A 57671-nucleotide genomic window follows, 5' to 3' on the forward strand; every position below is an offset into this window, starting at 1 on the left:
CGCACGCCTGCGCGGCCAGGTCGTGGCCGAGCTCGGTGGCCTGCGCGCGCAGGGCGGCGATCTGGTCCCGGAGCTGGCTGGTCGACATACCCCATCATAACCGAACACACGTACGATCCGCAAGTCAGTGTCCATATGCGATCCAGCAAGTCACCGACCACAGGGAAGCTGCCGGGTGCAGCAGCGGTGCCCGCACCTCCCGCACCGGTGAGACCGGTCGCCGCCCGCCACGGCCCCGCGCCGGCCACCGCCCCCTGCCACCCGGCATCCCGTACACCCAGCACCATCGATGGCCGGCCTCCGCGTGTTGCTCCACGCCGGCCCGCGCCCCGCTGTGTAGCGTGGCCTCCGAACAGGTGTTCTAACCCACCCGCCCGGCATCGGGCGGCACCGTCGGAAAGGGTTCCCGCTCGTGCGCGTGCTCGGTGTCGACCCCGGCCTCACCCGGTGCGGCCTCGGCGTCGTCGACGGTCGACCGGGCCGGGCGGTGATGGTGGCCGTCGGGGTGGTGCGCACTCCGAGCGGCGGCGACCCGGGGGAGCGCCTCGTCTTCCTCGAGCGCGAGCTCGACGCGTGGCTGGCCCGCTTCGAGCCCGAGGTCGTCGCCGTCGAGCGGGTCTTCGCCGACACCAACATCACGACCGTCATGACCACCGCCCACGCCACCGCCATCGCCCTGCTCACGGCGACCAAGCGCGGCATCCCCGTCGTCTTCCACACCCCCACCGAGGTCAAGGCAGCCGTCACGGGATCCGGCCGGGCCGACAAGTCGCAGGTCACGGCCATGGTGACCCGCATCCTCGGCCTCGACGTCGCGCCCCGCCCCGCGGATGCGGCGGACGCCCTCGCGCTGGCGATCTGCCACGCGTGGCGCGGGGCCGCCGAGGCCCGCCTCGCCGCCCTGGCCGCGCGGGTGCCCCGGTGATCGCCTCCGTCCGCGGCCCGGTGGCCCACGTCGGCCTCGACCGCGTCGTCGTCGAGGTCGGTGGCGTCGGCCTGCTCGTCCACACGACCCCCGCCACGGCATCGACGTGCCGCCGGGGGAGCGAGGTGTCGCTGGCCACGACCCTCGTCGTCCGCGAGGACTCCCTCACCCTGTTCGGCTTCGCGTCGCCCGACGAGCGGGACATGTTCGAGACGGTGCAGACGGTCTCCGGGGTCGGGCCGCGGCTCGCCCTCGCGATGCTCTCGGTCATGGGGCCCGACGAGCTGGCCGCGGCGCTGGCCACCGGCGACAGCAAGGCCCTCACGACGATCCCGGGCATCGGGGCGAAGTCGGCACAGCGACTCGTCCTCGAGCTGCGCGACAAGGTCGGGGCGGTGACGGGCAGTGGCGACGCACCGGCATCCGGCGGCGTCCGCGTCGTGCCGGGGCAGGAGCCCTGGCGCGGTCAGGTCGCCGAGGCGCTCGTCGGCCTCGGCTGGTCGGCGAAGCAGGCCGGGGATGCCGTCGAGCGGGTCGCGGCGAGCGCCCCGCCGGATGCCGACATCGCGGCCTACCTGCGGCTCGCCCTGCGGGAGCTGCGGCCGTGAGCGGCGGGCGCACCGAGCCCGGGTTCGCGAGCGAGCTCGTCGAGGCCGACGGTTCCTCCGAGGCGACGGCCCGGGTCGTCGACCCCGCCGGCACCGACGACGACCGTGCCGCCGAGGCGGCGCTGCGACCGAGGCGGCTCTCGGAGTTCCCGGGGCAGCCGCGGGTGCGCGACCAGCTCGGCCTCGTCCTCGAGGCGGCCCGCCGGCGCGGTGGGACCCCGGACCACGTGCTGCTCTCCGGTCCCCCGGGGCTCGGCAAGACGACGCTCGCGATGATCGTGGCGGCCGAGCTCGAGCGACCACTGCGGCTCACGAGCGGGCCCGCGATCCAGCACGCCGGCGACCTCGCGGCGGTGCTCTCCTCGCTCGACGAGGGCGAGGTGCTCTTCCTCGACGAGATCCACCGGATGAGCCGCTCCGCCGAGGAGATGCTCTACCTGGCCATGGAGGACTTCCGGGTCGACGTGATCGTCGGCAAGGGACCCGGCGCCACCGCCATCCCGCTCGAGCTGCCGCCGTTCACCGTCGTCGGCGCCACGACCCGGGCCGGGCTGCTGCCGGCCCCTCTTCGCGACCGGTTCGGCTTCACCGGGCACCTCGACTACTACGACACCGCCGACCTCGTGACGATCCTCCACCGGTCGGCGCGCCTGCTTGGCGTCGAGGCCGACGACGCGGGCATCCTCGAGATCGCCGGGCGGTCCCGGGGCACCCCCCGGATCGCCAACCGGCTCCTGCGGCGGGTGCGTGACTGGGCGCAGGTGCACGGCGAGGGGCACGTCGACCTCGCGGCGGCGCACGCGGCCCTCACGCTCTTCGACGTCGACGACGCCGGCCTGGACCGCCTCGACCGGGCGGTGCTCGAGGCCCTGTGCCGGCGCTTCGGCGGCGGACCGGTCGGCCTGTCCACCCTCGCGGTCGCCGTGGGGGAGGAGGCCGACACCGTCGAGACGGTCGCCGAGCCCTACCTCGTCCGCGAGGGCTACATCGTGCGCACGCCGCGGGGCCGGGCCGCGGCACCGCGCGCCTGGACCCACCTCGGCATCGAGCCCCCGCGCTCGGCGCCCCTCCAGGAGCTCCTGCCGCTCGAGGAGCCCGGCACCGCCGCCGACGGCTCCGGACCTGGCGGGGCGAGCGACGCGAACGGGCGCTTCGGCTCCTGAGCGGGCGGACAGCCGCCCGGGCACGCCACGGGACCCGGCATCGTTGGTGGGTGAGGAAGGCGTCGCCTAGACTCAATCCTCGGCCCGGCGCGTCCGGGCCGAACCACTGCCTGCCGCGAGCGGGCGACCTGACCCCGAAGGACCATCTCACTCATGTTCACCGGCTCCGGCCTCGGCTACGTGCTCATCCTGCTCCTCCCGTTCCTGCTCCTGGTGTTCATGATGTTCACCCAGCGGCGGCGCGCCCAGCAGGTGCAGGCGCTCCAGAACAGCCTGACGGTGGGTGAGGAGGTCGTCACGACCTCGGGCCTGTACGGGACGATCGTCGCGCTCGACGAGCGGGTCGTGACGCTCGACACCGGGGCCGGGGTCACCGTCCGCTTCGACCGCCGTGCCATCGGCATGCGCGTCTCCGAGGTCGCCTGACCATGGCCGCGCAGCAGCAGCGCTCGTACGCACGCCGGGCCCTCCTCGGCCTCACCGTCCTCACCCTGACCCTCGTCGGGCTCCTCGCCGGGGCGATGTACTGGTCCGACGCCCAGTCCGCCCCGAAGCTCGGCCTCGACCTCGAGGGCGGCACGCAGATCATCCTCGAGCCGAAGACGACCGCGGGCCAGACCGTCACGGCCGAGCAGCTCAACCAGGCGCGCGACATCATCGTCCAGCGCGTCGACGCCGGTGGCGTGTCGGGCGCCGAGGTCACGACCCAGGGCGACCGCAACATCGTCGTCAGCATCCCCGAGATCCCCACGCAGGAGGTCCGGGACGCGATCAGCAAGTCCTCGCAGCTGCAGTTCCGCCCCGTGCTCGCCCTCGCCTCCGGCACGCCCGTGCCCGAGCCGACCGCCTCGGGCACCGCCTCCCCGAGCCCGTCGCCGACGCCCACGCCGGAGACCGCGAGCAGCGCCGAACCCACGAGCAACAGCTCGGTGCCCGAGGCGCTCACCGCCCCAACGCCCGCCCCGAGCGCCTCCGCCACGGCCGGCGCGTCGCCGTCGCCGTCGCCGAACCCCTCCGGCGAGGGCTCGACGCCGACCGACGCGACCGACCTCGCCTGGATCACACCCGAGCTGACCCAGCAGTTCGAGGAGCTCGACTGCTCCGACCCCGCAGCCCTCGAGGACCTCGTCGACGACCCGACGAAGCCCCTCGTCACGTGTGACGACACCGGCTCCGCGAAGTTCGTCCTCGGCCCGGTCGTCGTCTCCGGCGACAAGATCAGCGACGCCACCTCCGGCTACCGCACGAACCAGCAGGGCGCGGTCACCAACGAGGTCGAGATCGCGCTGACCCTCAACGGCGAGGGCGCCGAGCAGTACGCCGACATCAGCCGGACGATGGTGGCCCTCCCCGAGCCCCAGAACCAGCTCGCCGCGACCCTCGACTCGCGCGTCATCGTCGCCCCCCGCTTCAACGAGGCGATCCTCGACGGGCGCGCCAGCATCACCGGTGGCTTCACCCTCGAGGAGGCGCGCAGCCTCTCCGACCAGCTGAAGTTCGGTGCGCTGCCCCTGTCCTTCATCGAGCAGACGAGCATCGACATCAGCCCGACGCTCGGCAGCGAGCAGCTGCGCTACGGTTTCATCGCCGGGGCCATCGGCCTGTTCCTCGTCTTCGTCTACTCACTGCTCCAGTACCGCGTGCTCGGCCTGGTGACCGTCGCGTCGATCGTCGTGGCCGGGCTGCTCACCTACCTCGCCATCACCATCCTCGGCTGGTCGCACAACTACCGCCTCGACATGGCCGGTGTCACCGGCCTCATCGTCGCCATCGGCTTCACCGCGGACTCCTTCATCGTCTACTTCGAGCGGATCCGCGACGAGCTGCGGGACGGGCGCTCCCTGGGCGCCGCGGTCGAGACCGGGTGGAACCGCGCCAAGCGCACGATTCTCGTCGCGGACGGCGTCAACTTCCTCGCCGCCGCCGTGCTCTACGCGCTCGCGAGCTCGAGCGTGCGCGGCTTCGCGTTCACGCTGGGCCTCACGACGCTCATCGACCTGCTCATCGTCTTCTGGTTCACCCACCCCGTCGTCTCGCTGCTCGCGCGACGACCTTTCTTCCGCGATGGCCACCCGTGGTCCGGCCTCGACCCCAAGCGCCTCGCGCTGCACTCGGCCAAGCCCCGGTATGCCGGTCGCGGCCGCGTCACGACCCCGGCACCCGTGGCTGCCGGCACCGAAGGAGGTGTGGCATGAGCTCGACGTTCGCCACCCTGGGCAACGACCTCTACACCGGCCAGCGCTCGGTCCCCGTCGTCGCCCAGCGACGCAAGTTCTACCTCGCCTCAGGGCTCGTCATGCTCATCGCGGCGCTCGGCATCGTCGTCCAGGGGCTCAACCTCGGCCTGGAGTTCCGCGGCGGCTCCGAGTTCCGGGTGGCTGCCCAGAGCGTGCCCGACGACTACGAGCAGGTCGCCCGCCAGGCCGTCGGTGCGACCGAGGACCAGCGCGGCGTCAACGTCACCCTCGTCGGCAACGACACGGTGCGCGTCCAGACCGAACGGCTCTCCGACGCGGACAGCCAGGCCGTGCGCGCCGACCTCGCCGAGGCTTTCGGCGTCGCCTCGTCGGAGGTGAGCGGCACCTTCATCGGGCCGTCGTGGGGTGCCTCGGTGAGCCAGCAGGCGCTGCGCGCGCTCGTCATCTTCCTCGTGCTCGTCGCAGTCGTCATGTCGGTCTACTTCCGCAACTGGAAGATGGCCGCGGCGGCGCTCATCGCGCTCGCCCACGACATGCTCATCACCGTCGGCATCTACGCCCTGAGCGGCTTCGAGGTGTCACCGGCGACGATGATCGGGTTCCTCACGGTGCTCGGGTACAGCCTCTACGACACCGTCGTCGTCTTCGACAAGGTCCGCGAGAACACCACCGAGGCCTTCGCCAACGGGCGCCTCACCTTCGCGCAGGCCGCCAACCTCGCCGTCAACCAGACGATGGTCCGCTCGATCAACACGACCGTCATCGGCCTGTTGCCGATCGCGGCGGTGCTCGCCGTCGGGGCGGTCTTCCTCGGCCCGGGCGTGCTGCTCGACCTCTCGCTCGTGCTCTTCGTCGGCATCCTCGTCGGCGCCTACTCCTCGATCTTCATCGCCACGCCGCTCCTCGTGACGCTGCGCCGCAACGAGCCCGCCGTCCTCGAGCTCGAGAAGCGGGCGACGCGCCACCAGGCGCGCCAGGCCAAGGACCTCGCCGCCCAGGAGGCCGCCGAGGAGGCCGCCGAGCTCGGCGGTGAGTCGCCGGTGCCGGTCGTCGTCGGGGCCGGCGGCGCCCCTGCGGCCGCCGCGGGCGAGGGGGCCACGCTCACCGGCCGCGCCGTGCACAAGTACGCGCAGTCCGGTCCGCGCAACCAGCCCCGGCGCACCCCCAAGTCCAAGCGCTAGGACCGGCCCGGGCGGGAACCGCCCGCCTCCGCCCGCTGCAGCCCGCCCGCTGCCGCCCGCCCGCAACCCGGGCGCCCGGGACGGCGGGAGAGTGCGGACGACTACACTCCGGTCATGGCGGAGGACCTCACGACCGCGCCGGCGGGCACCCCGCCCCCCGGCCTGTCCTCGCGCGCCAGGGCCCGGGCTGCGCTCGCCCTCGTGGGCCGCAACCGCAGCCCCGAGAACCCCGTCCTCGAGCCCCTCCTGCAGGTCGTCCGCAGTACCCACCCCAAGGCCGACCTCAGCCTCATCGAGCGCGCCTACGCGGTCGCCGAGCGCGCCCACGAGGGCCAGAAGCGTCGCTCGGGCGACGACTACATCACGCACCCGCTCGCGGTGACGACGATCCTCGCCGAACTGGGCATGACCCCGACGACGCTGGCCGCCGCGCTGCTGCACGACACCGTCGAGGACACCGCCTACAGCCTGCAGGCCCTGCGCAGCGACTTCGGCGACGAGATCGCGATGCTCGTCGACGGCGTCACGAAGCTCGACAAGGTCACCTACGGGCAGGCCGCCCAGGCCGAGACGGTGCGCAAGATGGTCGTGGCGATGGCCCGCGACATCCGGGTGCTCGTCATCAAGCTCGCCGACCGGCTGCACAACGCCCGCACCTGGCGCTACGTCTCGCAGGAGAGCGCCCAGCGCAAGGCCAGGGAGACCCTCGAGATCTATGCGCCGCTCGCGCACCGGCTCGGCATGAACACGATCAAGTGGGAGCTCGAGGACCTGTCGTTCCAGGCGCTCTACCCCAAGGTCTACGACGAGATCGTGCGCCTCGTCGCCGAGCGCGCCCCGGCCCGCGAGGAGTACCTCGCCACGGTCCGCGACGAGGTCAGTGCCGACCTGCGTTCCGCGAAGATCAAGGCGACGGTCACGGGGCGGCCCAAGCACTACTACTCCGTCTACCAGAAGATGATCGTGGGGGGTCGCGACTTCGAGCAGATCTACGACCTCGTCGCGGTCCGGGTGCTCGTCGAGACGGTCCGGGACTGCTACGCCACGCTGGGGGCGCTGCACGCACGGTGGAACCCCGTGCCGGGGCGGTTCAAGGACTACATCGCGATGCCGAAGTTCAACATGTACCAGTCGCTGCACACGACGGTCATCGGGCCGGGTGGGAAACCCGTCGAGATCCAGATCCGCACCCACACGATGCACCGCCGGGCGGAGTACGGCGTCGCCGCGCACTGGAAGTACAAGGAGGACCCCAACGCCAAGGGCACCGGCGCCCAGGGCGGGGCGCAGGCCCGGGACGGCCAGTCCGGCCCGATCAACGACATGGCGTGGCTGCGCCAGCTGCTCGACTGGCAGAAGGAGACCTCCGACCCGGGGGAGTTCCTCGAGTCACTGCGCTTCGAGATCAACGCGAGCGAGGTCTACGTCTTCACGCCGAAGGGCCAGCTCGTCGGCCTCCCGGCCGGCTCGACCCCGGTCGACTTCGCCTACGCCGTGCACACCGAGGTTGGCCACCACTGCATCGGTGCCCGGGTCAACGGCCGCCTCGTGCCGCTCGAGAGCCGGCTCGACAACGGCGACGTCGTCGAGGTCCTCACGTCCAAGGCCGACTCCGCCGGGCCCTCGCGCGACTGGCTCGGCTTCGTGCGGTCCGCCCGGGCGCGCAACAAGATCCGGCACTGGTTCACCAAGGAACGTCGCGAGGAGATGATCGACGAGGGCAAGGACTCCCTCGCCAAGGCCATGCGCAAGCAGGGCCTGCCGCTCCAGCGGCTCACGTCCGTCGAGTCGCTCACCGGCGTCGCCGAGGAGCTGCGCCTGGCCGGCATCGACGGCCTCTACGCCGCCATCGGCGAGGGCCACGTCTCCGCGCAGCACGTCGTCTCGCGCCTCGTGGCGTCGGTCGGCGGCGAGGAGGGAGCCAGCGAGGACATCGCCGAGGCCGCGAGGCCGACGACGTCGCGGCCGACCCAGCGTCGGTCCGGCGACCCCGGCGTCGTCGTCAAGGACATGTCCGACGTGTGGGTCAAGCTCGCCCGCTGCTGCACGCCCGTCCCCGGCGACGACATCCTCGGCTTCGTGACCCGCGGCAACGGTGTGTCGGTGCACCGTCGCGACTGCACGAACGCCGACGCCCTGCTCTCCCAGCCCGAGAAGATCATCGAGGTCGAGTGGGCCCCCACGTCGGGGAGCATGTTCCTCGTCCAGCTGCAGGTCGAGGCGCTCGACCGCTCCCGGCTGCTCTCCGACGTCACCCGGGTCATCTCCGACAACGGGGTCAACATCCTGTCCGCAGCGGTCACGACCTCCCGTGACCGGGTCGCGAAGCTGCACTTCACCTTCGAGATGGGCGACCCCGGCCACCTGGGGCACGTCGTGCGCGCCGTGCAGCGGGTCGACGGGGTCTTCGACGCGCACCGGGTGACCGGGGGCAAGCGCGCCAACGACTGAGCGACGGCACGGGACCGGCTCCGAGGTTCGCTGCGCCCCTGACGTGGGGCGTCGAACCGACCCACCTCGTTGGCCTGGCGGGCGGCGGTGAGAGGTCAGCCGCCGAACTCGTCGAGCCCGGCGCGGGCCTGCGCGAGCCACTCCTGCTGAGTGGCCAGACGCCCCCGAGCGGCGTCGGCAGCCCCGGTGTCCCCGCCGGCCTCGGCCCGGGCGACCTCGGCCTCGATGGCGGCGACGGACGCCTCGAGCTGCTCGACCATCGAGCGCGCCCGCGCGGCGACCTCGGGGTTGGTGCGCCGCCAGCGCTGCTCGTCGGCCTCGCGCACGCTCGCCTCGACCCGACGCATCCGCTTCTCGACGCGCTCGAGGTCGGCCCGCGGGACCTTCCCGGCGTGCTCCCACCGGTCCTGGATGCCGCGCAGCGCGGCCTTGGCCGCCTCGACGTCGGTGACCGGCAGAAGTGCCTCGGCCTCGACGAGCAGCTCCTCCTTGACGGCGAGGTTGGCCCGGAAGGACTCGTCCTCCGCCGCGGCCACCTCGTCCTTGGCGGTGAAGAAGGCGTCCTGGGCGCTGCGGAAGCGCTCCCAGAGGGCGTCGTCCTCGGCGCGCGAGGCGCGACCCGCGGCCCGCCAGCGGTCCATGAGCTGCTTGAAGGCGCGCGCGGTGGGTGCCCAGTCGGTGCTCGTCGCGAGCTGCTCGGCCTCCGCGACGAGGGCCTCCTTCGTCGCCCTCGCGTCGGCGCGGCTCACCTCGAGGTCGGCGAACCAGGCGCGGCGGGCCTTGTCGAAGGAGTTGCGGGCGTGGCTGAACCGCGTCCACAGCGCCGACTCGGTCGTCTTGTCGAGCTTGGGGCCGGTGCGCTGGTGCTGCTTCCACTCGTCGAGCAGGGCCCGCATCCGCTCACCGCTCGTCTTCCACTGCGTCGATGCCGGGGGCTGGCCGGCAATCCGCTCGGCCTCCTCGACGATCGCCTCGCGCTGCTGCACGGCCTGGGCCCGGGCGGCCGCACGGTGCTCGGCCTCGAGGGCACGCTTGGCCTCGAGCCCGGCCTCGACGCGCTCGATGGTCGCGAGCAGGGCGGGGACGTCGCCGACGACGCCGGTCGTCGCGACGTGCTCCTTGAGCGTGGTGAGCCCGTCGGCGACTTCCCGGGCGGAGACGTCCGGGATGGACAGCCGGGCCTCGAGCAGGTCGGCGGAGGCCGCGAGCTCGTCGTACTTGCGGGCGAAGTACTGCAGGGCCTCCTCAGGCGTCGCCCCGGGGTAGGACCCGACCTCGCGCTCCTCGCCGTCGACGGTGACGAACACGCGGCCCTGGTCGTCGACCCTGCCGAAGCGTGCCGACTCCGAGTGCGCCACGGGGGCCGGCACCGCCACCGGACGCGCGTGCATCCGTGCCGCGAGGGCGGCCGGCGAGGGGATCGTCGGGCGGGGCGTGGGCTGGTCGGGCTTGTCGTCGGGCTTGTCGTCGGGCTTGTCGTCGGACACGGTCAGGCCTTCTTCTCGGTCACAGCAACGCTGAGGATGCTGATCGGTGCGGCGGGGAAGCCGTCGTCGGGGCTGGACCCGCCGGGGGCGACCCCGGCGGCAGCGATCTTGTCGACAATATCCAACCCGGCGGTCACCTCGCCGAACACGGTGTACCCGTCGGGGTCCGGCAGCGAGGAGTCCCCGTGGACGATGAAGAACTGGCCGCCGTTGCCCTGCTCCGGGTCCGCGGTACGGGCCATCGCGAGCGTGCCGCGGGGGTACGCGCCGTCGGCGGGGGCGTTCTCCACGGCGAAGCCGTAGCCGGGGGTGCCCTGCCCCGTCCCGGTCGGGTCGCCGCACTGCAGCACCTTGAGCGAGTCCGCGGTCGTGAGCCGGTGGCACGGGGCGTTGACCCAGTAGTTCTGCCGCGCCAGCTCGACGAACGAGGCCACGGCCTGGGGGGCCTTCGTGCCGTCGAGGGTGACCTCGATGTCGCCGCAGTTCGTCGCGATCGTCCCGACGAAGGTCTTCCCCTCGGCGGTCGCCGCATCGGGCAGCTCGAGCTGCGCTGCGGTGCCGAGGGCCGCCGGCGGCTGGTCGCACCCCGCGATCGTCGTCGTCGGCTCCGTGGCCGGCTCCTCGGAGGCGAAGACGGTGCCGAGCAGGGCCAGTCCGCCGAGCACGACGACGACGGTGCCCACGATGGCGGCGACCCGCATCCTGCGGGCCCGGTCGGCCTCGCGCCGGGCGAGCGTCGCCTGCTGGCGCTCGTAGCGGCGACGCGCCCGGGCGCGCTCCTGCTCCTTGGTCACGCTGGGTCCCTCCGTGTGGCGGCAACGGCGGCCCAGTCTAGGCAGGCACGCTGCGGCTACGCTCGCACCGTGCTCGCCGTCGCCTTCCCCGCCGCCGCCTTCGGCACGAACTGCTACGTCCTCGCCGCCGGCCCGGGCGAGGAGTGCGTCGTCGTCGACCCCGGCATCGGGGTGGAGCAGACCCTGCGCGACGTGCTCGCCGAGCACCGGCTGCGCCCCGCCGCCGTGCTGCTCACGCACGGACACCTCGACCACGTCTACTCCGTCACCCCGGTGTGCGGCGGGACGACCGCGGCGTACATCCACGGGGAGGACCGCTACCGGCTCCACGACCCCGTCGCCGGCCTGGCCCCGGGCACCCTGGCCATGATGGAGCAGCAGTTCGGTCGTCGGGCGACGTGGCGCGAGCCCGAACGGGTCGTCGAGGTCACCGACCGCCAGCTGCTCGCCCTCGCGGGCCTGGACGTCGAAGTGCTCCACGCGCCGGGGCACACCGAGGGGTCGGTGATGTTCGGCCTCGACGAGGTGCCCGACGGCCTCCCCGCCGAGGAGGCCCTGGAGCGCACGATGGTCTCGGGCGACGTGCTCTTCGCGGGCTCCATCGGGCGCACCGACCTCCTCGGGGGCGACGACGCCGCGATGCGTCGCAGCCTGCGCGACGTCGTGCTCCCCCTGCCCGACTCCACGCTCGTGCTCACGGGGCACGGGCCGGCCACGACGATCCGCCGTGAGCGGGCGACCAACCCGTACCTGCGAGGATTGACCGCGTGAGCGCACCCACCAAGGTGACCCCCATCTCGGGGTTCCCCGAGTTCCTGCCTGCCGAGCGTCTCGTCGAGCTGCACTTCCTCGACGTCGTCCGCGAGGTCTTCGAGCTGCACGGGTTCGCCCCGCTCGAGACGCGCGCCGTCGAGCCGGTCGAGCGGCTGCTGGGCAAGGGCGGTGACGCCGACAAGGAGGTCTACGGCATCCGCCGCCTCGCGGCCGACGACGACCGGGATGCCGCGCTGGGCCTGCACTTCGACCTCACGGTGCCGTTCGCGCGCTACGTGCTCGAGAACGCCGGCCGGCTCGACTTCCCCTTCCGCCGCTACCAGGTGCAGAAGGTGTGGCGCGGCGAGCGACCCCAGGAGGGCCGCTTCCGCGAGTTCACCCAGGCCGACATCGACGTCGTCGACGTCGGCGAGCTCGCCCCGCACTTCGAAGCCGAGATGCCACTCGTCATCGCGGAGGCGTTCCGCCGCCTGCCGGTCGGGGAGTTCCGGATCCAGGTCAACAACCGCAAGATCCCCGAGGGCTTCTACCGCGGCATCGGCATCAGCGACGTCGCGACGACGCTGCGGATCGTCGACAAGCTCGACAAGGTCGGGCCCGGGCCGGTGGCAGAGATGCTCATCGAGTCGGGGGCGAGCGAGGACCAGGCCCGGCAGGTGCTGGCCCTCGCGTCGGTCAGCAGCACCGACCTGTCCTTCGTGGATGCCGTGCACGCCCTCGGCGTGCGGCACCCGACCCTCGACGAAGGGCTCGACGCCCTCGCCGCCGTCGTGGCCGCCGGCATGGAACAGGCGCCGGGGGTGCTCGTGGCCGACCTGCGGGTCGCGCGCGGTCTCGACTACTACACCGGCACGGTCTACGAGACCCAGCTCGTGGGCGCCGAGGCGTGGGGGTCGGTGTGCTCGGGTGGCCGCTACGACTCGCTCGCCTCCGACGGCCGCACGACCTACCCGGGGGTCGGCATCTCGATCGGGCTGACCCGCCTCGTCCACCTCCTCGTGACCAAGCGGGGCCTCACCGCGAGCAGGTCCACGCCGGCCGCGGTGCTCGTCGCCGTCGTCGACGAGGCGAGCCGGGAGACGTCGCGCCGGGTGGCCACGGCCCTGCGGGCGCGCGGCATCCCGTGCGAGGTGGCGCCGAGTGCAGCGAGGTTCGGCAAGCAGATCCGCTACGCCGACCGGCGCGGCATCCCCTTCGTGTGGTTCCCGGGTGCGGGGGAGGGCGGCGACCAGGTCAAGGACATCCGCTCCGGTGAGCAGGTCGACGCCGACGCGGCGACCTGGCAGTGCCCACCCGAGGACCTGCGGCCGGCCGTCGTCACGCCGTAGCTCCAGCCCGGCATCCGGCAGGCGTACCCGCCAACAGGCAGTGGGGCCCACGACGCTGTCCGGTCACGCTCACGGCGCGGCTCATCCGTGCCGACTGCCTGTTGGTGGGTTCGGTGGCACCGGGACCGAGCGAGCCGACCTGGTGGTCAGCTCGCGGCGGTGGGTGGCGGACGCAGCCCGCTCTCCCTGAGCTCGAGCAGCGCGAGGGCGTGGATGACGTCGCTCTCGCCCCGGCGCCAGGCGCCGGCGGGGTCGTCGGACACCCGGGCGAGCCGCGGCATCGGCTGGTTCGCCATGGCGCGCAGGGCGAAGAGGTCGAGGTCCGGTGCGGCGTCGATGAAGCGCTGGGCCGCCCCGGCGCGGCGCGCGAAGCGCACCCGCAGCACGAGCCAGAACAGCCCGACGATGAGGATCGGGATCAGGGCCGTGGTGAGGGCGAGCAGCAGCGACACCTGCTCGACCGCGCTCACGAGGTCGGCGCCTGCCTGCTCGATCTCCGAGCCGACACCGGCGGCGGCCCGGAAGGGGGTCGCGACCCGGTCCTGGAGGAGGGGCAGGTCGTCGAAGCCGTCGCCCGCGCTCGTCATCGTGCCGCGGAAGCTGGCCCCCGCGCCCGAGAGGTCGCGACCCGGCTCGGCGAGCAGCATCGTCGTGTCGTACACCCGCTGCGCCACCCGCACCCAGAGCACGACCCAGAGCACGACGCCGACGTCGGCGACGACCTGGGCCAGGCGCCTCGCGGGGATGTCGCTGTAGAGCTTCATGGGGCTTCCTCCCGGTCGTGGGGTCGGGGTGCGACCCGGGTCTAGACTCGCATCGCGCTCCAGCGGGGGCGCGCCCGCCACGGCAACGGTGCCGTGGCGATCGTCGAGCGAGACAGGGCCAGATAGCCGTGAAGGTCGGGATCCCCAGCGAGGTCAAGAACAACGAGTTCCGGGTCGGCATCACCCCCGTGGGGGTCCACGAGCTCGTGCGCCGTGGGCACGACGTGCTCGTGCAGAAGGGCGCCGGCCTCGGCTCCTCGATCAGCGACGAGGAGTACGTCTCCCAGGGCGCCACGATCATCGACTCCGCCGACGACGTCTGGGGCGAGGCGGACATGGTCATGAAGGTCAAGGAGCCCGTCGCCGAGGAGTACCACCGGCTGCGCGAGGGCCTCACCCTGTTCACCTACCTCCACCTCGCGGCCGACGAGCCGCTGACCAAGGAGCTCGTCGCGAGGAAGGTCACCTCGATCGCCTACGAGACCGTGCAGCTGCCCTCCGGCCTGCTGCCGCTGCTCTACCCGATGTCCGAGGTCGCGGGGTGCCTGGCCCCCCAGGTGGGGGCGCACTCGATGATGAAGGCCCAGGGCGGCCGTGGGGTGCTCATGGGCGGCATCGGCGGCGTCGCCAACTCCAAGGTCGTCGTCATCGGCGCCGGCGTCGCCGGCCAGAACGCGGCGAACATCGCCCTCGGGATGGGTGCCGACGTCACCCTGCTCGACACCGACCTCGACAAGCTGCGGATGAGCTTCTGGCGCTACGACAACCGGGTCGCCCAGATCGCGTCGTCCTCGATGTCGATCAAGGAGCAGGTGCTCGGCGCGGACCTCGTCATCGGCACCGTGCTCATCCCCGGCGCCAAGGCCCCCAAGCTCGTCACCGACGACATGGTCGCCCAGATGAAGCCGGGGTCGGTTCTCGTCGACGTCGCCATCGACCAGGGCGGCTGCTTCGAGCACTCCCGCCCGACGACGCACGCCGACCCGACCTTCCAGGTCCACGACTCGATCTACTACTGCGTGGCGAACATGCCCGGCGCGGTGCCGCACACCTCGACGTGGGCGCTGACCAACGCCACCCTGTCCTACGCGACCAAGCTCGCCGAGCAGGGCTGGAAGGAGGCCTCCCGGGCCGACCCGGCCCTCGCCCTGGGCCTGAACACCCACGGCGGCCACGTGACCTACGCCGCGGTCGCCGAGGCCTTCGGCATGGACAGCATCACCCTCGACGAGGCCCTGTCCTGACCGACGCCGCGAGCCCGCCGACGGCCCGCCCCACCCCGGTGGCGCGGGCCGTCGACGCGTGGCTGACCCACCTCGACGTCGAGCGCGGGGTGTCCCGCAACACGCTCACGGCCTACCGGCGCGACCTGGCCCGGTGGACCGCCCACCTCGCCTCCGTCGGGGTCGACCGTCCCGAGGACGTCCGCGAGGCCCACGTCAGCGACTTCCTCGCCGGGCTGCGCGAGGGCGACGAGCACCACCAGCCGCTCGCCGCGACGTCCGCCGCCCGCACCCTCGTCGCCGTACGCGGCCTGCACCGCTTCCTCGCGCTCGAGGGCGTCCTCGACGCCGACCCCGCGCGCACGGTGAGCCCGCCGAGGCCCCCGTCGCGGCTGCCCAAGGCGATCCCGGTCGAGGACGTCGAGCGCCTCCTGGAGGCGGCTTCGGTCGGCGACACCCCGGCATCCCTGCGCGACCGCGCCCTCCTCGAGGTGCTCTACGGCACCGGGGCCCGCATCTCCGAAGCGGTCGGCCTCGACGTCGACGACGTCGAGGGGGAGGACCGCGTGGTCCGGCTGCGGGGCAAGGGCGGCAAGGACCGGGTCGTCCCGCTCGGGTCGTACGCCGCCGCGGCGCTGTCGGCCTGGCTCGTGCGCGGCCGGCCCACCCTCGCCGCGCGGGGTGTCGGCACCCCCGCGCTCTTCCTCAACGCCCGTGGGGGGCGGTTGTCGCGGCAGAGTGCCTGGTCGGTGCTGCGGGCCTGCGCCGAGCGGGCTCACCTCGAGGGCCACCTCTCGCCCCACACCCTGCGCCACTCGTTCGCGACCCACCTCCTCGAGGGTGGCGCCGATGTGCGCGTCGTCCAGGAGCTGCTCGGCCACGCATCGGTGACGACGACGCAGGTCTACACCCTCGTCACCGTGCAGCGGCTGCGCGAGGTCTACGCCCAGAGCCACCCCCGGGCCCGCTGAGCCCGCGCGGCAACCCGCCTTCGCGGCCCGGGCCTCGCCCGCTGATAGGGTCGGCACGATCAGCGAGAGGCTGACCGAGAGACCGCTACCGGGGAGTGGAGAGTTGGATTCCGACGCGGCGTTGCAGATCCGCCTTGCCGGACAGGTGGGGCCGACCGGGCGGCCCCTCCCGGACTTCCCGGAGCCGCAGCCGCTGACCTCCCACGGCCCGGCGCGCATCATCGCGATGTGCAACCAGAAGGGCGGGGTCGGCAAGACGACGACGACGATCAACCTCGGGGCCGCGCTCGCGGAGGTCGGTCGGCGCGTGCTGCTCGTCGACTTCGACCCCCAGGGCGCGCTGTCGGTGGGCCTCGGCATCCCGGCGCACGAGCTCGACGTCACGATCTACAACCTGCTCACCGAGCGCGGTCACGACGTGCGCGAGGTCATCCGGCGCACCAAGGTCGAGGGCCTCGACATCATCCCGGCGAACATCGACCTGTCCGCCGCCGAGGTCCAGCTCGTCGGGGAGGTGGCCCGCGAGCAGATCCTCGCCCGCGTGCTGCGCCCGGTCGTCGACGACTACGACGTCGTGCTCATCGACTGCCAGCCCTCCCTCGGCCTGCTCACCGTCAACGCCCTGACGGCGGCGCACGGCGTCATCATCCCGCTCGAGTGCGAGTTCTTCGCGATGCGCGGGGTGGCGCTGCTCGTCGAGACGATCGAGAAGATCACCGACCGGCTCAACCCGCGACTGCAGGTCGACGGCATCCTCGCGACGATGTACGACGGCCGCACCCTGCACTCGCGCGAGGTCGTCGCGAGCGTCGTCGAGCACTTCGGCGACGACGTCTTCCACACCGTCATCTCGCGCACCGTCAAGTTCCCCGACGCCTCCCTCGCCGCCGAGCCGCTCACGACCTACGACGCGAGCCACAAGGGCGCCGACGCCTACCGGCAGCTCGCCCGCGAGCTCATCGCCCGCGGTGGGGCGGCCTGACCCGATGGCGACGGCCCCCGACGAGGCCGGGGGCGTCACCGACGTCACCCCCGGCGGTGTGCTGACCCGGCGAGCGCCGGCGACCGCCTTCGAGGTCACCCTCGACAACTTCAGCGGGCCCTTCGACCTGCTCCTCGGGCTCATCAGCAAGCACCGCCTCGACATCACCGAGATCGCCCTCGCGAGGGTCACCGACGACTTCATCGCGCACATCCGCGCCGAGCGGGCGACACCCGGCGGCTGGGACCTCTCCCAGGCCAGTGAGTTCCTCCTCGTCGCCGCGACCCTGCTCGACCTCAAGGCCGCCCGCCTCCTGCCGCAGTCCGGGCCGGAGGACGAGGAGGACCTCGCGCTCATCGAGGCCCGCGACATCCTGTTCGCCCGGTTGCTGCAGTACCGGGCCTTCAAGGACATCGCCCACACCTTCGGCGAGCGGATGGCGACGGCCGGGCGCATGCAGCCGCGCACGGCATCCCTCGAACCCCACCTCGCCGCGCTGCTGCCCGAGCTCGTCATGACCGTGACGCCCGAGCAGCTCGCCATGGTCGCGGCGCGGGCGCTGACGCCGAAGCCGGTGCCGACGGTCGGCCTCGGCCACCTCCACGCGCCGGCGGTGAGCGTGCGTGAGCAGGCGGGTCTCATCGGCGCCCGGCTGCGCCGCGAGCGGGTCGCCTCGTTCCGCAGCCTCGTCGCCGACGCCGACTCCACCCTCGTCGTCGTGGCCCGCTTCCTCGCGCTGCTCGAGCTGTTCCGCGAGTCGGCGATCGGCTTCGAGCAGGCCGAGGCCCTCGGCGAGCTCACCGTCCGGTGGACCGGCCCGGAGGAGGGCGAGATCGAGGTCGACGACGAGTTCGACGAGCCGCTCGCCGAGCACGACGAGCCCACGACCGCAGCCCAGGAGAGCACCGATGAGTGAGTCGCACGAGCACCCCGGGGCGGTCGACGTCCCCGAGGCACCCCCGACCCCCGCTGGCTCCGAGGCGGCCGAGGCGGCGGACGCGGCCGACGCTGCCGAGGCGGCCGACGCCTCGCAGGAGCAGCTCGCCCTCGACGTCGCCGAGTTCCCGGGGGGCATCCACGGTGCCCTCGAGGCCGTCCTCATGGTCGTCGACGAGCCCGTCACGGCGGTGGCCCTCGCGACGGCCCTCGAGCAGCCCGTCGCCGACGTCGAGGCGGCCCTCGCCGAGCTCGAGGAGGGGTACGTCGAGCAGCGCCGCGGCTTCACCCTGCGCCCGGTCGGCGGGGGCTGGCGGATCTACAGCCGCCACGAGTACGCCCCGGTCGTGGAGCGCTTCGTCCTCGACGGCCAGCAGGCCCGCCTGACCCAGGCCTCGCTCGAGACGCTCGCGGTCATCGCCTACCGCCAGCCGGTCTCGCGCTCGCGCGTGGCGGCCGTGCGCGGCGTCAACGTCGACGGCGTCATCCGCACGCTGCTCAGCCGGGGGCTCATCGAGGAACGCGGCCACGACGAGGAGTCCACCGCCATCCTGTACGGCACGACGTCGTACTTCCTCGAGCGGCTCGGCCTGCAGAGCCTGGACGACCTACCGGCCCTGGCGCCCTACCTGCCCGAGGTCGACGTGCTCGACGAGATCGCCGAAGGAGGCCACGCATGACGCCGCCGAGGAGACGTGGACCCGCGCCGCAGGGCAAGGGCGGTGGCCGGGGTCCCGGCACGCCGAGCGGCCGCACTGGTGCCGGAAAGGCTTCCGCAAAGGCTTCCGGGAAGGCTTCGGGAAAGGCCCCCGGAAAGAGCCCCGGAAAGACCCCCGGAAAGACCCCCGGGAGGGCGCCCGGTCAGGCCACCGGACGGGGCGCGAAGCCGCGCGGTGTCGGCACGACCCGGCCGAGCCAGCCGACGGCGGCCCCGCAGTGGCCGGACCGACCGGCGGTCGACGTCCACGACCCGGACGGCGTGCGGCTGCAGAAGCTGCTCGCAGCCGCCGGCGTCGGGTCGCGCCGGGTCTGCGAGGACCTCATCACCGCGGGCCGGGTCGAGGTCGACGGCCACGTCGTCACCGAGCTCGGGGTGCGCATCCGACCGACCCAGGCCGTCCACGTCGACGGGGTGCGCATCCAGCTCGACGAGTCGCGGGTCTACCTCGCGTTCAACAAGCCGCTCGGGGTCGTCACGACGATGAGCGACGAGCTCGGCCGGGTCGACATCGGTGACTTCCTCGCCAACCGCACGGAACGCCTCTTCCACGTCGGACGCCTCGACGCCGACACCGAGGGGTTGCTCCTGCTCACGAACGACGGCGACCTCGCGCACCGGCTCCAGCACCCGCGCTACGGCGTGCTCAAGACCTACCTCGCGCAGATCCCGGGCCCCGTCCCGCGCGACCTGGGCCGCCGGCTGCGCGAGGGCATCGAGCTCGACGACGGGCCGGTGCGGGTCGACTCGTTCCGCGTCGTCGACTCCGCGCCCGGCAAGGCGCTCGTCGAGGTGGTCCTCCACGAGGGCCGCAAGCACATCGTGCGGCGGATGCTCGCCGAGGCCGGCCACCCCGTGCTCAGCCTCGTGCGCACCCAGGTGGGCCCGATCCACCTCGCCGACACCAGGCCGGGCAGGTGGCGCAACCTCACGAGCGCGGAGGTCGGGGCCCTCTACGCCGCGGCGGGGCTGTGACCCGCGTCCACGTCATCGGCACCGGGCTGCTCGGCACGAGCCTCGGGCTCGCGCTGCGCCGGCTCGGCGACGACGTCACCCTCGAGGACATCAGCCCCACGCACGCGGCCCTCGCCCGCGACCTCGGCGCCGGGCGGCTGCCCGACGGCCCGGTCGACCCCGAGCTCGTCGTCGTCGCCACGCCCCCCGACGTCACGGCCCACTGCGTCGCCGGCGCCCTGCGACGATGGCCGTCCGCGGCGGTCACCGACCTCGCGTCGGTCAAGGGTGCGGTGCTCGACGCCCTGCGGGACGCCGGGACCGACCTCACCCGGTACTGCGGCTCGCACCCCATGGCCGGCCGGGAGCGGTCCGGCGCCGTCTCGGGGCGGCACGACCTCTTCGACGGACGGGCGTGGGTCCTCACCCCGACGACCGAGACCGACCCGGCCGTCGTCGCGCTCGTCACCGCAGTCGCCCGCTCCGCCGGGTCGGCGGTCAGCACCCTGGCCCCGGAGCACCACGACGCCGCGGTCGCAGCGGTCTCGCACGTCCCGCAGCTGGCCGCGAGCCTCGTCGCCGCGCGCCTCGAGCGCCTCGACGACGCGGCCGTCGCCCTCGCCGGCCAGGGCCTGCGTGACGTCACCCGCATCGCCGCGAGCGACCCGGGCCTGTGGACCCAGATCCTCGCCGGGAACGCGCCGGCCGTGCGCGACGTGCTCACCGCACTCGTCGACGACCTGGGGCGGGTCGTCGACGCCCTCGACGAGCTGAGCACGTCGAGCGACGCGCCCGGCGCGCGGGGCACCCTCGCCCGGGCCATCGCCGCGGGCAACGCGGGCCACGCGCGCATCCCGGGCAAGCACGGCGCAGCGCCGACGGCGTACACGACGGTGCGCGTCCTCATCCCGGACGAGCCCGGCCAGCTCGGTCGCCTCTTCGCCGACATCGCGGTGATCGGCACGAACATCGAGGAGTTCCACCTCGACCACGGCCTCGGCCAGCCGTTCGGCCTCGCCGAGGTCGACGTCGTGCCGGCCGCGGCGGCGGGGCTCGCCCACGCCCTCGCCGACCGGGGCTGGCGGCTGCACGGCTGAGCCGGCCACTAGGCTGACGCCCCATGACCGCCCCCCTCACGATCGCGATCGACGGTCCCTCCGGCTCCGGCAAGAGCACCGTCTCGAAGGCGGTGGCCCGCCGGCTCGGCATCGGCTACCTCGACACCGGCGCGATGTACCGCGCACTCACGTGGTGGTGCCTCGAGCGTGGGCTCGACCTCACGGATGCCGGGGCCGTCGCGGATGCCGCGCGCCGGCTGCCGCTCGAGATCGGCACCGACCCGGGGGCGCCGACCGTCACCGTCGGCGGCACCGACGTCACCGAGGCGATCCGCACGACGCGGGTCAGCACCGCCGTGTCGGCCGTGGCGACCAACCTCGACGTGCGCGCGGTCCTGCAGCAGCTGCAGCGCGACCTCATGGACCGGATCGCCGCGCAGACCGGGGGAGTGGTGGCCGAGGGGCGTGACATCACGACCGTCGTCGCCCCCGGAGCCCGGGTGCGGGTGCTCCTCACGGCATCCGAGGCGGCCCGGCTGCGCCGCCGCTCGGCGGAGCTGCACGGCAGCGACGACGCCGCCGCGGTCGAGGCCACGCGCGACCAGGTGGTCCGTCGCGACCGCGACGACTCGACCGTCTCGACGTTCACCGAGGCGGCCGACGGCGTCGTGCTCGTCGACACCTCCGACCTCGACCTCGACGAGAGCGTCGAGGCCGTGCTCGACGTCGTCGCGGCCGAGACCTCCGACTGACGACGACCGGCGTGGTCGACGACAACGCGGCCCCCGGGCCGGCTCGGGCCCGGCTCGGGCACCTCGTGGGCCGGTCCCTCTTCCTCCTGCTGTACGCGGCCCGGTCCGCCGGCCGCTCGAACGTCCCGGCGCGTGGCCCGGTGCTGCTCGCGGCCAACCACACCGGCTACCTCGACGGCGCCCTCGTGCTGTCGATGGCGCCGCGGCCCAGCCACTTCCTCGTCCTCGCGAAGACGTTCGACGGCGTCGTCGGGCACCTGCTGCGCTGGAGCGGGCAGATCCCCATCGACCAGGGGCGCGGCGACCGCACCGCGCTCGGCCGGGCCCTCGACGTGCTCGGCCGCGGCGGTGTCGTCGGCATCTTCCCCGAAGGGGGCCGGGGGCGGGGCGACCTCGCCGCCGCCGGCAAGGGCGTCGCCTGGCTCGCGCTCCAGTCCGGCGCGCCCGTCGTGCCGACCGCCTGCCTGGGCACCCGCCGCACCGGACAGCTCGCCGCGTCCTGGCCGCGGTTGCGGTCCCGGATGGTCGTCGACTTCGGCGCGCCGGTCACCCTCGACCTGCCCGACGGGCTCCCGGGCCGTGACCGGCTGGCCCTGGCGACCGAGCAGATCAGGGTCGCCCTCGTGGAGCACGTCCACGCGGCGGCCGACCGGCACGGCATCCCGCTGCCGACGGACCTGCCCCCCGACCTCCTGGACTGAGCCACCCCCGCGGTGGGGGAGAATGGCCGGATGAGCACCGAGGAGCCCACGACCCAGACCCAGGACCCCGCAATCGTCGAACGAGCGCTGCGGGTGGGGCTGGAGGACTTCGAGCTCAGCGCCGACGACCGGGCCCTCCTCGACCGCGGCGACGACGCCCTCGACACCGAGGTGGCCGCCGGCCCGCTGCCGGTCGTCGCCGTCATCGGCCGCCCGAACGTCGGGAAGTCCACGCTCGTCAACCGGATCATCGGCCGCCGCGAGGCCGTCGTCGAGGACGTCCCCGGCGTCACCCGCGACCGGGTCGCCTACGAGGCCGACTGGGTCGGGCGCCGGTTCACGCTCGTCGACACCGGCGGGTGGGCGGTCGACGCCAAGGGCATCCACCTGCGCGTCGCCGAGCAGGCCGAGATCGCGGTCGAGCTGGCCGATGCCGTGCTCTTCGTCGTCGACGCGACGGTCGGGGCCACCGACGACGACGAGGCCGTCGTCAGGCTGCTCCGCCGGGCCGGCAAGCCCGTCGTGCTCATCGCGAACAAGGTCGACGACCAGCGCACCGAGGCCGACGCCGCGGCCCTGTGGAGCCTCGGACTGGGCCAGCCGTGGCCGGTCTCGGCGCTGCACGGCCGGGGCAGCGGTGACGCCCTCGACGCCCTCCTCGAGGTGCTCCCCGAGGTCTCGGCCATGGGCGGCGCCTATGAGCGCGGCGGCCCGCGCCGGGTCGCCCTCGTCGGCCGTCCGAACGTCGGGAAGTCCTCGCTGCTCAACAAGCTCGTCGGCCACGAGCGCGTCGTCGTCGACGACGTCGCGGGCACGACGCGCGACCCCGTCGACGAGCTCGTCGAGATCGGGGGGCGAGCCTGGCGCTTCGTCGACACCGCCGGTATCCGGCGCCGGGTCCACCAGACCCGGGGTTCGGACTTCTACGCCTCGCTGCGCACCCAGACGGCCCTGGAGAAGGCGGAGGTCGCCGTCGTGCTCGTCGACGCCTCCGAGGTCATCTCCGAGCAGGACGTCCGGGTCATCCAGCAGGTCATCGACGCCGGGCGGGCCCTCGTCATCGCGTACAACAAGTGGGACCTCACCGACGAGGAGCGCCGCCACTTCCTCGAGCGCGAGATCGAGCGCGACCTCGTGCAGATCCCGTGGGCGCCCCGGGTCAACGTCTCGGCCCGCACCGGACGGCACACCGACAAGCTCGTCCCCGCGCTCGACACCGCCCTCGCTTCATGGGAGGCCCGGATCCCGACCGGGCGGCTCAACGCGTTCCTCGGCGAGGTCGTCGCGGCCCACCCGCACCCGGTGCGTGGCGGGAAGCAGCCCCGCATCCTGTTCGCCACCCAGGCGGGCACCCGGCCGCCGCGGTTCGTCCTCTTCGCGTCGGGCTTCATCGAGGCGGGCTACCGCCGGTTCGTCGAGCGCCGGCTGCGTGAGGAGTTCGGCTTCGTCGGCACCCCGATCGAGATCTCCGTGCGGGTGCGCGAGAAGCGTGGCCGCCGCTGACGTCGACCTGCCCCGGGTGCCCTGGGGTGCGCCGGGGCGATTGGGACGGCACCCGGCGCATGGGATAGGGTTTCGACGCTCCCGCAGGGGGCAGCCACGGGCTGTGGCGCAGCTTGGTAGCGCACTTGACTGGGGGTCAAGGGGTCGCAGGTTCAAATCCTGTCAGCCCGACTGATGTTTATGCAGGTCAGAGACCTAGGGGGGTCACGAAGCCCGGTTTCGTGCAACAAACGTGCAACAAGGGGATCGTTGGCCGTCGCCGAGGGGGAGGCGGGGACCGCGTCATCGTGGCGGTCCAGCCGAGGGGCAGGGCCACCCGCCTGAACTGGGGAAACGCGCAAGACGGGCCCCCGTCAGCCGCCACCGGACAGCTGTCTGTGTGGCCCCGCTGGTCTCATCACCTGAGACGTGCAGCGGCAGCCGGGACGAGTTCGTGCCGGCGGGGCCTGAGGCGGTCAGTGCCGCCGCCGCAGCCGCGAGTCAACGATTGTGGACCGGGGCTGAAGGGCGGCGGCCACGCGCTCGACCCCCAGCCGCGTCTCGAGCCCCGGAGTGCCGGGCGGTGTTGTGCAGCGCCTCGGTCGCGACGCGAAGGGCGGCGACCTCCACGGCGGCGGGGATGCCGGCGACGATGCCGCGCCCCTCGACGCACACGTCGAGGCCCGCCGTGGCGAAGCCGTGGGCCACGGCGTGCATCGCCTCGCTGAGCCTCAGGTCGTCCAGGGCAGCGGGCCTCAGCCCGTCGACGATGCGCCGTGCCGACACCCCGGCGGTGCACCCCATCAGCTGGTCGCCTGGGGGCACTGAGACGCACCAGATCCGCCGACTAGATCGATCAGCGGCCACGATGGAAGAAATGCTGGATCAACACGCATCACACGCTGACGGTGCGCCCGACGGGTGGCGAGGCCACCTGGATTGTCCAGGCTCCTGGCAGTGGAATGAGCGTCACACCAACAACAGCGCGCAAATTCACACCAAGCGAGACGTTCAGCTCGGTCATGGCCGTGGCTCCGCTGAACTCCACGCATCCGCCGCCATGACAACCGGTCGCCTCCCCGCGGGTGTGGCGCACACGGACGCGCCTACCGCGCGTGCATATCGGTCGATTCGTCAGGACTGCCGACGACCCGGGCTCACCCCGACCCTAGCCCTGCCTGGCGTGCCATGAGGATTGCGGTGGCCCGGTCGCTGGCTCCTATCTTGGCCAGGACGTTTGACACCACGTTGCGCACTGTCTTGTCCGAAAGGTAGAGCCGGGAGGCGATTGCGGCGTTCGACAGGCCCGCCGCGACGAGATCGAGGACCTGCAGCTCGCGGTCGGTGAGGTGCGGGAAGGACTCCGCTCCGCGTCTGGCCGTCTGGGCGGATTCGCGCACCCTGCTGAGGACCTGTTCGGCGACGGTGCCGCCGAACACCGCTCCGCCGGCCGCGACATCGTGCAGGGCACGGGCGACCTCCTGCTTGGTGGCGCCCTTGACGAGGTAACCCCGTGCCCCTGCGCGCAGCGCGGCGAGCACACTGTCGGCACCCTCGTGCATCGAGAGCACGAGCACCTGCGTCGCGGGGCACCTGGCGACGACCTCGCGGGTGGCCTCGACGCCGCCAAGCCCGGGCATCGAGAGGTCCATCAGCACGACGTCCGGGCTGAGCGCCTCGGCCAGGCGTACGGCCTCGTGACCGTCCCCAGCTTCACCGACCACCTCGACACCGGCGAGTGATCCGAGGACCATGGTCAGGCCTTCTCGGTACACCGGGTGGTCGTCGGCGACCACCACGCGCAGAACCTCGCGGTCCGTTGTACTCATGCTCCAACCTCCGCGCCGGTCCGGCCGGGCGGGAGCTCGGCCCCCAGGGTGTCGGGAACGGGCAGCCGGGCGAGCACGAGCGTGCCGCCGGCCGGCCCGGGGGAGACCGTGCAGGTCCCACCGATCTCCTCGGCCCGTTCGCGCATCGAGACCAGGCCGACGCCGGGGGTCGGCGCGGGCGGCAGGCCTCGCCCGTCGTCGGCCACGGTGACCTCGAGGGCGTCGGCCACGCGCTCGACCCCTAGCCGCACCTTTCGGGCCCCGGAGTGCCGGGCGGCGTTGTGCAGCGCCTCGGTCGCGACGCGAAGGGCTGCGACCTCCACGGCGGCGGGGAGGCCGGCGACGTTGCCGCGGACCTCGACGCGCACGTCGAGGCCCGCCGTGGCGAACCCGTCGGCCACGGCGTGCATCGCCTCGCTGAGCCCCAGGTCGTCCAGGGCAGCGGGCCTCAGCCCGTCCACGATGCGCCGTACGGTTGCCACGGCTCCGGTCAGCAGCGACTCCGCCCGGGCCGAGAGGGCGGCGACCTCCTCGTCTGTCGTGCGGCTGCGCACCTCCCCGACCTGGAGCGCCACAGCAGCGAGCACGGGGCCGAGGTCGTCGTGCAGGTCGCGACGTAGCCGGCGCCTCTCCTCCTCGCGTGCGGTGACGATCCGTTCGCGGGAGGTCTGGAGCGCCTCCCTCAGCTGCACGGCGTGGGCGGCGACCGCGACGTGGCGGGCGAGGTCGTCGAGGAGCCTGAGGTCACCGGGGGAGAGCGGGCGGCCGACGCGCCTGGGACCGACCTCGAGGTGCCCGACGACGGTTCCGGAGTACACGAGCGGCACCCGGATGCCGTCGGACGCGGGGGTCCCACTGGCGGATGACGGGCCGTCCTCGACCTCGACCACGACCCAGGGCAGCTGGAGGGCGTGCCGCACGGCATCCGCAGAACCGCGCAGCGCCTCGGGTCCGACCGGCTCGGACGCCGCCTCGAGGCGTTGTCCCAGTCGCACCAGCGCCCGGTAGGGGTCGGCGCGGTCGCCTCGGGCCACGCGGTCGACGAACCGTTGCACTCGTCGATGTACCGGCTCGGCGCCGAGCGCGACGAGCACCGTCGCGACGAGCGGTGCGCCGGTGCGCTCGCCGAGCAGGTCCCCGACCGCGAGGACCACCACGACATACACCGCGACGACCACGGAAGTCAGGACGGCGTACACCAGCGTGCGGTTGATGACGAGGTCGACGTCCCACAGTCGGTAGCGCAGGCTCGCGACGGCGATGCCGAGCGGCAGCGGCAGCACGGCGACCGCGAGCAGGACGTCGGAGCCACCTTCGGGACCGAAGACCTGCCCGAGCGCGAGAAGGGCAAGACTCAGCACGGCGCCCCACACGACCCACTTCCCCTGCTGCCTCTCCTCCCCGACGGAGCGACGAAGGCGTTGCACCAGCGAGATCAGACCCGCGACGGAGCACACCGCGAGCAGCGGCAGGGAAGCGGCGAGCAGCACCGGGCCGATCGCGGTACCCGTCGGTGAGGTGACGGACGGGTCGAGCCCGTCCAGGGGTGGGCGGTCGAGCTGGTCGTAGGGGGTGAGCGCCCACCCGGCGACCGCGAGCGCGCTGACCGCCAGCGCGGCCCACCACACGACCCGCCACACGCCGACCGGGTACGCGCCGTCGGGCAGCCGAAGTGGGAGCAGCGCGGCAAGGACGCAGTACCCCACGACCCACACCCACGTCCCGAGCCACAGCGCCAGCTCGCCCGCCGGGAGCGACCCGGGGTCCACGACGAGCGCGTGCCTGGCCCAGTCCAGGCAGAACGAGGCGAGCGTGAGCGCGAGGCCCACGACCAGCAGCATCCACCCGATGACGAGGCGGGGACGGCGGAACGCGACGAGCCCGCCGGTGACACCGAAGACGGCGCCGGCCAGACCCGGGGCGGCAGGAGGCACGTCGTCGGCGAGCCCGAGCACAATCGACCACGCGGTCAGGGTGAGGGTGAGCGCACCAGCCACGACGGCAAGCGTGGATGTGCGCGTGACGACGTCCGGCTCGACGGACGGGACGGGCGTCATGGGCGTTGCGCGTCCTTCGGGCACCACAGGCATGGGCGCCATCGTGCCCAACGCCCGGGGGCCCTGTCACGGGACAGGCCGTCCCGACCTGCCCGGGACATCGCGCCGGCAACGGGGCAGGTCGTCCCGCGAACGAGGTGACGCGGCGTCTGCTGACGACGGGACGCCTGATCCACGAGCGTGTCCATGACGCACCGGGAGGTCCGGTGCCCACCCCAAGGAGAACTCAGATGTCCCCCAGCACCACCCCCATCAGCACCTCCACTACCACCCGCGGACCGGTCAGCCGCTGGGCCGGCGACGTCGCCGGCCCGTCCCCTGAGGCCACCGGGTCGCAGCCACGCCCCGGCAACGGTGTGCGGGGCCTGGCCGCCGCCATGGTCGCCGGCCCCATCGCGATGACCGCATGGTTCCTCGTCGAACCGGCCGTTCTTCCCCGCGAAGAGCCGACGGTCTTCCTCGCGTCCGTGGCGGCCGCCCCCGGGCGCTACCTGCTCGCCACCGTGTTCCTCGCCCTGGCCGGCGCCCTGGCGATCCCGGCCGCGCTCGGCGTCGGCCGCCTGTTGCGTCCCCGGATGCCGCGCACGGCCGCCCTGCTCGTGGCCACCATGTCGCTCTCCGGCCTGGGGCTCTGGGCGCAGGCCGGCTTCCGATCGTTCGTGGTCTCCATGGTGCTCGACGGGACCGTGCCCGCATCCGCCGTCGAGAGCTACACCGCCTTCCAGGACAACGGTCTCTTCGCGGCCCTGGTCGTGCCCGCGCTCGCGCTCGGGGCGATTTCGACCATGGTGTGGATCGGTGCCCTGCTGCGCACACGGCTGGCCCCGCTGTGGGTACCCGCAGCCCTGCTCATCGGTGCCGTGCTCGCGTCGGGCGAGTTCCCGGACGTCGTGACCATCGGCGGCGCGGCACTCACCGCCGGAGCGAACGTCGCCCTCGCGCGGATCCTGCTCCGAGGCCCTCGGGGATGACCCGGAGGTCCTGAGGGCGCGACCCCGCCGGCGACGCCACCGGCGGGGTCGTGCCTTCGATTGCGATGGAGCTGCTCGGGGGCCCATAGCTGCTGCGGGAGATCCGCTCGACACCCGAGGGACGACCACAACCAGCGAGCGCGATTGCCCGAGCCGCGCGACGATCAGGGGGCGACGAGAGCCTCACGTGTGAAGCGTCGGATCTCTGACGCGTTGTAGGCCGGCGCCGCGTGGTCGTCGGTCCGGGGGCGCCGCGGGCCACAGTTCCAGCGCGGCGACACCACCCCACGGGCGCCGTCCCGGGACATTCTCGGGACATTGCGGCGATGTGCCCGGGACATCGGGCGCAGGAGCGTTGCGGTCATGACAACCACCACAGCCCCTGTCCCATCCATCGAGGTCTCCAGCGGAGCCTCCCGTCCCAGCGCACTCCGTCGTGTCGCAGTCGCAGCCGCCGCGCTGGTCAGTTGCGCCCTTCCCGTCACCTTCACGGTGACGATCTCCGCGATGCTGGTCACCGGTGCCGACGTCGACCATCGATTCCACCAGCTCACCGGGAAGGGCCTGGTTCTCCTGGCCCTCTGGCTCGGCTCGGTCCTGCCCCTGATCCGAGCGGGCTGGCGCGGGCGGCGTCCGTCGACCGCTGTCGGCTACCGCCACCTGGCCTTCATCGGTGCCGGCGTCGTCACCTCGGCGATCGCCGCCGGTGGCGGCGCACGGGTGCTCGTTGCGGTGGTGGCGGTGACCGGTGCACTCCTGTGGGCCGCCATTCCCCTGCGGCCGCGGCTGGGCGGAACCATCTCCGTCGACCCCGTGCTCACGCCGCTCGCGCTGTTCGTTGGTGCGGTCCTGATGCCCTACGCCGCTGACCAGCTCGCGCCCGCGGCTACTTCGTCAAGGGTGGCGGACGGGAGGACCTGCTCCAGGCAGTGCGGACGGTCGCCGCCGGAGGCGCCATGTTCAGCCCGGCGATCGCGGACCGGCTGGGCGCGTGGTTCGGCGGACTGGCGGCTCAGTCCGGACGGGAACTGTTCCCACAGCTGACCGATCGAGAGCGTGAGGTCCTGGACCTCCTCGCCCGTGGCTACGACAACCGGCGCATCGCCAAGGCGCTCTTCCTCTCCGACAAGACCATCCGCAACCACGTGCCGTCGGTGCTCACCAAGCTGGGAGCCGCCGACCGCGCTGACGCGGTGCAGCGGGCACGTCGGGCGGGGCTCGGCGCCGACGACCCGCGCCTGACTCCATGACCTGAGGCCGGCGCGCCATCCGGCTGACGACTTGGGCACTGGTACCCCACGATGTCCGTGAACCGATCCGGCCACTCGAGGGAACAAGTAGGTGTGACACTCGACCAGGGCGCTCCCAGCGACGCGGAGCTCATCGCGCAGATCGCCGATGGCGACCGCGGTGCGTTGCACACGCTGTTCACCCGTCACCAGCCCTGGCTGGCGGCGCGGGTCCGCCGTCGTTGCGCCGACCCGGCCATCGTCGCCGAGGTCGTCAATGACACCTTCCTCGCGGTCTGGCAGCAGCCCACCAGGTACAAGGGCGAGGGCGAGGTCGCCGCGTGGCTGTGGGGTATCGCCATCCGCACGCTCCTGCATCGCCTCCGCCCGCGCAAGTCGGTGTTCGAGCGCCTCGTGCAGTCCCGCCCGCAGCACCACCCCTCGGCGGAGGAGGCCGTGCTCCTGCAGGTCCAGCACAGCGACGTGGGCCAGGCGCTGCAGAAGCTGTCTCCAGAGCTCCTCGCCGTGGTGCAGGCAACCGTCATCGACGGCCTGACCACCCGCGAGGCCGCCGCGCTGCTCGGCATCCCGAGCGGAACCGTGAAGAGCCGCATGAGCCGGGCCCGGCTCGAGCTGAGGGAGGCACTCCTGTGAACACCCACCGCACCGACTGGCACGTCGAGGACGAGGACCTGGCCGCGTACGGCACCGGGTCACTCGCCTCGGTGCCCGCCACCTCCGTCGAGGCGCACCTGATGGGCTGCGAAGGATGCCGCGAGCGTCTCGCCCGCACTGGGCAGCCGCAGGACATCGAGGACGCCTGGCTCACCCTGGCCGACGCCGTCGACCGGCCGTCGACCGGCCCGCTGGGCCGGCTCACCGGGCGGCACCACCTCCTGCGGTCCTCGGTCGCGACCCCCACCATGCTCGCTGCGGCCCTCGCCGGCATCGCGCTCGTGGTGGCTGTACCCCTCGTGGCGGCTGTCGTCGCGGGGGATGCCGCCCTGGTCGCGCTGCTCGTCGGTGCGCCCCTCGCGCCGGTCACCGCTGCGGGGCTGGCCTACCGCGACTGGGCGGACCCCGCCGGCGAGATCAGCCTGGCGACACCGTCGACCGGTCTCCCGCTGGTCGCCAAGCGGGCCCTCCTCGTCTCCGTGGGTGCGCTGTTGGCGGCGGGTGTCAGCCTGTTCGTCGTGAGCACGTGGGTCGCCGCACCCGCCGCCCTGTTCTTCTCCTGGTGCCTGCCGGGCCTGGCCCTGTCGGCGCTGGTGATGCTCGCCGGGACCACCCGGCTGGATCCGCTGCGCGTCGCCCTCGGCCTCGGCCTGACCTGGGCGGCCGCGGTCGTGGCCGGCTCCTGGGCGCCGCGCAGCCTGCGCCCCGAGGCCGTCCTGCACGTTCTGGCGACCCCTGAGCTCCAGACGGCCGCCCTTTCGATCGTCGTCGTCTCCCTTTTCACCACGGTCGCCCGACGCGACCTCGTCTCCTACCGGAGGACCGCATGACCATCCTGACCTCGGTTGCATCTCTCGAGATCGACGAGCTGACCAAGACGTACGGGCGCACCAAGGCGCTGGACGGCGTGTCCTTCTCGGCGGGTCGCGGCGTCATCGGGTTGCTCGGCCCGAACGGCGCCGGCAAGACCACACTGCTGCGGATGGTGGCGACCGTGCTTGCCCCGGACTCGGGCAGCCTGCGGCTGCTGGGCCTGGACCCGGCCGACCCCGCCCAGCGGATCGACATCCGTCGCCGGCTCGGGTACCTGCCGCAGTCCCCCGGCCTCTACGCGGGGTTCACCCCGTTCGACCTCGTCGACTACGTGGCCGTGCTCAAGGAGCACACCGACCGCGACTGGCGTCGCGACGAGACCCGACGGGTGCTCGAGTCCGTCGGACTGGCCGACGTCATGCACCAGAAGATCCGCCGCCTGTCAGGGGGGATGAAGCAGCGCGTCGCCCTGGCCGCGGCGATGGTCGGCAGCCCGGACCTGCTCGTCCTCGACGAACCGGCCAACGGGCTCGACCCCGACCAGCGCCTCCAGCTGCGCTCCCTGCTGAGCCAGTCCTCAACGGTGCTGATGTCGACACACAACATCTCGGAGGTCGGGGCACTCTGCCAGAGCGTCTACGTCATGTTCTCCGGACGCGTCCGCTTCGCCGGCACCCCCGCCGAGCTGGCCGGGCTCGCGGCCGGACGGGTGTGGGAGGACGACTCCCAGGACCCGCGCGCCATCCGCAGCTGGATGACCGCGACCGGGGCCTTCCGGCACCTCGGCGAGCCGCCCGCCGGGGCGCAGGTCGTCGACCCCACCCTCGACGACGGCTACCTCTTCCTCGCCCGCCAGGAACACCGGTGAACCCGGCCTGGCTGGCGCCCACCGCTCGCGCCGTGCCCTGGCAACCCCTCGCCGGCGTGGCCGCCTGCCTGACCGTGGTGTGCGCGTTCGCCCTCACCCAAGGGCACTGGCCCTGGGGCGTCCTCGACGTCGCCGCCGCCGGCCTCGCCGCCGCCGTGGTGGCCGGCCTGCGCGACCCTGCGGCCAACCTCCTCAGTGCCGTGCCGACCTCGGCCGCCCGTCGCCGCGCCCGGCGCCAGGTGCTGCTCGTGCCGGCAGCGGTGGGGCTGTGGCTCGCCTACCTCGCCGTGGGCCACGTCGTGGCACCCGGCATGGGATGGCCCGTCGGCCCCGCCGTCGCACTCACCGCGACCGGCCTGGCCGTCGTCGCCTGGGCGCCGGATCGCATCGCCGTCGAAGCCGGCGTCGCCACCCCGCTGATCTGGGTCGCGCTCGCCAGGACCGGCGTCGTCATCGACGACCAGTACTCGCAGGTGGTGTTCGCATTCCAGCACCACCCGTGGATCGTGACCGCCGCGGCCGCAGCCGCGCTCTTGATGGGAAGGAACCGATGAGCACCACCACCCAGGCCAGCCCCCGGCTGGCCACCACCCCACAGGCACCGATGTGGGCACTGGCCCGCGTCGAGGCCGGCCGGATGCTGCGCTCCCCAGCGCCGTGGATCGGCATCGCCCTGTGGGCGGCATCCAACGCCTTCACCCTGACCAGTGCCCCCGGGTGGGTCAGCTCCCAGTACATGGAGCTGACCACATCCGCCACCTTCCTCGCCCTCGGCGTCTCGATCGCGGTCGCGTACGCCTTCGGCCGAGAGCGCACCAACGTCTCGGAGGAGGCATCCATGCCGGCCGACCAACGGGCCGCGGGCCGGCTCCTCGGCGGTCTGTCGCTCGTGGCCCTCGTGGCGGTCGTCGTCGCCGCCGGAGCCGCGTGGCTGCGACTGCGGGGCGGCCTCCCCCTCGGAGCCGAACCGGGCCGGACCCTGCACGCCCACTTCTCCCTCCCCGAACTCCTCCAGCCAGTGCTCGTCGCGGCCTTCGCGGTCGCCCTGGGAGCCGCCGTCGTCCACCTGGCCCGCCACCCGCTCACGGCATCCATCGTGCTGTTCGTGTTCTGGTTCATCGCCGGCCCGGCCTACTGGACGATCAACGGACCCGTGCTGCGATGGCTCACCCCGGTACAGGTCCAGCCCATCTCCGTGGAGGCCGCCCCGGCGACCACCGACCCGCTGACCCTGCCCGCCACCTGGCTGCTGGAAGGCCCGGGTCCGTTCCAGGACCACTGGGCACGCCTCCTCGTCCTGCCCGAGCTGGCCGCCTGGCACGACCTCTACCTCGTTGCCCTCACCCTGCTCACCGCAGCCGTCGCCCTGCCCGGTCGGTACCGCCGCCCGCTCCTCGTCGTCGGCACCGTCCTCGCCATCGTCGCGATCGCGCTCCAGCGCAGCGTGACCCCGTGAAGCGAGCCACCGCGGTCGCGTTCCTGGCCAGCTGCGCCGTGCTGGCCGGGTGCTCAGCCCCCGCCGACCTCGACGGCGAGACGACCGAGGTCGGCCTGCCCCTCGGGCCAACCCCGACCGCAGCCCCGGGCCAGGACCCCACCCCCCTCGTCGTCGACACCGACCTGGGGGCCGACGACCTGCTCGCCCTGACCTTCCTGCTCCGCCACCCCGACGTCCACGTGCGAGCCATCACCATCACGGCCACCGGGTTCCTCGACTGCGACACAGGCCTCGACGTACTCGGCGGGCTGATCTCAGCCCTGGACGCGTCCCCACCACCAGTCGCGTGCGGGCGCAGCAACCCCGGCCCGGGCGCCCGCAGCTTCCCCGCTGCCTGGGCTGCGGCGGCCGCCACCGGGTCCGGAATCACACCGGATGCCGGCGCCCTCACCGCCAGCCCGGAACCTGCCGCCCAGCTCATCGCCGGACTCGCACAGAGCACGCAGGGTCTCGTTCTCGTGGCACTCGGACCCCTGACCAACGTCGCCGACGTCGCGATGCAGCACCCACAGGACTACGCCAAACTGGCCGCCGTCCATGCGATGGCCGGCTCGGTCAGCGGGCCGATCGTCGACGGCGTCGCCGAGTGGAACGCAGCAGCGGACCCTGCTGCACTGCAGACGGTGCTCGGGGCCCACACCCCGCTGACACTGGTCCCGGAAGACGCCGTGCCGCAGGCGAATCCGGACACGCTCACGATCCCGGCCGCCCGCGCGGTCATCGCCGCGAGCACGCTGCCAGCATGGTGGGACCTCGCCGCCGTCGCCGCACTCGTGGCACCGCAAGCCGGTCGCGCCCAGACCGCACAATGGGTCCTGCACCCAACCGCTGCGGGCCGGCTCGTGCCAGACGGTGACGGACCAGTGCGGGTCGTCCGGTCCTTGGACGGGGCCGTTCTCGAGGCCGAGTACGCGCGGGTTTCCGCCAGTGGATGAGTGCCGCATTGGGCACCATGTCCATGTCCGAGCGACCGACGTCATGACCTGGCCAGCCCTCACTGGAGAACGGAGGCTGAACCCGATGAACCGAACCACGGCAGGTGATGTTGTGTTCGCGCTTTCGACGGCGGCCGCGGCTTGCTGGCTGGCGTCCTACTCGTGGGTTCTCGGCCTCATTGTTCCGGCAGATGTCCTGGCTCTGGTCATCCCGATGGCGCTCTTGCTCACTCTGAACATCTCGCCATGGCTGGTGGCCGAAATCGCGGCGATCCTCCTGGGCCTCGCTGCTGCCGGCGTTGCTGTTCGAGTGGTTGGCGAGAAGCGAGATGGTCGCCGTAAAGCTGCGCTTCTCGCTGGTGTGGGCGGCGCCGCCGTTGCGCTGCTCTCGTTCCTCAGTCTGGCCAGCCCCGCATAGCGACCACGCTGCTCCCAACTGCAACGGTCGCGGCGATGCAGGCCAACGCGGCAGCCTCGCCGGCTTGCCACCGTCAGGAGGGACGGCTGGCGGCGCTGAGACTGTGAGGCCTCGACAGCAGCTCCCGCCCCAGGTCCTGGGAGGGCCGCCCGGTGCAGAGGTTGGCTGTGGTCCGTGGTCCATTGTCGCGGCTTCCCCGACGACGACGGTAATGTCAAGGGTCGGCGGGCACCCATGGGCTTGTTCGGGCACCTTCGATTTGTGACTGAACAGGTGCTGCTGTGCAGACCCCGTTGCGGGTGATGCCACCCAGGTCATCTCGTCAAATCCACCACTGGCCCATCGACGTCCACCGGCGCCACGAGGCCACCACCGAAGGGAACCCTCCATGTCCGACGACAGCATCGACCAGACGTCCGAACTCACCGCCGAGGTCGCCGCGGTGAGCGACGGCGCGCGCACCCTGTTCATCGCCGACTTCAACGACACCGCAGCGGCCCACGAGGCGTACCAGGCCCTCAAGTCGCTCGAGGACGGACGCCACTTCGCCATCGACGGTGTCATCGTCGTCAACCGCGACGCCGACGGCAAGCTCGAGATCGAGAAGGCCACCGACCACTCCACCAAGAAGGGCCTGAAGTGGGGCCTCGTGGGCGGTGCAGCCCTCGGCCTGATCTTCCCGCCGTCGATCCTCGGCAGCGCCGCGGCCCTGGGCGCCGGCGGAGCCGCGCTGGGCAAGGCCCACCAGCTCCACGACAAGATCGGGCTCGAGAAGGACCTCTCCGACGCGGTGGCCGCCGGCCACTCCGGCATCGTCGCCCTGGTGTCCGACCCCGGAGCCGTCGAGATCCGCGACGCCCTCGCCAAGGCCAACGGCATCGTCGAACACGCCGTCAGTGACGTCGTCGCCAAGGACATCCACGCCATCGCGAACGAGGTCCAGAAGGGCTGACCGACTCTGCTGCATCCGTGGCCGGGCTCAGCCTGGGCTGAGCCCGGCCACGGATGCGTTGTCCGGAGCAGACTCGGATCAGGGCGCCTGAGTTGAGACCCACGGCAGGGGTGTTGGGCATCCGAGCCGTCGTTTGACCTCTGTCAGGACGTCCAAGCAGCAGCCCTGAGAGGGGCCCCTCTACCCGGCTTGGGCCTGCGGTCCACTCGTCGCTGCGGGCATGACGAGGGCCCAGTGCGCTGGGACCGAGTCGGCATGCCCTTGCAGGTGCAGGGCAAATCGCGTCGCTGTCGAGAAAGTGAATGGGCTGGGGGCCGGGCCTGCGCTCGGTCGAGCACGTTGAGCGGGGGCGTGGTCCGCATGACGGTCTGGGAACAGGCCAGATCTCATTGCGGCGGCGTGTCAGGTGTTATGGGGGCTCCAGTACCCGGGAGGATGTGTGATGCACCACTGTCGGCCACGCGCTTCGAGGAGAACACCATGAATGCCCAGCCCGCCACCGAGCCCAGCAGGACGGCGGTCGGCGTGACCGTGTTCGCCGCCGTCATGCTGATCATGATCGGCGTCCTCCAGGCAATCCAGGGCCTGGTTGCCCTGGTCAACGACACGTTCTACGTCGCCGGGCAGGAGTACATCTTCACCTTCGACCTCACCACCTGGGGATGGATCCACATCCTCCTCGGTGTAGTGGTTGCCGTCGCGGGTTACTTCGTGCTCCAGGGCAAGGTGTGGGCGCGCACCGTCGGCGTCATCGTCGCGTCGCTCAGTGCCCTCGTCAACTTCGCCTGGCTGCCCCATTACCCGCTCTGGGGTCTTGCCATCATCGCCCTTGACGTCTTCGTGATCTGGGCGCTGACCGTCCACGGGCGGGACATCACGCGGGCCTGAATGCCCTGGTGGCGGCAGCCCCGCTGCACTGGAGCGGGCCCTGCACGGGTCCTGGGAAAGATCCGCCCCACCGCTGGCCGGGCTTCAGCTCTCGACAACTCTCGTGCTTGTCTGGAGCGGGAATGGACGTCGGCTGACGGCACCAGTACGTCGTCGCTTGGCGGACAAGCGCACCCATGTGCGGCCTCGGAATGAGCGAACGGGTGTCACCGGGCGCCGCCGACTCCCTGTTGGACGGCAAGGTGCACCTCACGCCGCCACAGGCAATGGCGCACCGATGAAGTTGTCCCTTTGCCGACGAGCCCGGAGGACCTACCCCACAGCGCTCAAGCGTTCTGGGTAACCTCGGCTCGTCACCTACAGAACGCTGACGCTGAGCTCGGCCGTGCCCCTCCAGAGCGAGCGATGGGTCAGCCGGTCGGTGGGGCGGGGTTCAGCAGTTCCTGTAGCCGGGCGATGGAGGCTGCCAGGACGACAGGGGTGGACGCCTGGTCCCCGGACGAGATCTGGGACTCGACGTCGGCGCGTGCTGCGCGCACGGCATCGCGCAGGTGCCGTGCCCGGGTAGCGCGGAGTTCGTCCGGCGCCGACGTCTCGAGGCCGGTCAGCCGGTCCTCGACGGCACTGGCACGGGCGGCGCTGACGTGCCAGCCGCCGGCGAGGGCATCGGGGGTCCCCGACTGCTGCAACTGTGGCAGCAGCTCCAGGGCCAGCCAGCGCACGTCCACCTCCGTCTCGGCTGCCTCGGCGTCCCAGGCGCTGCGTCGGCGCGCCCGGAGGATCAGGTACGCCACCAGTCCCGTCAGGACCACGGCGAGCAGCCACCAGAGCCAGGGGGGCAGCCCGCCCTCGGCGGTGTCGGTCCCAGTCGGTGCCGCCGAGGCAGTGGGCGTGGGTGTTGCGTTCTCCGTCGGCGTGGGGGTCTCGGAGGGGGTCTGCGGCACTGTCTGGGTGACGATCACCGACCTCGTCGGTCTGGGGGTTGGTGTCGGCGTGGGCTCCTGGGTCTCGGACGGTGCCTGCGAGGGTGTGGCGGTCTCGGGTACCTCGCTGCTCGGGGAGGTGCCGGGAACAGTCACGGAGGCTGACGGCAGGGTGCGGGTCGGAGACGGCAGGTTGCCCCCACCACCTCCACAGCCGCTGAGGAGCAGCACGGCGAGGATGGTCACCGGAAGGATGGACGCCCGCACTCGAGCTTCGCCTGGGGTGTGAGTGTCCATCTCAGGGCCTTCCTGTCGCGGTCACTGGCTAGGTCAAAGTCTGGGTGCGCCCGCCGCGTCGGGCATCACCCGCACCGGGTGGGGGGCACGACGGGTGGGCCGGCCCCGTAGGCCTCACCGTCATCTCGCTCAGTCCCTGATGCTCCGTCGAAGTGACTCATGGTGGTTCAGTCCGGTCTGGGTGTAGCCGCGTCGCATGTGCGGCGCGGCGGTCGCCCTCGCGGGGAGCCCCCGACTGGCTCGGCCAGCGGTGAAGTCCTGTGACCTAGTGGGTCGGCACCACATCCCACCCGAGGTCGCGGGCCTGCACAGCCTCGATCACGCTCACCCAGGGTGGGTGAAGCCCCTTCCCTTGGACGGCTGCCAGCATCCGAACACGTCGTCGGAACCGGGACGGGCCGGCCCTGGACGACTCGGACGAACGGAGCGGCAGTGACGACAAGCAGCGGAGCACAAGATCTTGAGGACACCCTGTCCACGCCGACGTCCGACGAGGTGGCGGTGATGGACGCTTGGTGGCGTGCCAACAACTACCTGACCGTTGGCCAGATCTATCTGCTGGACAACCCACTCCTTCGCGAGCCGCTGTCGTCCGACCACATCAAGCCACGTCTGTTGGGGCACTGGGGTACCAGCCCCGGCCTCGCCTTCGTCTACGTCCACGCCTCCCGCCTGATCCAGCGGACCAGTCAGCAGGCCATCTATTTGGCCGGTCCGGGGCACGGTGGCCCGGCCCTGGTCGCGGCGGGCTACCTGGAGGGCAGCTACACCGAGACCTACCCGCAGGTGACGCAGGACGGGGTCGGGATGCGGCGGCTCTTCCGGCAGTTCTCGGCCCCCGGGGGCATCCCAAGCCACGTGTCGGTCCCGACCCCGGGGTCGATCCACGAAGGCGGGGAACTCGGCTACGTGCTGGTGCACGCCTTCGGGGCGGTCATGGACAACCCGAACCTGCTCGCACTGGCGGTGGTGGGCGACGGGGAGGCCGAGACCGGCCCACTGGAGGGCTCATGGAAGGGGATCTCGTTCCTCAACCCGGAGCGGGACGGCGCCGTACTTCCCATCCTGCACCTCAATGGCGCCAAGATCGCCGGCCCGACGGTGCTTGCGCGAAAGGACCCCGCCGAGGTCCGCGCGCTGTTCGAAGGACACGGCTACGACGTGCTGGAGGTGGAGGGCGAGGACCTGCCCGGCATGCACTACCGCTTTGCGGGCGCCCTTGCGCGTGCGTGGACCGCCATCCGCCGCATCCAGGACGAGGCCCGAAGCGGCAGCTGGGACGGTTCCCGCCCGCGATGGCCGCTCATCGTGCTGCGCACGCCCAAGGGCTGGACCGGCCCCGACGTCGTCGACGGTGTACAGGTGGCGGGGACGTGGCGGGCCCATCAAGTGCCCCTGTCCGGGGTGAAGGGAGACGAGGCGCACCTGGGGCTGCTCGAGGACTGGATGCGGTCCTACCGCCCCGAGGAGCTCTTCGACGAGACCGGCGCCCCGCGGGAGGTGGTCGCACGCGCGAACCCCGAGGGAGTCCTGCGGATGAGTGCAACCCCGCACGCAAACGGGGGCCTCCTCACCCGAGACCTGGAGCTTCCCGACCTCCGCTCGTACGCCGTGCCGGTCACGGCCCCCGGGTCGTCACGAGCCGAGTCCACCCGCAAGCTGGGCGAGATGATGCGGGACGTCTACGCCGCGAACGACGACCGGTTCCGGCTGTTCTGCCCCGACGAGACCAACAGCAACCGGCTCGGTGCCGTCTTCGAGGTCACCGACCGCGCGTTCGCCGAACGGACAACCCCCGACGATGTCTCACTGTCGCGCGACGGCCGGGTCATGGAAGTGCTCTCGGAGCACAACTGCCACGGTTGGCTCGAGGGCTACACGCTCACCGGGCGCCACGGATGGTTCGCCACCTACGAGGCGTTCGCCATGGTCAGCGCATCCCAGACCATCCAGCACGGCAAGTGGCTCCAGGAGGCGGCGCACCTGCCGTGGCGGGCCAAGATCCCCAGCCTGAACATCCTGCTGACCTCAACCGCGTGGCGCAACGACCACAACGGGTTCAGCCACCAGGGACCCGGGTTGATCCAGAACGTCATCACGCAACGCGGCAATGTCGGGCGGGTCTACTTCCCGCCGGACGCGAACTGCCTCCTGTCAGTGGCGGACCACTGCTTCCGATCACGCTCGTACGTCAACCTCGTGGTCATCGACAAGCAACCCCAGCTGCAGTGGCTCTCGATCGACGACGCGGTCGAGCACTGTGCCCGTGGTGCCGGGGTGTGGACATGGGCAGGGACCGACGACGGCGAGAGCGACCCGGACATCGTCCTGGCGTGCGCCGGTGACGTCGTCACGATGGAGACCGTCGCCGCCGCGCAGATCCTGCGGGAGCGTCTGCCGGCGCTGCGTACGCGTGTGGTCAACGTCGTCGACCTCATGGCGCTGCCACGTCCCACGGACCACCCCCACGGCATGGAGGACACGCTGTTCCGGGAGCTCTTCACGGACCACGTTGACGTCGTGTTCGCCTTCCACGGCTACCCGGGAGCCATCCACCAGCTCGTCCACGGGCGCCCCGATGCGGACCGGTTCAGGGTACGTGGCTTCATCGAGGAAGGCACCACCACGACGCCCTTCGACATGGTCGTACTGAACCGCGCTTCTCGCTTCCACCTCGTCATCGATGCCATCAACAACGCGCGCCGGACGCCGGCCGGGGCGGCCGAGCTCAAGACCTGGTGCCACCAGCGCCTGGCCGAGCACGAGGCTTACGTGGTGGAGCACCTCGAGGACATGCCAGATATCCGGGACTGGACCCTCAACGAAGGCTAGGTACCACGATGAACGTCCCGTTGGCTCGCGGAGTGCATATGGAGGGACCTGTCGACACCTTCGAGGTTTCGGTGCCTTGTCGTGTGGAGCCGGCACCCAGTCGCCGGGGCCCCGTCATCCGGCCACCCGCGTCGGGTGGTGCCCTAGGGTTCGCCGACAAAGCATGCTGCAGGCGATGCTTTGCGCTCCCAGGGAGGGACAACCCGTGACCCCACCAACTCCGCCGGTCCCCGCCGTCGTCACGTCGCCCGACTCGACGGCCTGGCACACCCTCACCGTCGAGGAGGTGCTCCAGCGCGTCGACGTCGACCCGCAGCGCGGCCTGACGTCGGGCGAGGCTGAGGAGCGGTCCGCACGGTTCGGGCCGAACCGCTTCACCGCGGGGAAGTCCGAGACCCGGCTGCATGCGTTCCTGCGGCAGTACGCCGACCCGATGCAAGTGGTGCTCCTGGTTGCCGGAGTGGGCAGTCTCTACCCACTGAAGGAGTGGGGCACGGGCCTCCTCCTCCTCTCACTGACCGTGTTCAACGCGGTGCTCGGCCTGCGTCAGGAGGGCAAGGCCGCCGAAGCGGTGGCAGCCCTGCAGAAGATGATGATCGTCAAGGCTCGAGTCACCCGTGACGGGCAGCTGGCCCAGTTACCGGCAGAGGAGCTGGTGCCCGGCGACGTCATCGCGATCGAAGCCGGCGACATCGTCCCGGCCGACGGGCGGCTGCTCCACGCGGCGACGTTGGAGGTCGCCGAGTCCGCACTCACCGGTGAGAGCCTGCCCGTGTCAAAGGGGACGGCCGCGGTCGACCAGGTGGACACCCCATTGGGGGATCGGAACGACATGGTGTTCATGAACACCAACGTGACGCGGGGCTCCGGCGTGTTCGTGGTCGTCGCCACCGGGATGAACACCGAGGTCGGCCACATCTCGGGGATGCTGCAGTCGACGACCGAGTCCAAGACGCCGCTGACCCGACAGCTGGACCACCTCACCCGGCAGATCTTCCTGATCGCCGGGCTGGCACTCCTGGTGTCGGTGGTCATCAACCTCGCCCGCGGGGAGACCTTCACGGCGATCTTCCACGCGGCGGTGGCCTTCGCCATCGGGGCCCTGCCCGAGAACATGCCCGCGGTCGTCACGACGATCCTGGCCTACGGCACCCAGGCGTTGGCCAAGGTCGGCGCGATCATGAAGCGGCTCCAGTCGACGGAGACCCTGGGATCCACCTCGGCGATCAACTCGGACAAGACCGGCACCCTCACCCTGAACGAGATGACTGCCGTGCAGATGGCCTTGGTCGGCCGGCGCTACGCGATCGAAGGATCCGGGTACTCCACACAGGGCCGTATCACCCACGTCGGCGGTCAGGGCGAGATCCCCTTGGATCCCTTCCTCCTGCCGATGGTGTTGGCATCCGACGCCGTCCTGGGCGACGGTGGCCTAATCGGTGACCCCACCGAGGGTGCGCTCGTGGCACTGGCCGCGAAGGGTGGCGTGGACGCCGTCTCGACCCGTCAGGCCTATCCTCGTGTGGCGCTTCTCCCGTTCGACGCCGCCTACAAGCTCATGGCCACGTTCCACGAGATGACCGACGAAGCGGGTGCACCGGTGGTGCGCTGCTACGTCAAGGGCGCCCCAGACGAACTGCTGGCGCGGGCAGCGACGGTGCACGACGCCGACGCAGGCGCCGTTCCCGCCGATGCCACCTTCCGCGAGCGTTACCTCGACGAGAACACCCGGATGGGGGCGGACGGCCTGCGGGTGCTGGCCACGGCACGGAAGGACTTCGACGCAGCGAACTTCGACCCCTCGGCCGACCTGCTGGCGCTGGTCGCGGACGGCCTGGAACTGATGGCACTGGTCGGGATCGTCGACCCGCCCCGGCCCACCGCCCGCGCCTCCATCGAGACCGCGACAGCCGCCGGCATCAGGGTGCGGATGATCACCGGCGACCACGCGGTGACCGCCGGGGCGATCGCGCGCCAGCTGGGCATCGACGGCACCGTCATGACCGGGGCGGAGTTCGGCGCCCTGGACGACGACGCCGTGCTCGCGCGGATCGACGACGTCGGGGTCATCGCCCGGGTCACCCCCGAGGACAAAGTGCGTCTCGTCGACCTGCTCAAACGGCAGGGTCAGATCGTGGCGATGACCGGTGACGGCGTCAACGACGCGCCAGCGCTGAAGAGGGCGGACATCGGCATCGCCATGGGGATCACCGGCACCGAGGTCGCCAAGGACGCCGCGGTCATGGTGCTGACCGATGACAACTTCTCCACGATCGTCAAGGCGGTGGAACTGGGAAGGGGGCTCTACGACAACCTGGTCAAGTACGTTCGCTTCCAGATGGGCTGCCTCTTCGGCTTCATCGTGTCCTTCCTGGGCGCGGCCATCTTCAACCTCGCCGGTGGGATCCCGTTCCTGCCGCTGCAGACCCTGTGGATCAACTTCACCACCATGCTCTTCCAGGCGGTCGGTCTGGGTTACGGCGAGCCGGGTGCCGGGCTGATGGAGCGCCGACCGCGCGATCCCGAGGAACCGATCCTTCCGCGGCCCACCATGATGTGGCTCGTGAGCATCGGCCTGATCATGGGCGTCGCCACGCTCGCCGTCATCAGCTGGGCAGAGCAAGCCTTCGACCGTCCGGTGGCCCTGACCATGGGCGTGGTCACCTTCTCGCTGGCCAGTCTGCTGTTCTCCCTGGCCACGAGGGATGAGTCCCGCACAGTGTTCACCCTCGACACGCTGGCCGACAAGACGTTGGTCCGGTCCACCGCCGCCTCGGTGACGGTCCTTGTCTTGACGACCGTGCTCGCACCCCTGCAGGCCTTCCTCGAGACGGTCGCCCTCGACACCGGGCAGTGGCTCGTCTGCCTCGGGGCGGCGCTGCCCGTCCTGATCGCCTCCGAGATCCGGGTCGTGGTGCGGCACAGGCGTGCTCCTACCCCCGCGCTGTGACCGACCTGGACGTGGGCGTCCCTTGCGTTCACGTCCCGTAGGTGCGCCTGCTGTCGTTCGAGCGCGGAAGGACTCTGGGACGCCCAGATGCTTCTCGCTTCCTCAGGAGCGGCGCGTGGCGGCGTGGTCCAAGGCCGTGCCATCCCGGCGCCGCTAAGGATCACGACATCCCACGACTTGACCCCCGCGAGCTGCAGTGCCGCCATGACCGACATCGTCCTGGTGGCAGGTGCGGTTGACAAATCCCATGGAGCAGGCACCAACTGGGCGTGCCGTCGGGTGCGAGTTCCGAGGCTAGGGAAGGGTCGGTCGCACCGCCTCGGTGCCGTAGGGCAACGTCATCCAGGCGTCTCCGCACGCCGATCGTATGACGAGTCGGCATCAGTGCCAGACGGTCGGTATGCGCACCATCATGCGGTCGACGTCGTCCGGGTCGACCCTGATGACCCGGGGACCGCTGCGGTAGGCGGGCAGGTCCCCATGCGCGACTCTTCTGCGTAGGGTGCGGATGCTCAGCCCGGTGCGCTGTGCGGCTGAGGACAGGGACTCGAACTCTCGGTGGACTTTCGTGGTCATGTCTACCTCCTGCAGTCCTAAAGCCCGCTGAGTGGCGTCTGTGGACACGTGTCGGGAGATCCGCTGGTCCACGACTTGCGCAGTCAGAGGACGAAGCGAGCGTGTGGTGGGTCATCGCGACATGCCCGGTCCTCGGGGTTGGGGACGGTGGACCGGGCTGTTGCGCCGGGCCTGGGTGGCGCGGTCGTGTGGGTCGCGGCTGTCCTCGAGGCGGGCGTCCGGCTCCGGGACCGTCGCTGGCGCCTGAGGTACCGACCAGGTGGGCGGCTCGGGCGCGTCAGGGTCCGTTGGGTCGGGCAGGTGGCGTTGGATGCGCCACCAGAGGGCTGATGCGGCGTGGTCGTCGGGCAGGGGCACCCCGGGATTGGTGGCGGTGTGGATCAAAGCATGTGCGTCGACGCCGGTCGCGGAGAGCTCGGCGAGGTGTTCGGCCAGGTGCGGGGTGTAGTCGTCGCGCCGGGTGGCGGGGACCAGGGTGTGGATGAGCCTGGTCCAGTCTGCGACGGTGGCGGTGCCTCTGCTGCGGAGGCGGGTGTCGAGCTCGTGCTGCCAAAGGTGCTGGGCTTTGGCGGGTTGTGTCGGGCCGGTGGGTCGGTGGTCACTGTTCGGGACGGCGTTGGCGGCTCGCCAGACAGCGAGATCTCCGAGCAGGTTGGGGTCGGGCAGTGATCGACCCGGGGCCCACCAGGTCGGAGTGTTCGGCGTGTCGGTGGCTTGCTGGCGTACCTGGGCGGCGAGGGTGGTGACCAGGTCGGACCGGGCGGTCAGGTACGTGCCCCAGTGCGGGTCGCTCTGGAGGGGCTCGGGTATGCCGGGGAGCCAGGGGAGTGGTCCCGTATCCGCCGTGTTGGGGTCGGGCAGGCGCCAGTCGAGCACGGCGGCGCGGTCGTCGGCGGTGTCCAGCTCTCGGGCGCTGGCCGCGGCCTTGATGGCCATCAGCGGGTCGGCGCCGTCGGCGGCGAGCAGGATGAGGTGGGCGCGCAGGGTTGGCCAGGCGGGGTCGTCGGCGATGTTCGGCAGGAGTCGGTCGGCGCCGGTCTCGATGTGGGCGAGGGCGGTGGTGCCGAGGTGGTGTTCGGCGGCGACGTGGATGGCGTCGAGGTAGCGGGCGGTCGCGGCGCCGAGCCGCAGCGTGGGGGAGGCCTGAGTACGGGCGGTGGTGGTGGCCGAGACGGGTGCGTCGTCGCGGGCCAGGATGCCTTCGAGGATGTCGGTCGCGGTTCGCGGGTGAACGTTGTCCGGCTGCAGGATCGCGTGCGGGTCGCCGTCGCCGACGACCTGGAGGTAGAGGTGGTTGGCGGCGGAGCCGCGGGTCAGCATCGTGTAAAGCTGCTGGCGGGTCTCCTCGCCGGTGGCCAGTCCGTGGACGGTGTCCACGGAGATGCCCTGGGCGCCGTGGATGGTACTCGCGTACCCGAGCTCGGTTGATCCGCGCACGTAGTCGGCGGGGAGGGTCACCGACTTGCCAGCGCGTTGGTGGTGCACGGAGAGGGACCCGTCGTGGTGGACGTTCTGGACGGTCCACCGGTCGCCGTTCTTGACACAGTCGTTCACACCCAGCCGGAGCCGGCGGTCGTTGGATCGGGTGACGATGGTGTCACCGCCATACGCCGTGTTGCCGTCTGCCAGGGGCGCCCCTGGCCCGGGATCTCTCCCGGCGAGGCGGTGGTCTTGCGCTTGGCTGTTGAGCTGTGAGACGAGGTCGCGGGTGGGGGCGAGCATCAGCGCGTCGAGGCCTTGTTGACGGTCGGTGGCCCAGGCGGTGAACACGTTTGTGGTGATGGTGGCGAGGTCGCCGACGTGGACCCGGTCGTGGTCGAGGTAGAACCCGAGCGCTTCGGTGCGCCCTTCGCGCAGGGCGAGGGAGGCGGTGCCTTCGACGGGGTCGGTGAACCGCATCAGCTCGTGAAGGTGCAGGGCGCCGTGGGTAGCGGCGATGTCGCGTAGGACGCCGCCGGCGCCGATCGCGGCGAGTTGTTGGGTGTCGCCGATGAGGCGGACCTGCCCGCCGCGGGCGGTGACGAACTGGACGGCGGTGTCCAGGGTGAGGGTGTCGGCCATCCCGGCCTCGTCGATGACCACCAACGTGCGTGGCCCCACTGCTTGAGCCCAGTCGGGGAGGTCGTCGTGGGCGAGGGACCAGGTGAGCTTGGCGAGGGTGTCGGTGGTGGCGCCGGTCTGCTCGCGCAGGACGGCTGCGGCGGCGGCGGAGGGTGCGAGCCCGAGGACGGTGCCGCCGTCCTCGACCCACGACGCGGCCAGCGCCCGCATGGCGGTGGTCTTCCCGGTCCCGGCGGGGGCGATGGCGAGCTGGAGCCGGTGACCGGAGGTGGCCATGCCGGTGACGAGGGCGGTTTGTCCGGGGTTGAGGGTGCTCCCGTTGGCGGCCTGCTCGAGCAGGGCCAGGTCGACCGCGTCCGGGCTGGCGCGGTGTCCGTCGGCGAGGCCGGCGGTGTGCACGAGCCGCTGCTCCGCGGCGAGGATGTCCTGGCTGGTGTAGACCGCGGATCCGGCGATCTCGTACACGCTGGACCCATCCTGGCGACGCAGCTCCGGCGGTTCCTCAACGCCGTCCCCACGGGGGGTCAGACGCACGGAGGCAATGGTCAGGGTGTGGTCGGTGACCAGGTCCACGACCTGCTCGACCTGGGCGGCGGGCAGGTTCGCGGCGCGGACCTGACGGTGGGCTTCGCCGCGTACGTGCCAGACCTGCCAGGTGGAGCAGCGGGCCGCGATCTCGTCGCGGACACGCGTGGCGGTGTCCCGCACCCATGCTGCATCGACCGTGGCAGCGGGCGCTGCGTGGCCTCGCGCGGCGGACAGGGCCGACGTGATCATGTCGGTGACCCCGTGGGGGCCGCCAAGGACCTCTTCCGCCTGCTCGCGCCAGGCGGCGCGTTGCTCGCTCAGGGTGCGGGGTTCGTGTTTGGCCTCTCGGGTCTCCAGGGTGGCCTGTTGGGCGAGCTGGATGGCCTCGACCACGCTGGGTGGGCGGCCGTGGTCGCTCTGGAAGGTGGTGGCCAGCTCGCCGCGGCGGGCCTGGATCGCGGCGCGGCGGGTGGACCAGCGCTGGTTCAGGGCAGGGTCGACCCCGACGACCTCACGGATCGGGCGTTTCCCGGGTTCGGTGCCGGGCCGCTGCGCGAAGGTCAGTCCGAGCCGGGTGCGCAGGTGCTTCTCCAGGGCGGTGTTGTAGGTCTCTGACGCGGTGACCTTGGCCTTGAACAGGATCCGCCCGTCGATGGCCAGCCACTTCCCGGACAAGGTTTGCACTTTGTTCGCGACCGCGACGTGGGTGTGCAGGTCGGGGTCCCCGGCGCGGGAGTCGCGGTGGGTGAACGCGGCCGCGACCAGCCCGGTCACGTCCACCTGACGCACCCCGTTGGTGCCCTCACGGGTGTACAGGGCGTGCTTGTCGATGAAGGCCAACGCGTCGGTGACGGCGTCGTGGTGGGCGATCTCGATCTGCGCCGCGACCTCCGGTGGGGCGATCGCCCACAACGTGCTGACCGACTTCACCGGGGAGAACGTCAGGTCGAACCCGCCCACCGCGCTCGTGCGCGGCCTTGACAGCCTCGCGACCGCCCCGGACAGCTCCCGGGCATCCCGGGGGTCGCGGCCGTGCTCGGCACGGAAGAACTCGGCGGCGACCTGGGAGCGGATCCGGGCCCGATCGGCAGCAGCGACGGGGTAGTCGCGGGGGTGCCCCAGGGAGGCCGCGTGGTCCTCGATGCGCTTCGCGACCTGCACCTGGAACGCCGTCGCCCCGGACGTGTAGACCTTGTACGGCACCCCCAGCCGTCGCGCGGCACGGTTGTCCCTCTCGGTCAGGCCGGGCCCCGCCAGGGACTCCTCGCGCAGCTCGGCCAGGGGGTGCAGCCCGAACCCGAACAGCAGCCGCATCTGCTGCGCGGTGACCTCGTCCCCGACCGCCAGGCCGTCGATCCCGGCCATCCCGGACCCCACCCACCGCCCCGGAGTTTCACCCCGCTCGGAGTAGTAGGTCGCCAGCGTGGTGCGGGGCCTGCCGGCGCGGTCGTGAGCGGCCACCTGCCGCGTCAGGTACGTGTAGCCGGTCCCGGCGGTGAGCTTGTGCAAAGACATGGCCATACTTCCCTACGCCATCGGGAGGGGTCGTTGGGGCCACTAGTTACCGAATCGTTACCGACAATGCACCGGGTGTGCAGTCGACGAGCATTTCGTTTGGGGGTTCTGCTGGCCAGATCGCGGCGTCGGGGAGGAGCTTTCTCGGGGGTGTCGAGGTCGCGCGGCCGAGGTGAGCGACGTGGTGGTGCAGCGCGTCCTCGGGGGAATCGAGGTGCGCGGGCCGGGTCAGCCTGCCTTCAGTCGGCCCCGCGGCGGCGAATGGCCAAAGGGAGGCGTCGGTGACGGGTCGCGTGCGCTCAGCCCCGATCCCCGTTGGTGGATCAGGCCGAGTCGGGTTCTAGTACTTGCGCAAGTCGGGCCGCGCCGCTGCTTCGCCAGGTGCCGGGTTGAGTCACCTTTGCCAGGAACGTTCGCGATCGAATACCGTGCGCGAAAGGACGGTGGCGAGCAGAGATCCGATGGCTGCACCGATGAGCAGGTTGATGACGGCGGCGCACACCTGAACCGCGAGGTCGTCGCCTCGGGTGAACGGCATGACGACCGCTGCGGCCGTCAGGAGGCCCACAATCCAGGAGAAGAACGCACGTGGGGTCGGCGTGGTCAGGGTCAGGACGTGTGCCAGTCCGGTCGCGACGAGGGCAAATAGGGCTGCAGTGAGGGCGTAGTTCCCCACGAAGGTGTCGGTCACGTCGAGGACCGCCGCCGAAGCGGCGACTTCTACGTCCAGCAGGGCGCGACAAATCAGGGTTCCCAGCCATGCGATGAGTGCTGCAACGCCTGCGGTAGCCAAGCCGCCAGCCCAAAGCCGCTTCCAGTCCAGAACGACTTCGCCCTGCTCCACCATGGTCGCCACGTCCTCACAGTTGTGCACTCATATCCGCGGGCTGAACGACTTGATGAGCGATGGTGCGTGGCTGCCTCTCGCCGTGGCGGCCTACGCGTGCTCCTCATCGTCGCTGAGGGATCCCTCGGGCGAGAGCTCGAACAGCCAGTATGCCGTCCAGGCCACGACAGCGGCACCCGTACGCAGGGTCAGTGATCGGTGGGCCGATCAGCTGATGACCGTCGCTTCGGACGACCCGCGGTCGATCAGCGGTGCACTCTGGGCCGTTCTCGACACGGGAAGGTCACCCGGTGAGGCCGGTTTCGGGGGACACGACGTCGCACCCGCCAACTGCTGGTCATCGTGACAGCGATTCCCTGCGGCGCCCGAAGAACGGCGGCACACCCCGCGAGGCGCCATGATGCACATCGGAAACCCCGGTAGCTGTCCGCGTGTACCTTCGTGGCTCATTTGCCCGTGATGACGACGTCGCCGAAGCAGAGCGTCAAACTCCGGCACGAGGGTGTCGCCGCGCAGGCGCCCGGCAGCGATCGCGAGGGTGGCCACCAGGTTCTCCCTGCCTCCGATCGCAGCTCGGTGACCGGCCCCGCGCTCCCGTTAGCACGATGGGGATGTCGATGCCCTCGAGGAGGAAGCTGAGGGCGGATGCCGTGTTTGCCATCGTGTCCGCGCCGTGCACTGGTGTTCCTCCTTCCGGATCAGGCGGACCGCCTTACGGTGTGTTTGTCTGCGGGCGTATGGCGTGCTGGACCTTGTGAGGTCCGAGTGTGCGGCGAGTGCCGCGGCCGAGTCCGCCAAGCAAGACCGTGGCGCTCCTCTGCCGGCCGAAGAGGGGGGCGTCTGCGACGCGGCCGATGGGTGACGTCGCGCCGGGAACGATGATGTCGCCGGGGCCTGACGTAACGGCTGGAAGTCGTTCACCCCGTCCGGGTGACCCCCGCGCGTGGGCCCGCCGTCAGACTCGGGGAGAGCGGCATCCGGCACTGAAAGGGCGAGGTCATGGCACGCAGGTCGAACAGGGCGGGAACCATCGGGCTGGTCGTCATGGTGGCGGGGGTGATCTTCGCCGTCGCGGGAGTCGTCACGTGGTTCGTCGTGGCCGACCAGCTCGCCGCGGAGAACATCACGGTCTCCGAGGACGCCGCGTTCCTCGCGGGCAGCGACGTCACAGGGCCGTTCGCCGCGTATGCCGAGGCCCAGGTCATCAACCAGCACGCGCTCGAGGCGACGGGGGGCAAGACCTACGCAGAGCTCGAGCGCGATGACCCCGCCCGCGAGACCGCGATGCAGGCGTCGTTCCTGCGGGCCTCGCTCTTCACCTCGGTCGTCGCGTTCGGTGTCGCAGCACTGGCGACCGTGCTCGGCATCCTGCTTGTCCTCATCGGGTGGGCGCTGCGCGACCGGGAGAGCGCTGCAGACGTCACCAGCGCCGTGGTGACGCCGACGCAGACCGGTCCCGGCGCGTCGTGACGTCGGACATTCCCACCTCCGTGAGACGTGTCGGCACCAGCGTGCGCCGACGTGAGGTCCCAGTCCCTGCGGCAGGGTGTTGCGCACCGCTGCGCCCACGGGCAGGAAGGGTCCGCATTGTCACCCGCCTCCACCCCCGCCGCCGACCTATCGCAGTTGCTGTCGCCGGACTCCTGCTCGTGGCCCTGGCCGGATGCAGCGGCGACAGCCCGGACGGCGTGAGCGCCGCGCAGGCCAAGGTGACCGCCAAGGAGAAGGCGGTCACCGAGGCCGAAACGGCCGCGACGGCTGCAGCGGCGGAGTTCTGCTCGGCGAGCACGACGTACGTCACGGCCATCGACCGGTACGGCGACGTCCTCAACGCGACGGCACCGACCGTCGGTGACGTCACGGATGCGGGCAGTGACCTCGAGGAGCCGGGCAAGGACGCGCTGGAGGCAGCATCGGAGGTGGTCGAGAGCCGGGAGGCGCTGACGGCTGCCGAGCAGGAGTTGGCGGAGGCGCAGGCCGAGCTGGCGGCGGCGCAGGCCTCGGCTGCGGGCACGACCCCCTCGGCCGTGCCGTCGAGTGAGGCCCCCAGTCCCACGCCGACGCCGGCGAGTGTCACGCGTGTGCAGGAGGCCGAGGCCGAGCTCGCGGCCGCCCAGGCAGGGATCACCGACCAGACGCCACTGGCGCAGGCGTCCGAGCAGTTCAACGCCGCGGCCGTCGCCCTGGAGATGGCCTGGCTCCAGCTCATCGGGGACAGTGGGTGCCTCAGTGACGCCCAGCAGGACAAGGCGGCCACGGCCGTGAGCTCGTACACCAAGACCCTCCAGCAGGCGTTGGCTGACGCCGGCTACTACGAGGGGAAGGTCGACGGGGTCTACGGACCGGCGACGGTAGCGGCCGTGCAGGCCCTGCAGAAGGCCAACGGACTCCCACAGACCGGCACGCTCGACAAGGCGACCGAGCAGGCGCTGCGCTCCGAGCTCGCGGCCAAGGGCGGAGCCGCCGCCCAGGAGGAGACGGCGTCGACGGCAGCCGTGCAGCAGACCCTGAAGCTCGCGGGCTACTGGGACGGCCCGGTCGACGGGCAGTGGACCGAAGAGCTCACGGCCGCGCTCGAGTCGTTGCAGAAGGACCTCGGGGTCAAGGTCACCGGAACCGTCGACGCAGCCACGATCGCGGCACTCGAGAAGGCCATCGCCGAGCTGGGTGCCACGCCCTCGCCCATCCCGACTCCCAGTCCGACGGGCAGCCCGCAGCCGTCGGCGACGAGCTGACCATGGCGCCGGACCCGACTGCTGAGCAGGTTGGACCGGCGACTGCGTCGGCACGCGGTGTCCTCGCGGCGACCTGCCTGTCCACCCTCATCGTCAACGCCAACACGTCGGCGGTGAGTATCCTGCTGCCCGCGATCAGCGCCGACACGGGCATGGACGTCACGACCCTGCAGTGGGCGGTCACCGGCTACTCGCTCGTGGGGGCCGCGGTCATCGTCACGTCGGGCTCCCTCGGCGACGTCTTCGGCCGCAAACGGGTCTTCCAGCTGGGCCTGCTGCTGTTCGTCGTGTCGTGCGTGTTCATCGGGCTGTCGTCCTCCGGGGAGGCAGTCATCGCCGGCCGGTTCGTCCAAGGCGCCGCAGGGGCCACGATCCTGGCCTGTGGCCTCAGCCTGCTGTCGGTGGCCAACAGCGGGCAGGAGCAGCTTCGCGCGGTGTCCCTGTGGGGTGCCGCTGCCGCCGTGGGTGCCGCCGCGGGTCCGCTCCTCGGCGGCGTCCTCGTCGAGGTGACGGGATGGCAGGGACTGTTCTGGGTCGGCGCCCTGGTCGCGCTCGCCTGCATGGTCCTGACGTGGAAGACGGTGTCGGAGTCCAAGGACGAGAACCGTTCGAGGTCCATCGACTTCGCCGGTTCGGGGTTGATCGCACTGACCCTCGGCCCGGTGATCCTCGCGCTGAGCAAGGGCAGTGCGTGGGGCTGGGTGTCGCCCGCCACGATCGGGTGCCTCGCCGTCGGGGTCGCCGCCGGGTTCGCGTTCGTCGTGGTGGAGAAGCGCGTGGCCGTGCCCATGCTCGACCTCGGCCTGCTGCGCAACCGGGTCCTGGTCGGCTCGACCGTTGCCATCCTCATCGGGGCCGGGACCATCAACGGCCTGATGTACCTGGTCAGCCTCTACTTCCAGGACCCTGCCACCCTCGGGTTCTCGCCCCTGCAGGCCGGGCTGGCCACCCTGCCCGCCACCGTCGGGCTGGTCGCGGTGGCACCACTCGTGCCGCGCCTGGCCAAGAGGCTCGGCGGCCGCCAGGTGATCGGCATCGGCTTCCTCATCACGGCGATCGGCTTCGCCGCCGTGGGTCTCGTGGAGTCGTCCTGGACGTACGGCGCGTTCGTCCTGCCACTCATCGCGATCGCCGTCGGGATGGGGCTGAGCAACGGCCCGTCCTCGTCGGCGTCCACGGCGTGCGTGCCCGCGGAGCAGGTCGGGTCGGCATCCGGTGTCTCCAACATGGCCCGCTACGTCGGCGCGGCGGTCGCCACCGCGCTGGCCGCGACGATCTACGGCGCCGTGATCGCGGACCGCACCGCGCAAGGGGAGTCGACGGCCGACGCCCTCGCGGCCGGACTGGGGACCGCGGCCTGGGTGATGGCGGCCTTCAGCGTGGCGGGTGTCGTCATGGCCGTCGTCATGGGTCGCCACCCCGCGGCGACCGGCACCCTGGACGACTCGGCCGCTTCCGCCGCCGCGCACACCCACACGCTGCCCACGTCGGCAACGGCGCGGGCGGCAGCGGGTGCCGGCCCTGAATGAGCAGACATGAGTGAGCAGACATGAGTGAGCGGCGCGAGGTCCACACTTCGCTCGACCTGGCTCTGCGGATCGGCGAGATGCTGCTGGCGTCCGGCGCGTCCGCAGCCGACGTGACCTCGGGGATGCTCGCGGTGACCCACGCCTGCGGCGTGCACAACGTCTCGGGGGACGTGACGTTCATCGACCTGACGCTGCGGCACCAGCCGAACGTCGAGGAGCCCGTCGTCATCCAGGTTCGCAGAGTCGCGCGGCGACACCCCGACTATGCCGAGCTGATCGCGGTCGACCGCGTGGTGCGCGAGCTCGTCGCAGGGTCCCTCACCCGCGACCAGGCTCGCGACGAGGTCGCGCGCATCTTGTCCACCGGACGCACCAGGCAGCCCTGGGCGGTGACCCTCGGGTGGGGCGTGATGGGCACCGGCATCGCCCTGACCCTGGGCGGCAACGCAGTGGTCTGCCTCTTGGCGTTTCTGGCAGCCGTGGCCATCGACCGGACGCAGGTCCTGCTGCCCATGTGGCGCATCCCACCGTTCTACCAGCAGGCCGCTGGGGGGTTCGTGGCCACCCTGATCGCGGTGATCGCGGCCGCGACGAGACTCGAGGTCAACCCCTCGCGGGTCGTCACGGCCGGGATCGTCATGCTGCTCGCCGGGGTCGGCATCACGGGGGCGACCCAGGACGCCCTGACCGGCTTCCCGGTCACGGCCACGGCCCGCCTGCTCGACGCGCTGCTCAACACCACCGGCATCATCGCCGGAGTCGGCGCCGGGCTCACCCTCGGCAGCCTGCTGACCGTCGAACTCGGCTCGTTCACCCCCGGCGCCGTCGGACTGGCCGCGGCAGGGGTCACGGTCGTTGGGGCGGCGCTGGCCGCAGCCGGATTCGCCTTCGCCTCCTTCGCGCCGCTGCGGGCGCTGGTGGCCGTCGCCCTGGTCGCCGGGGTCGGTCAGGCGGTCCTGTTGCTGGTGGACGAGGCGAAACTCGGCCGCACCTGGGGAGCTGCGGCCGCAGCGCTCACCATCGGGGCCATCTGCTACGTGGTCTCCGGCCGTTTCCGGGTGCCCCCACTCGTCGTGGTCGTCCCCGCGATCGTTCCGCTCCTCCCGGGCCTGGACATCTACCGAGGACTTGCGCTGTTGGCCACCGGACAGGACGGCGTGCTCCAGCTGGCCACCGCCTTCGCGACCGCCCTGGCTCTGGCGGCCGGGGTGACCCTCGGGCAGTACATCGCGCGCCCGCTCAAGCGAGAAGCCCGACGCCTGGAGACCCGGCTCTCAGGACCGCACCTGGTCGGCCCCTTCCGACACGCGCGCAGGCCGGACATCGCCAGCGCCGATGCCCCCACCGACGCTGCCGAGTAGCCCCTGCGGGCACTCATCCGCAGCGGGCGAGCCGGCAGCCGCACCGCGACGGTTACGGTGTGGATCAGTCGAAGGAGTGCCCATGGCCACGACAGCCCAGCCCGTGCCCCCGCCCTTCACGGCCCACGACTACCGGGGCCGGATGGAGCGCGTCGTCGCGGACGCCGTCGCGGTCGGCCTCGACGGAGGGGTTCTGGTCACACCGGGCCCGGACCTGGTGTGGCTGACGGGGTACCAGCCCACGGCCATCACCGAGCGTCTCACCCTGCTGCTTCTGAGCCCGAACCGGGAGCCGACACTCTTGGCACCGCGGCTCGAACGCCCGGACGTCGAGGCGGCAGCCGGAGCCGCAGCCCTCACAATCTATGACTGGACCGACGGCTCCGACCCCTACGCTGCTGCAGGTGAGTTTCTCGATCCGGTCGGGCGCTACGGCATCTCCGACTCGGCCTGGGCGATGCACCTCCTCGGCCTGCAGGCATTGCTGCCCGCCACACGCTACCGGGCGATGACGCAGTGCCTGCCGATGTTGCGGGCGGTCAAGGACGACGCCGAGCTGGCCCGGCTTGCGGCGGCCGGCGCGGCGGCCGACTCGACCTTCCTCGAGGTAGTCAAGCTCCGCTTCGCCGGGCGACCCGAGACAGAGGTCGCCGCCGATCTGGCCGGGCTGCTGCGCGAGTTCGGGCACGAACAGGTCGACTTCACGGTTGTCGGGTCGGGGCCCAACGGCGCCAACCCGCACCACGAGGCCGGTGAACGGGTCATCCAGGTCGGCGACTCCGTGGTGCTCGACTTCGGCGGACTGATGAACGGCTACGGCTCCGACACCACGCGTACGGTCAGCGTTGGTGAGCCCAGTGCCGAGCTGGTGCGGGTGCACGGCATCGTCCGCGAGGCGCAGCAGGCGGCGTTCGAGGCGGTCCGGCCCGGCCTGCCCTGCCAGGAGATCGACCGGGTCGCCCGGGCCGTCATCACCGCTGCCGGGTACGGCGACCAGTTCATCCACCGCACCGGTCACGGCATCGGAGTGACCACCCACGAGCCCCCCTACATAGTGGAGGGCGAGCAGCAGCTCCTGCTGCCGGGGATGTGCTTCTCCATCGAGCCGGGCATCTACCTGAGCGGGCGCTTCGGCGTGCGGATAGAGGACATCGTCACGGTGACGACCGAGGGCGGTCTCAGGCTGAACACCACCGACCACGGGCTCGCAGTCGTGTCCTAGGGCCGATGCGCTGAACCTCGGTCGGGGCCTTCGGATCGGGCGCCAGGACGGTGCCCGACCGTCACCCGCTCAGGGTGATACGTAGTCCCGCCCCCGCACCTAGCGTCGGCGTAGAACGTTGGTGCACCACTGTCACGACAGGAGTTGACCGCGATGTCGGCACGCGAGCACGTCGAGCAAGGACTGGGGCACCTTGGTGCCCGGGCCGTCACCGCCGCGTCACCGGATCGGGCGGACGCAGCATGAGTGCCGCCGACGTGCCCGCGACCCCTTCCGCCGCTGCCCCGCGCACGCGGGCCCCTTCGGCAGCCTTCATCTCGTGGGCGGCGTTGGCCATGATGACCACCAGCTCGGTGGCCAGCCTGCGTTCAGCGCCGACCATGGCCGTCTACGGCCTGGCTGCCGTGTTCCTCTACATCGTTCCGGCCATCGTCTTCCTGCTCCCGACCTCACTGGTCTCCGCAGAACTTGCGTCCGGCTGGAACGGCGGCATCTACAAGTGGGTGTCGGAGGGCATCTCCAAGCCCATGGGCTTCCTCGCGGTCTGGTGTCAGTTCGCGATGACGATCTTCTACTACCCCACCCTGCTGGGCTTCGTCGCCAGCACCCTGGCGTACGTCATCAACCCCGAGCTCGCCGACAACGGCGTCTGGACGGCGCTGATCATCGTGGTCGTCTACTGGACAGGCGTCTGGGTCTCGTCCCGCGGCACCAAGGGCATCGCAGGCCTGGCCAGCGGTGGGCTGATCATCGGCACCCTCATCCCCGGGATCATCCTCGTCACACTCGGAGTCATCTTCCTCGGCCAGGGCAACGAGTCCGCGGCCCCCATGGACGCCGACCACATCCTGCCCACCTGGGCGGGTCTGGCCAGCCTCGTGCTCATCGTCAACAACTTCCTGTCGTACTCCGGCATGGAGATGAACGCCGTGCACGTGTCGTCGCTGCGCAACCCCGCCAAGGAGTTCCCGCGCGCGATGTTCACGGCCATGGCACTGGTCCTGATGATCTTCATCCTGCCGGCCCTGGCCATCAGCTGGTTCGTGCCGGCGGAGGAGCTCTCGCTGACAGCGGGCATCATGCAGGCGTTCGAGGCGGTCTTCGCCAACTTCGGTCTCAGCTGGCTCACACCGATCATCGGCATCATGCTCGTGGCAGCCTCCCTGGGCGGGATGCTGACCTGGCTGGCCGGGCCGTCGAAGGGACTGTTGCTGATCTCCCGGCAGGAGGGATACCTTCCCCCGTTCCTGCAGAAGCTCAACAAGAACGGTGTGCAGCAGAACATCCTGGTCACCCAGGGCGTGGTCACCACCTTCATCGCCCTCGGCTACGCCCTGATCCCCTCCGTGTCGAGTGCGTACTGGATCTTCTCGGTGATCACGACGCAGGTCTACCTGATCATGTACCTGCTCATGTTCGTCGCTGCGGTCCGTCTGCGCCGCAACCAGCCCGACCACCCGCGTGGGTTCCGCGCGCCGATCCTGGTCTCACTGTGCGGTGTCGGCTTCGCCGCCTCCCTCGCGGCCCTGCTGGTCGGATTCATTCCGCCGTCGCAGTTCAGCAACGGCAACTCCGGGGTGTACATCTTCATCGTCGCCGGTGGGGCTCTGGGGTTGGGGCTCCTCGTGCCCTACCTGTTCTACAGGTCCCGCAAGCCGTCGTGGAAGCAGCCCGATGAGTCGCAGCCGGATGAGCCGCAGCCCACGCAGGAG

At 71.7% G+C, this 57671-nt stretch carries 49 protein-coding genes and 1 tRNA gene (1 of these 50 running past the window's edge); 39 read left to right on the plus strand and 11 right to left on the minus strand.

All coding sequences use genetic code 11. From position 1 onward, the window contains the following. Positions 1-412: 412 nt before the first annotated feature. The 7 genes from ruvC to ABD899_RS14165 all read left to right on the plus strand — a co-directional run bounded on the left by ruvC (position 413) and on the right by ABD899_RS14165 (position 8526). A complete protein-coding gene (gene ruvC / locus ABD899_RS14135) occupies positions 413-925 on the plus strand; it encodes a crossover junction endodeoxyribonuclease RuvC (RefSeq protein ID WP_345207114.1) in 513 nt (170 codons plus the stop codon). Next, a complete protein-coding gene (ruvA, locus tag ABD899_RS14140; RefSeq protein WP_345207116.1) occupies positions 922-1533 on the plus strand; it encodes a Holliday junction branch migration protein RuvA in 612 nt (203 codons plus the stop codon). Before ruvC ends, ruvA begins: the two co-directional genes overlap by 4 nt. After that, a complete protein-coding gene (gene ruvB / locus ABD899_RS14145) occupies positions 1530-2696 on the plus strand; it encodes a Holliday junction branch migration DNA helicase RuvB (protein WP_345207118.1) in 1167 nt (388 codons plus the stop codon). Before ruvA ends, ruvB begins: the two co-directional genes overlap by 4 nt. 153 nt (positions 2697-2849) lie before the next feature. After that, entirely contained in the window at positions 2850-3122 is a 273-nt protein-coding gene (gene yajC, locus ABD899_RS14150) for a preprotein translocase subunit YajC (protein ID WP_345207120.1), read from the plus strand. 2 nt (positions 3123-3124) lie between these two features. Continuing rightward, positions 3125-4891, plus strand: coding sequence for a protein translocase subunit SecD (gene secD / locus ABD899_RS14155; RefSeq protein WP_345207122.1), 1767 nt, complete (start codon positions 3125-3127; stop codon positions 4889-4891). Then, a complete protein-coding gene (gene secF / locus ABD899_RS14160) occupies positions 4888-6075 on the plus strand; it encodes a protein translocase subunit SecF (protein ID WP_345207124.1) in 1188 nt (395 codons plus the stop codon). Before secD ends, secF begins: the two co-directional genes overlap by 4 nt. 114 nt (positions 6076-6189) lie before the next feature. Further along, positions 6190-8526: a RelA/SpoT family protein gene (locus tag ABD899_RS14165; RefSeq protein WP_345207126.1), complete on the plus strand. Its 2337-nt coding sequence runs from the start codon at positions 6190-6192 to the stop codon at positions 8524-8526. A gap of 95 nt (positions 8527-8621) precedes the next feature. On the opposite strand, the gene ABD899_RS14170 is transcribed toward ABD899_RS14165, so the two are convergent. Both ABD899_RS14170 and ABD899_RS14175 read right to left on the minus strand, forming a co-directional pair. Then, on the minus strand, positions 8622-10013 hold the full coding sequence (locus ABD899_RS14170) for a DUF349 domain-containing protein (protein ID WP_345207128.1): 1392 nt from the start codon (positions 10011-10013) through the stop codon (positions 8622-8624). A 2-nt stretch (positions 10014-10015) separates the two neighbouring features. Then, positions 10016-10807: a peptidylprolyl isomerase gene (locus tag ABD899_RS14175; protein WP_345207130.1), complete on the minus strand. Its 792-nt coding sequence runs from the start codon at positions 10805-10807 to the stop codon at positions 10016-10018. A 69-nt stretch (positions 10808-10876) separates the two neighbouring features. Between ABD899_RS14175 and ABD899_RS14180 the strand changes: the two genes are divergently transcribed. Together ABD899_RS14180 and hisS are read left to right on the plus strand one after the other, a co-directional pair. Continuing rightward, positions 10877-11578, plus strand: a complete 702-nt coding sequence (locus tag ABD899_RS14180) for an MBL fold metallo-hydrolase (protein WP_345207132.1) — start codon at positions 10877-10879, stop codon at positions 11576-11578. Beyond that, on the plus strand, positions 11575-12909 hold the full coding sequence (gene hisS, locus ABD899_RS14185) for a histidine--tRNA ligase (protein WP_345207134.1): 1335 nt from the start codon (positions 11575-11577) through the stop codon (positions 12907-12909). The genes ABD899_RS14180 and hisS overlap by 4 nt, the downstream gene beginning before the upstream one ends. A 146-nt stretch (positions 12910-13055) precedes the next feature. On the opposite strand, the gene ABD899_RS14190 is transcribed toward hisS, so the two are convergent. Continuing rightward, positions 13056-13673 (minus strand): hypothetical protein, encoded by a 618-nt coding sequence (locus tag ABD899_RS14190; protein ID WP_345207136.1) that lies wholly within the window; start codon positions 13671-13673, stop codon positions 13056-13058. A gap of 128 nt (positions 13674-13801) precedes the next feature. On the opposite strand from ABD899_RS14190, the gene ald reads away from it, so the two are divergent. The 11 genes from ald (at position 13802) to ABD899_RS14245 (ending at position 23642) form a co-directional block, all read left to right on the plus strand. After that, on the plus strand, positions 13802-14917 hold the full coding sequence (gene ald / locus ABD899_RS14195; protein WP_345207138.1) for an alanine dehydrogenase: 1116 nt from the start codon (positions 13802-13804) through the stop codon (positions 14915-14917). Positions 14918-14955: 38 nt separating this feature from the next. Continuing rightward, positions 14956-15867, plus strand: a complete 912-nt coding sequence (gene xerD / locus ABD899_RS14200; protein ID WP_345207140.1) for a site-specific tyrosine recombinase XerD — start codon at positions 14956-14958, stop codon at positions 15865-15867. A 103-nt stretch (positions 15868-15970) separates the two neighbouring features. Further along, a complete protein-coding gene (locus ABD899_RS14205; RefSeq protein WP_345207142.1) occupies positions 15971-16849 on the plus strand; it encodes a ParA family protein in 879 nt (292 codons plus the stop codon). A gap of 4 nt (positions 16850-16853) precedes the next feature. Next, complete coding sequence (locus tag ABD899_RS14210; protein WP_345207144.1) at positions 16854-17765, plus strand: segregation and condensation protein A; 912 nt, start codon at positions 16854-16856, stop codon at positions 17763-17765. Next, positions 17758-18465, plus strand: coding sequence for an SMC-Scp complex subunit ScpB (gene scpB, locus ABD899_RS14215; protein ID WP_345207146.1), 708 nt, complete (start codon positions 17758-17760; stop codon positions 18463-18465). The genes ABD899_RS14210 and scpB overlap by 8 nt, the downstream gene beginning before the upstream one ends. Next, positions 18462-19478, plus strand: coding sequence for a pseudouridine synthase (locus tag ABD899_RS14220; protein ID WP_345207148.1), 1017 nt, complete (start codon positions 18462-18464; stop codon positions 19476-19478). The genes scpB and ABD899_RS14220 overlap by 4 nt, the downstream gene beginning before the upstream one ends. After that, positions 19475-20554 (plus strand): prephenate dehydrogenase, encoded by a 1080-nt coding sequence (locus tag ABD899_RS14225; RefSeq protein ID WP_345207150.1) that lies wholly within the window; start codon positions 19475-19477, stop codon positions 20552-20554. Before ABD899_RS14220 ends, ABD899_RS14225 begins: the two co-directional genes overlap by 4 nt. A gap of 23 nt (positions 20555-20577) precedes the next feature. Beyond that, positions 20578-21267, plus strand: a complete 690-nt coding sequence (gene cmk / locus ABD899_RS14230; protein WP_345207152.1) for a (d)CMP kinase — start codon at positions 20578-20580, stop codon at positions 21265-21267. A gap of 11 nt (positions 21268-21278) precedes the next feature. Beyond that, positions 21279-21968: a lysophospholipid acyltransferase family protein gene (locus ABD899_RS14235; protein ID WP_345207154.1), complete on the plus strand. Its 690-nt coding sequence runs from the start codon at positions 21279-21281 to the stop codon at positions 21966-21968. Positions 21969-21998: 30 nt separating this feature from the next. Continuing rightward, on the plus strand, positions 21999-23471 hold the full coding sequence (gene der, locus ABD899_RS14240; RefSeq protein ID WP_345207157.1) for a ribosome biogenesis GTPase Der: 1473 nt from the start codon (positions 21999-22001) through the stop codon (positions 23469-23471). Between the two features lie 97 nt (positions 23472-23568). Next, a tRNA-Pro gene (locus tag ABD899_RS14245) sits at positions 23569-23642 on the plus strand. Positions 23643-23951: 309 nt separating this feature from the next. On the opposite strand, the gene ABD899_RS14250 is transcribed toward ABD899_RS14245, so the two are convergent. From ABD899_RS14250 to ABD899_RS14265, 4 genes are all read right to left on the minus strand, one after another. Then, entirely contained in the window at positions 23952-24254 is a 303-nt protein-coding gene (locus ABD899_RS14250; RefSeq protein WP_345207159.1) for a sensor histidine kinase, read from the minus strand. 91 nt (positions 24255-24345) lie between these two features. After that, positions 24346-24474, minus strand: coding sequence for a hypothetical protein (locus ABD899_RS14255; RefSeq protein WP_345207161.1), 129 nt, complete (start codon positions 24472-24474; stop codon positions 24346-24348). Between the two features lie 133 nt (positions 24475-24607). Beyond that, the gene (locus ABD899_RS14260) at positions 24608-25279 is read right to left on the minus strand and encodes a response regulator transcription factor (protein WP_345207163.1); all 672 of its coding nucleotides are present in this window, start codon (positions 25277-25279) and stop codon (positions 24608-24610) included. Further along, a complete protein-coding gene (locus ABD899_RS14265; RefSeq protein WP_345207165.1) occupies positions 25276-27336 on the minus strand; it encodes a sensor histidine kinase in 2061 nt (686 codons plus the stop codon). Before ABD899_RS14265 ends, ABD899_RS14260 begins: the two co-directional genes overlap by 4 nt. A gap of 230 nt (positions 27337-27566) precedes the next feature. Here ABD899_RS14265 and ABD899_RS14270 point away from each other — a divergent pair, with 230 nt between their 5' ends. The 11 genes from ABD899_RS14270 to ABD899_RS14320 all read left to right on the plus strand — a co-directional run bounded on the left by ABD899_RS14270 (position 27567) and on the right by ABD899_RS14320 (position 36583). Then, positions 27567-28307, plus strand: a complete 741-nt coding sequence (locus ABD899_RS14270) for a hypothetical protein (protein WP_345207167.1) — start codon at positions 27567-27569, stop codon at positions 28305-28307. A gap of 956 nt (positions 28308-29263) precedes the next feature. Next, positions 29264-29557 carry a helix-turn-helix domain-containing protein gene (locus ABD899_RS14275; protein ID WP_345207169.1) on the plus strand — a complete coding sequence of 98 codons (294 nt, stop codon included), beginning with the start codon at positions 29264-29266 and terminating at the stop codon, positions 29555-29557. Positions 29558-29650: 93 nt separating this feature from the next. Further along, complete coding sequence (locus ABD899_RS14280; protein WP_345207171.1) at positions 29651-30190, plus strand: RNA polymerase sigma factor; 540 nt, start codon at positions 29651-29653, stop codon at positions 30188-30190. Continuing rightward, positions 30187-31041, plus strand: coding sequence for a hypothetical protein (locus tag ABD899_RS14285; RefSeq protein ID WP_345207173.1), 855 nt, complete (start codon positions 30187-30189; stop codon positions 31039-31041). Before ABD899_RS14280 ends, ABD899_RS14285 begins: the two co-directional genes overlap by 4 nt. After that, positions 31038-31892: an ABC transporter ATP-binding protein gene (locus tag ABD899_RS14290; protein WP_345207175.1), complete on the plus strand. Its 855-nt coding sequence runs from the start codon at positions 31038-31040 to the stop codon at positions 31890-31892. The genes ABD899_RS14285 and ABD899_RS14290 overlap by 4 nt, the downstream gene beginning before the upstream one ends. Continuing rightward, on the plus strand, positions 31889-32446 hold the full coding sequence (locus tag ABD899_RS14295; RefSeq protein WP_345207177.1) for a hypothetical protein: 558 nt from the start codon (positions 31889-31891) through the stop codon (positions 32444-32446). The genes ABD899_RS14290 and ABD899_RS14295 overlap by 4 nt, the downstream gene beginning before the upstream one ends. After that, the gene (locus ABD899_RS14300) at positions 32443-33348 is read left to right on the plus strand and encodes a hypothetical protein (protein ID WP_345207179.1); all 906 of its coding nucleotides are present in this window, start codon (positions 32443-32445) and stop codon (positions 33346-33348) included. The genes ABD899_RS14295 and ABD899_RS14300 overlap by 4 nt, the downstream gene beginning before the upstream one ends. Continuing rightward, positions 33345-34325 carry a nucleoside hydrolase gene (locus tag ABD899_RS14305; protein ID WP_345207181.1) on the plus strand — a complete coding sequence of 327 codons (981 nt, stop codon included), beginning with the start codon at positions 33345-33347 and terminating at the stop codon, positions 34323-34325. The genes ABD899_RS14300 and ABD899_RS14305 overlap by 4 nt, the downstream gene beginning before the upstream one ends. A gap of 85 nt (positions 34326-34410) precedes the next feature. Next, positions 34411-34743 carry a hypothetical protein gene (locus ABD899_RS14310; RefSeq protein WP_345207183.1) on the plus strand — a complete coding sequence of 111 codons (333 nt, stop codon included), beginning with the start codon at positions 34411-34413 and terminating at the stop codon, positions 34741-34743. A 388-nt stretch (positions 34744-35131) separates the two neighbouring features. Then, a complete protein-coding gene (locus tag ABD899_RS14315; protein ID WP_345207185.1) occupies positions 35132-35695 on the plus strand; it encodes a hypothetical protein in 564 nt (187 codons plus the stop codon). A gap of 480 nt (positions 35696-36175) precedes the next feature. Next, on the plus strand, positions 36176-36583 hold the full coding sequence (locus ABD899_RS14320) for a DUF7144 family membrane protein (RefSeq protein WP_345207187.1): 408 nt from the start codon (positions 36176-36178) through the stop codon (positions 36581-36583). 410 nt (positions 36584-36993) lie between these two features. On the opposite strand, the gene ABD899_RS14325 is transcribed toward ABD899_RS14320, so the two are convergent. Beyond that, positions 36994-37545: a hypothetical protein gene (locus tag ABD899_RS14325; protein ID WP_345207189.1), complete on the minus strand. Its 552-nt coding sequence runs from the start codon at positions 37543-37545 to the stop codon at positions 36994-36996. A 690-nt stretch (positions 37546-38235) separates the two neighbouring features. Between ABD899_RS14325 and ABD899_RS14330 the strand changes: the two genes are divergently transcribed. Both ABD899_RS14330 and ABD899_RS14335 read left to right on the plus strand, forming a co-directional pair. Continuing rightward, on the plus strand, positions 38236-40635 hold the full coding sequence (locus ABD899_RS14330) for a phosphoketolase family protein (protein WP_345207191.1): 2400 nt from the start codon (positions 38236-38238) through the stop codon (positions 40633-40635). A 175-nt stretch (positions 40636-40810) separates the two neighbouring features. Next, entirely contained in the window at positions 40811-43585 is a 2775-nt protein-coding gene (locus ABD899_RS14335) for a cation-translocating P-type ATPase (RefSeq protein ID WP_345207226.1), read from the plus strand. A 687-nt stretch (positions 43586-44272) separates the two neighbouring features. Here ABD899_RS14335 and mobF read toward each other — a convergent pair. The 3 genes from mobF to ABD899_RS18980 all read right to left on the minus strand — a co-directional run bounded on the left by mobF (position 44273) and on the right by ABD899_RS18980 (position 49791). Then, the gene (gene mobF / locus ABD899_RS14345; RefSeq protein ID WP_345207195.1) at positions 44273-48265 is read right to left on the minus strand and encodes a MobF family relaxase; all 3993 of its coding nucleotides are present in this window, start codon (positions 48263-48265) and stop codon (positions 44273-44275) included. Positions 48266-48659: 394 nt separating this feature from the next. Beyond that, positions 48660-49112 carry a DUF6069 family protein gene (locus ABD899_RS14350; protein WP_345207228.1) on the minus strand — a complete coding sequence of 151 codons (453 nt, stop codon included), beginning with the start codon at positions 49110-49112 and terminating at the stop codon, positions 48660-48662. Between the two features lie 484 nt (positions 49113-49596). Continuing rightward, complete coding sequence (locus ABD899_RS18980) at positions 49597-49791, minus strand: asparaginase domain-containing protein (RefSeq protein ID WP_425474979.1); 195 nt, start codon at positions 49789-49791, stop codon at positions 49597-49599. A 320-nt stretch (positions 49792-50111) separates the two neighbouring features. On the opposite strand from ABD899_RS18980, the gene ABD899_RS14355 reads away from it, so the two are divergent. From ABD899_RS14355 to gadC, 6 genes are all read left to right on the plus strand, one after another. Beyond that, entirely contained in the window at positions 50112-50582 is a 471-nt protein-coding gene (locus ABD899_RS14355) for an aromatic ring-opening dioxygenase LigA (RefSeq protein WP_345207197.1), read from the plus strand. A 218-nt stretch (positions 50583-50800) separates the two neighbouring features. After that, positions 50801-51847 (plus strand): peptidoglycan-binding domain-containing protein, encoded by a 1047-nt coding sequence (locus tag ABD899_RS14360; protein WP_345207199.1) that lies wholly within the window; start codon positions 50801-50803, stop codon positions 51845-51847. A gap of 2 nt (positions 51848-51849) precedes the next feature. Next, positions 51850-53376 (plus strand): MFS transporter, encoded by a 1527-nt coding sequence (locus ABD899_RS14365; RefSeq protein WP_345207201.1) that lies wholly within the window; start codon positions 51850-51852, stop codon positions 53374-53376. Between the two features lie 20 nt (positions 53377-53396). After that, on the plus strand, positions 53397-54737 hold the full coding sequence (locus tag ABD899_RS14370) for a threonine/serine exporter family protein (RefSeq protein ID WP_345207203.1): 1341 nt from the start codon (positions 53397-53399) through the stop codon (positions 54735-54737). 142 nt (positions 54738-54879) lie between these two features. Further along, positions 54880-55959, plus strand: a complete 1080-nt coding sequence (locus tag ABD899_RS14375; RefSeq protein WP_345207205.1) for a M24 family metallopeptidase — start codon at positions 54880-54882, stop codon at positions 55957-55959. A gap of 242 nt (positions 55960-56201) precedes the next feature. Further along, positions 56202-57671: the 5' portion of a glutamate/gamma-aminobutyrate antiporter GadC gene (gadC, locus tag ABD899_RS14380; protein WP_345207207.1), read on the plus strand. 12 nt of this gene lie beyond the right edge of the window; the window shows 1470 of its 1482 coding nt (coding positions 1-1470); its start codon is at positions 56202-56204; the stop codon falls past the right edge of the window.

Origin of the sequence: Fodinibacter luteus (assembly GCF_039541575.1) — a bacterium.
Taxonomy (GTDB): domain Bacteria; phylum Actinomycetota; class Actinomycetes; order Actinomycetales; family Dermatophilaceae; genus Fodinibacter; species Fodinibacter luteus.

Bases quoted from the DNA above. Each gene is read 5' to 3' on its own strand.
- ABD899_RS14370 (WP_345207203.1), top strand. From the start codon at position 53,397: ATGAGTGAGCGGCGCGAGGTCCACACTTCGCTCGACCTGGCTCTGCGG.
- yajC (WP_345207120.1), top strand. From the start codon at position 2,850: ATGTTCACCGGCTCCGGCCTCGGCTACGTGCTCATCCTGCTCCTCCCG.
- scpB (WP_345207146.1), top strand. From the start codon at position 17,758: ATGAGTGAGTCGCACGAGCACCCCGGGGCGGTCGACGTCCCCGAGGCA.
- ABD899_RS14315 (WP_345207185.1), top strand. From the start codon at position 35,132: ATGTCCGACGACAGCATCGACCAGACGTCCGAACTCACCGCCGAGGTC.
- secF (WP_345207124.1), top strand. From the start codon at position 4,888: ATGAGCTCGACGTTCGCCACCCTGGGCAACGACCTCTACACCGGCCAG.
- ABD899_RS14190 (WP_345207136.1), bottom strand. From the start codon at position 13,673: ATGAAGCTCTACAGCGACATCCCCGCGAGGCGCCTGGCCCAGGTCGTC.
- ABD899_RS14355 (WP_345207197.1), top strand. From the start codon at position 50,112: ATGGCACGCAGGTCGAACAGGGCGGGAACCATCGGGCTGGTCGTCATG.
- ABD899_RS14270 (WP_345207167.1), top strand. From the start codon at position 27,567: ATGTCCCCCAGCACCACCCCCATCAGCACCTCCACTACCACCCGCGGA.
- mobF (WP_345207195.1), bottom strand. From the start codon at position 48,265: ATGTCTTTGCACAAGCTCACCGCCGGGACCGGCTACACGTACCTGACG.
- ABD899_RS14310 (WP_345207183.1), top strand. From the start codon at position 34,411: ATGAACCGAACCACGGCAGGTGATGTTGTGTTCGCGCTTTCGACGGCG.
- ABD899_RS14275 (WP_345207169.1), top strand. From the start codon at position 29,264: ATGTTCAGCCCGGCGATCGCGGACCGGCTGGGCGCGTGGTTCGGCGGA.
- cmk (WP_345207152.1), top strand. From the start codon at position 20,578: ATGACCGCCCCCCTCACGATCGCGATCGACGGTCCCTCCGGCTCCGGC.
- ABD899_RS14290 (WP_345207175.1), top strand. From the start codon at position 31,038: ATGACCATCCTGACCTCGGTTGCATCTCTCGAGATCGACGAGCTGACC.
- ABD899_RS14220 (WP_345207148.1), top strand. From the start codon at position 18,462: ATGACGCCGCCGAGGAGACGTGGACCCGCGCCGCAGGGCAAGGGCGGT.
- ABD899_RS14375 (WP_345207205.1), top strand. From the start codon at position 54,880: ATGGAGCGCGTCGTCGCGGACGCCGTCGCGGTCGGCCTCGACGGAGGG.
- der (WP_345207157.1), top strand. From the start codon at position 21,999: ATGAGCACCGAGGAGCCCACGACCCAGACCCAGGACCCCGCAATCGTC.
- ABD899_RS14255 (WP_345207161.1), bottom strand. From the start codon at position 24,474: ATGACCGAGCTGAACGTCTCGCTTGGTGTGAATTTGCGCGCTGTTGTT.
- ABD899_RS14300 (WP_345207179.1), top strand. From the start codon at position 32,443: ATGAGCACCACCACCCAGGCCAGCCCCCGGCTGGCCACCACCCCACAG.
- ABD899_RS14210 (WP_345207144.1), top strand. From the start codon at position 16,854: ATGGCGACGGCCCCCGACGAGGCCGGGGGCGTCACCGACGTCACCCCC.
- ABD899_RS14260 (WP_345207163.1), bottom strand. From the start codon at position 25,279: ATGAGTACAACGGACCGCGAGGTTCTGCGCGTGGTGGTCGCCGACGAC.
- secD (WP_345207122.1), top strand. From the start codon at position 3,125: ATGGCCGCGCAGCAGCAGCGCTCGTACGCACGCCGGGCCCTCCTCGGC.
- ABD899_RS14250 (WP_345207159.1), bottom strand. From the start codon at position 24,254: ATGGGGTGCACCGCCGGGGTGTCGGCACGGCGCATCGTCGACGGGCTG.
- ABD899_RS14365 (WP_345207201.1), top strand. From the start codon at position 51,850: ATGGCGCCGGACCCGACTGCTGAGCAGGTTGGACCGGCGACTGCGTCG.
- ABD899_RS14265 (WP_345207165.1), bottom strand. From the start codon at position 27,336: ATGACGCCCGTCCCGTCCGTCGAGCCGGACGTCGTCACGCGCACATCC.
- ABD899_RS14335 (WP_345207226.1), top strand. From the start codon at position 40,811: ATGCTTTGCGCTCCCAGGGAGGGACAACCCGTGACCCCACCAACTCCG.
- ABD899_RS14165 (WP_345207126.1), top strand. From the start codon at position 6,190: ATGGCGGAGGACCTCACGACCGCGCCGGCGGGCACCCCGCCCCCCGGC.
- ABD899_RS14350 (WP_345207228.1), bottom strand. From the start codon at position 49,112: ATGGTGGAGCAGGGCGAAGTCGTTCTGGACTGGAAGCGGCTTTGGGCT.
- ABD899_RS14320 (WP_345207187.1), top strand. From the start codon at position 36,176: ATGAATGCCCAGCCCGCCACCGAGCCCAGCAGGACGGCGGTCGGCGTG.